Source organism: Paenibacillus lacisoli (assembly GCF_030580655.1).
GTDB lineage: Bacteria > Bacillota > Bacilli > Paenibacillales > Paenibacillaceae > Paenibacillus > Paenibacillus lacisoli.
This window is the reverse complement of sequence record NZ_JAUQTB010000009.1, coordinates 1-57,671: the sequence shown is the minus strand read 5'-3', so window position 1 is coordinate 57,671 and position 57,671 is coordinate 1. Positions and strand designations below refer to the sequence as shown.

General features: G+C 48.3%; 50 protein-coding genes (1 of these 50 running past the window's edge). 40 read left to right on the top strand and 10 right to left on the bottom strand.

The features are described from left to right. Both Q5741_RS15020 and Q5741_RS15015 read left to right on the top strand, forming a co-directional pair. Nucleotides 1–177, top strand: the final stretch of a protein-coding gene (locus Q5741_RS15020) for an S-layer homology domain-containing protein (RefSeq protein WP_305024925.1). 483 nt of this gene lie to the left of the window's left edge; 177 of the gene's 660 nt are visible here — the last part of the coding sequence; its start codon lies off the left edge, out of view; its stop codon occupies nt 175–177. A gap of 166 nt (nt 178–343) precedes the next feature. After that, nucleotides 344–586 carry an XRE family transcriptional regulator gene (locus tag Q5741_RS15015; protein WP_305024924.1) on the top strand — a complete coding sequence of 81 codons (243 nt, stop codon included), beginning with the start codon at nt 344–346 and terminating at the stop codon, nt 584–586. Between the two features lie 92 nt (nt 587–678). Here Q5741_RS15015 and Q5741_RS15010 read toward each other — a convergent pair whose 3' ends face one another. Continuing rightward, nucleotides 679–2,205, bottom strand: coding sequence for an alpha/beta hydrolase family protein (locus Q5741_RS15010; RefSeq protein WP_305024923.1), 1,527 nt, complete (start codon nt 2,203–2,205; stop codon nt 679–681). A gap of 308 nt (nt 2,206–2,513) precedes the next feature. Here Q5741_RS15010 and Q5741_RS15005 point away from each other — a divergent pair, with 308 nt between their 5' ends. The 16 genes from Q5741_RS15005 (at nt 2,514) to Q5741_RS14930 (ending at nt 25,875) form a co-directional block, all read left to right on the top strand. Next, on the top strand, nt 2,514–3,320 hold the full coding sequence (locus tag Q5741_RS15005; protein ID WP_305024922.1) for a MerR family transcriptional regulator: 807 nt from the start codon (nt 2,514–2,516) through the stop codon (nt 3,318–3,320). Next, nucleotides 3,317–3,949 (top strand): GNAT family N-acetyltransferase, encoded by a 633-nt coding sequence (locus Q5741_RS15000; RefSeq protein ID WP_305024921.1) that lies wholly within the window; start codon nt 3,317–3,319, stop codon nt 3,947–3,949. The genes Q5741_RS15005 and Q5741_RS15000 overlap by 4 nt, the downstream gene beginning before the upstream one ends. Nucleotides 3,950–3,979: 30 nt before the next feature. Beyond that, complete coding sequence (locus Q5741_RS14995; RefSeq protein WP_305024920.1) at nt 3,980–5,026, top strand: alpha/beta hydrolase family protein; 1,047 nt, start codon at nt 3,980–3,982, stop codon at nt 5,024–5,026. 177 nt (nt 5,027–5,203) lie between these two features. After that, on the top strand, nt 5,204–5,605 hold the full coding sequence (gene arr, locus Q5741_RS14990) for an NAD(+)--rifampin ADP-ribosyltransferase (protein ID WP_407074367.1): 402 nt from the start codon (nt 5,204–5,206) through the stop codon (nt 5,603–5,605). A gap of 526 nt (nt 5,606–6,131) precedes the next feature. Beyond that, nucleotides 6,132–7,391 (top strand): FAD-binding protein, encoded by a 1,260-nt coding sequence (locus Q5741_RS14985; RefSeq protein WP_305024918.1) that lies wholly within the window; start codon nt 6,132–6,134, stop codon nt 7,389–7,391. 228 nt (nt 7,392–7,619) lie between these two features. Further along, on the top strand, nt 7,620–8,366 hold the full coding sequence (locus Q5741_RS14980; protein WP_305024917.1) for a DeoR/GlpR family DNA-binding transcription regulator: 747 nt from the start codon (nt 7,620–7,622) through the stop codon (nt 8,364–8,366). Nucleotides 8,367–8,368: 2 nt separating this feature from the next. Beyond that, a complete protein-coding gene (gene pfkB / locus Q5741_RS14975; RefSeq protein ID WP_305024916.1) occupies nt 8,369–9,283 on the top strand; it encodes a 1-phosphofructokinase in 915 nt (304 codons plus the stop codon). A gap of 39 nt (nt 9,284–9,322) precedes the next feature. After that, on the top strand, nt 9,323–11,269 hold the full coding sequence (locus Q5741_RS14970) for a PTS fructose transporter subunit IIABC (RefSeq protein ID WP_305024915.1): 1,947 nt from the start codon (nt 9,323–9,325) through the stop codon (nt 11,267–11,269). Nucleotides 11,270–11,715: 446 nt separating this feature from the next. Further along, on the top strand, nt 11,716–13,374 hold the full coding sequence (locus Q5741_RS14965) for a family 43 glycosylhydrolase (RefSeq protein WP_305024914.1): 1,659 nt from the start codon (nt 11,716–11,718) through the stop codon (nt 13,372–13,374). 59 nt (nt 13,375–13,433) lie between these two features. After that, nucleotides 13,434–14,672, top strand: a complete 1,239-nt coding sequence (locus Q5741_RS14960) for an MFS transporter (RefSeq protein ID WP_305024913.1) — start codon at nt 13,434–13,436, stop codon at nt 14,670–14,672. Nucleotides 14,673–14,960: 288 nt separating this feature from the next. Further along, nucleotides 14,961–17,549, top strand: a complete 2,589-nt coding sequence (locus tag Q5741_RS14955; protein WP_305024912.1) for an S-layer homology domain-containing protein — start codon at nt 14,961–14,963, stop codon at nt 17,547–17,549. Nucleotides 17,550–17,575: 26 nt separating this feature from the next. After that, complete coding sequence (locus tag Q5741_RS14950) at nt 17,576–21,604, top strand: S-layer homology domain-containing protein (RefSeq protein WP_305024911.1); 4,029 nt, start codon at nt 17,576–17,578, stop codon at nt 21,602–21,604. 185 nt (nt 21,605–21,789) lie between these two features. After that, a complete protein-coding gene (locus Q5741_RS14945) occupies nt 21,790–22,416 on the top strand; it encodes a TetR family transcriptional regulator (RefSeq protein WP_305025020.1) in 627 nt (208 codons plus the stop codon). Then, a complete protein-coding gene (locus Q5741_RS14940) occupies nt 22,413–23,693 on the top strand; it encodes an MFS transporter (RefSeq protein WP_305024910.1) in 1,281 nt (426 codons plus the stop codon). The genes Q5741_RS14945 and Q5741_RS14940 overlap by 4 nt, the downstream gene beginning before the upstream one ends. 125 nt (nt 23,694–23,818) lie before the next feature. Beyond that, complete coding sequence (locus Q5741_RS14935; protein WP_305024909.1) at nt 23,819–25,180, top strand: amino acid permease; 1,362 nt, start codon at nt 23,819–23,821, stop codon at nt 25,178–25,180. A gap of 167 nt (nt 25,181–25,347) precedes the next feature. After that, nucleotides 25,348–25,875 (top strand): HPP family protein, encoded by a 528-nt coding sequence (locus tag Q5741_RS14930; RefSeq protein WP_305024908.1) that lies wholly within the window; start codon nt 25,348–25,350, stop codon nt 25,873–25,875. Between the two features lie 87 nt (nt 25,876–25,962). On the opposite strand, the gene Q5741_RS14925 is transcribed toward Q5741_RS14930, so the two are convergent. Continuing rightward, the gene (locus tag Q5741_RS14925; protein WP_305024907.1) at nt 25,963–27,630 is read right to left on the bottom strand and encodes an extracellular solute-binding protein; all 1,668 of its coding nucleotides are present in this window, start codon (nt 27,628–27,630) and stop codon (nt 25,963–25,965) included. Nucleotides 27,631–27,680: 50 nt separating this feature from the next. Further along, nucleotides 27,681–29,999 (bottom strand): AraC family transcriptional regulator, encoded by a 2,319-nt coding sequence (locus Q5741_RS14920; RefSeq protein WP_305024906.1) that lies wholly within the window; start codon nt 29,997–29,999, stop codon nt 27,681–27,683. 213 nt (nt 30,000–30,212) lie between these two features. Here Q5741_RS14920 and Q5741_RS14915 point away from each other — a divergent pair, with 213 nt between their 5' ends. Continuing rightward, a complete protein-coding gene (locus Q5741_RS14915) occupies nt 30,213–32,849 on the top strand; it encodes an S-layer homology domain-containing protein (protein WP_305024905.1) in 2,637 nt (878 codons plus the stop codon). A 198-nt stretch (nt 32,850–33,047) separates the two neighbouring features. Then, nucleotides 33,048–33,632, top strand: coding sequence for a hypothetical protein (locus tag Q5741_RS14910; protein WP_305024904.1), 585 nt, complete (start codon nt 33,048–33,050; stop codon nt 33,630–33,632). A 152-nt stretch (nt 33,633–33,784) separates the two neighbouring features. On the opposite strand, the gene Q5741_RS14905 is transcribed toward Q5741_RS14910, so the two are convergent. The 5 genes from Q5741_RS14905 to Q5741_RS14885 form a co-directional block, all read right to left on the bottom strand. Continuing rightward, a complete protein-coding gene (locus tag Q5741_RS14905; protein ID WP_305024903.1) occupies nt 33,785–36,304 on the bottom strand; it encodes an FAD-dependent oxidoreductase in 2,520 nt (839 codons plus the stop codon). Then, on the bottom strand, nt 36,297–36,593 hold the full coding sequence (locus Q5741_RS14900; protein WP_305024902.1) for an ArsR/SmtB family transcription factor: 297 nt from the start codon (nt 36,591–36,593) through the stop codon (nt 36,297–36,299). Before Q5741_RS14900 ends, Q5741_RS14905 begins: the two co-directional genes overlap by 8 nt. A gap of 338 nt (nt 36,594–36,931) precedes the next feature. Then, nucleotides 36,932–37,705 (bottom strand): TerC family protein, encoded by a 774-nt coding sequence (locus tag Q5741_RS14895; RefSeq protein WP_305024901.1) that lies wholly within the window; start codon nt 37,703–37,705, stop codon nt 36,932–36,934. A gap of 230 nt (nt 37,706–37,935) precedes the next feature. Then, on the bottom strand, nt 37,936–40,485 hold the full coding sequence (locus tag Q5741_RS14890; protein ID WP_305024900.1) for a LamG-like jellyroll fold domain-containing protein: 2,550 nt from the start codon (nt 40,483–40,485) through the stop codon (nt 37,936–37,938). Between the two features lie 243 nt (nt 40,486–40,728). Then, on the bottom strand, nt 40,729–41,631 hold the full coding sequence (locus tag Q5741_RS14885; RefSeq protein ID WP_305024899.1) for an ArsR/SmtB family transcription factor: 903 nt from the start codon (nt 41,629–41,631) through the stop codon (nt 40,729–40,731). Between the two features lie 297 nt (nt 41,632–41,928). Between Q5741_RS14885 and Q5741_RS14880 the strand changes: the two genes are divergently transcribed. From Q5741_RS14880 to Q5741_RS14835, 10 genes are all read left to right on the top strand, one after another. Next, nucleotides 41,929–43,167: an extracellular solute-binding protein gene (locus Q5741_RS14880; RefSeq protein ID WP_305024898.1), complete on the top strand. Its 1,239-nt coding sequence runs from the start codon at nt 41,929–41,931 to the stop codon at nt 43,165–43,167. A 75-nt stretch (nt 43,168–43,242) separates the two neighbouring features. Then, nucleotides 43,243–44,121: a carbohydrate ABC transporter permease gene (locus Q5741_RS14875; RefSeq protein ID WP_305024897.1), complete on the top strand. Its 879-nt coding sequence runs from the start codon at nt 43,243–43,245 to the stop codon at nt 44,119–44,121. Nucleotides 44,122–44,202: 81 nt separating this feature from the next. Beyond that, nucleotides 44,203–45,075 carry a carbohydrate ABC transporter permease gene (locus tag Q5741_RS14870; protein WP_407074366.1) on the top strand — a complete coding sequence of 291 codons (873 nt, stop codon included), beginning with the start codon at nt 44,203–44,205 and terminating at the stop codon, nt 45,073–45,075. A 110-nt stretch (nt 45,076–45,185) separates the two neighbouring features. After that, entirely contained in the window at nt 45,186–46,160 is a 975-nt protein-coding gene (locus Q5741_RS14865; RefSeq protein ID WP_305024895.1) for a glycoside hydrolase family 43 protein, read from the top strand. 99 nt (nt 46,161–46,259) lie between these two features. Continuing rightward, nucleotides 46,260–46,745 carry an AAA family ATPase gene (locus Q5741_RS14860; protein ID WP_305024894.1) on the top strand — a complete coding sequence of 162 codons (486 nt, stop codon included), beginning with the start codon at nt 46,260–46,262 and terminating at the stop codon, nt 46,743–46,745. 58 nt (nt 46,746–46,803) lie between these two features. Beyond that, nucleotides 46,804–47,859 (top strand): ankyrin repeat domain-containing protein, encoded by a 1,056-nt coding sequence (locus Q5741_RS14855; protein WP_305024893.1) that lies wholly within the window; start codon nt 46,804–46,806, stop codon nt 47,857–47,859. 215 nt (nt 47,860–48,074) lie between these two features. Next, entirely contained in the window at nt 48,075–48,641 is a 567-nt protein-coding gene (locus Q5741_RS14850; protein WP_305024892.1) for a DUF4256 domain-containing protein, read from the top strand. An 86-nt stretch (nt 48,642–48,727) separates the two neighbouring features. Beyond that, on the top strand, nt 48,728–49,105 hold the full coding sequence (locus tag Q5741_RS14845; protein ID WP_305024891.1) for a VOC family protein: 378 nt from the start codon (nt 48,728–48,730) through the stop codon (nt 49,103–49,105). A gap of 244 nt (nt 49,106–49,349) precedes the next feature. Further along, a complete protein-coding gene (locus Q5741_RS14840; protein WP_305024890.1) occupies nt 49,350–49,916 on the top strand; it encodes an RNA polymerase sigma factor in 567 nt (188 codons plus the stop codon). Then, nucleotides 49,891–51,012 carry a DUF4179 domain-containing protein gene (locus Q5741_RS14835; RefSeq protein ID WP_305024889.1) on the top strand — a complete coding sequence of 374 codons (1,122 nt, stop codon included), beginning with the start codon at nt 49,891–49,893 and terminating at the stop codon, nt 51,010–51,012. The genes Q5741_RS14840 and Q5741_RS14835 overlap by 26 nt, the downstream gene beginning before the upstream one ends. Nucleotides 51,013–51,074: 62 nt before the next feature. Here the strand turns inward: Q5741_RS14835 and Q5741_RS14830 are convergent, their stop codons facing one another. Further along, nucleotides 51,075–51,386, bottom strand: a complete 312-nt coding sequence (locus Q5741_RS14830) for a hypothetical protein (RefSeq protein ID WP_305024888.1) — start codon at nt 51,384–51,386, stop codon at nt 51,075–51,077. A 184-nt stretch (nt 51,387–51,570) separates the two neighbouring features. Here Q5741_RS14830 and Q5741_RS14825 point away from each other — a divergent pair, with 184 nt between their 5' ends. Beyond that, nucleotides 51,571–52,080, top strand: coding sequence for a GNAT family N-acetyltransferase (locus Q5741_RS14825; RefSeq protein ID WP_305024887.1), 510 nt, complete (start codon nt 51,571–51,573; stop codon nt 52,078–52,080). A 407-nt stretch (nt 52,081–52,487) separates the two neighbouring features. On the opposite strand, the gene Q5741_RS14820 is transcribed toward Q5741_RS14825, so the two are convergent. Continuing rightward, entirely contained in the window at nt 52,488–52,988 is a 501-nt protein-coding gene (locus Q5741_RS14820) for a DinB family protein (RefSeq protein ID WP_305024886.1), read from the bottom strand. 185 nt (nt 52,989–53,173) lie between these two features. On the opposite strand from Q5741_RS14820, the gene Q5741_RS14815 reads away from it, so the two are divergent. The 9 genes from Q5741_RS14815 to Q5741_RS14775 all read left to right on the top strand — a co-directional run bounded on the left by Q5741_RS14815 (nt 53,174) and on the right by Q5741_RS14775 (nt 57,622). Further along, the gene (locus Q5741_RS14815) at nt 53,174–53,668 is read left to right on the top strand and encodes a cysteine hydrolase family protein (protein WP_305024885.1); all 495 of its coding nucleotides are present in this window, start codon (nt 53,174–53,176) and stop codon (nt 53,666–53,668) included. Nucleotides 53,669–53,712: 44 nt separating this feature from the next. After that, the gene (locus Q5741_RS14810) at nt 53,713–53,964 is read left to right on the top strand and encodes a DUF7660 family protein (RefSeq protein ID WP_305024884.1); all 252 of its coding nucleotides are present in this window, start codon (nt 53,713–53,715) and stop codon (nt 53,962–53,964) included. 385 nt (nt 53,965–54,349) lie between these two features. After that, the gene (locus tag Q5741_RS14805; protein WP_305024883.1) at nt 54,350–54,955 is read left to right on the top strand and encodes a histidine phosphatase family protein; all 606 of its coding nucleotides are present in this window, start codon (nt 54,350–54,352) and stop codon (nt 54,953–54,955) included. Between the two features lie 26 nt (nt 54,956–54,981). Beyond that, a complete protein-coding gene (locus Q5741_RS14800) occupies nt 54,982–55,269 on the top strand; it encodes a hypothetical protein (protein ID WP_305024882.1) in 288 nt (95 codons plus the stop codon). A gap of 122 nt (nt 55,270–55,391) precedes the next feature. Further along, nucleotides 55,392–55,901, top strand: a complete 510-nt coding sequence (locus Q5741_RS14795; RefSeq protein WP_305024881.1) for a hypothetical protein — start codon at nt 55,392–55,394, stop codon at nt 55,899–55,901. A 191-nt stretch (nt 55,902–56,092) separates the two neighbouring features. Continuing rightward, nucleotides 56,093–56,584: a GNAT family N-acetyltransferase gene (locus tag Q5741_RS14790; RefSeq protein WP_305024880.1), complete on the top strand. Its 492-nt coding sequence runs from the start codon at nt 56,093–56,095 to the stop codon at nt 56,582–56,584. Between the two features lie 2 nt (nt 56,585–56,586). Continuing rightward, nucleotides 56,587–57,123: an NUDIX hydrolase gene (locus Q5741_RS14785; RefSeq protein WP_305024879.1), complete on the top strand. Its 537-nt coding sequence runs from the start codon at nt 56,587–56,589 to the stop codon at nt 57,121–57,123. Between the two features lie 191 nt (nt 57,124–57,314). Beyond that, nucleotides 57,315–57,452: an NUDIX hydrolase gene (locus Q5741_RS14780; protein WP_305024878.1), complete on the top strand. Its 138-nt coding sequence runs from the start codon at nt 57,315–57,317 to the stop codon at nt 57,450–57,452. Further along, nucleotides 57,419–57,622: an NUDIX domain-containing protein gene (locus Q5741_RS14775; protein ID WP_305024877.1), complete on the top strand. Its 204-nt coding sequence runs from the start codon at nt 57,419–57,421 to the stop codon at nt 57,620–57,622. Before Q5741_RS14780 ends, Q5741_RS14775 begins: the two co-directional genes overlap by 34 nt. The last annotated feature ends 49 nt before the right edge of the window (nt 57,623–57,671 follow it).

Below are 57,671 nucleotides of genomic sequence, written 5' to 3'. Positions count from 1 at the left end.
GGCGGAGCATATGGCGCAGATGCAATTAAAAGGACATCTGTTTTGGGGATTTTTAATGGTAAGGCAGAGCATACCTTTGATCCGAACAGCGGAGCTACACGCGCTGAAGCTATCGAAACCATCATTAATACTTATAGTTTGAGCCCAACCGTCAAGCAGGCATTGATGAATCTATAATATTCCAGTATTCATAAGAATCCACTCCCTTCCCGGGGTGGTTTCTTTTTTTATATGACTCTACTAAGTGGCATCGCTGTTTTGATTCCCTTGGGAAAGTATAAGGATGCTGCCAGTGGACAACCCTTAAAGTTAGATACGATCTTACGCGGGAGGGTATAACGCCATGAAATATGAACTTGGACGCTGCTTGTTGAATGAACGATTGATAGAATCCGGAAAGTCACCGGAATGGCTTGCAAAAAAATTACTTTTTAAACCTGAACGAGTTTATGACTTTATTGAAAGTAAAAGAGTAATGCCGCTCAAAATTGCTATATCGATTGCCGATTCCATCGGTTGTGATGTTCATGATTTGTACGAATTAATTCCATACGAACAAGAAAGAATAAGGGGACTAAAGGAGTAATTGGCTGGTAGCGTGGACTATACCTTGGATGAATGGCCCGAATGGTCACAGATACTTGTGCTTCGGCTGCTCTTTAACTCCTTTATGATAGCTCATTTTTTAATACTTTCCATAGTGTATAATAGCGGGGCAACGAACTTCACTTCCGGAAAGCGGCTATCCGGTCCTTTCATTAGACTTCCGCCTTGATTTTTCAGATACTTATCGAAAAAATCTAACATATAGGCGTTAAGCATGGTGTTTGCTCTTGAGGGCGAAATTTCCCCTGTAATGCCCAGCATTTTAAAGATTGGAGATATGAACTGTACGTCGGTAAAATTAAGATGCTCCATATTATCGATATAGAGGAATTGTCCCCCTATGTCGACCGATTCACGTATTCGTTTGAGCTCCAGCTTTTTGTCTTCCGTCACCTGATCCATCCACTCTCTTGTTGAACCCATATGCTTAAGCTCTTCATCCGTATAGATCCGGTTATCCATTACCGTTTTTAATCTTGCAAATTCACTTTCTGAGTTGATGAACAAAAAGGGCTTTCGCATTCCTTCTCTATCACGCAATCGATAAAGACCTCCATCAAAGTCTATTCCAGCCGCGATTCGTGGATCGTAAGCAGCGTCATAGGCCGTTGCTCCGCCGATGGAATGACCGAACACCCCGACACGGCGTAGATCGATACTTCCTCTTATATGGCTTGGAACTTGCCCCGATTGGATGAGCTCAAATTGGTCCAGCACAAACGCCACATCGTCGGTTAGCACTGTTCCTAACTTGTCGCGATTTCCGCTTTCCGTTCGGTAATCATGGTCGGGCGAGAACAGGTCGTTGGTTGTGCTCGTCGTTATTCGACCGTCCGGAAACTCAGTTGCAAATGTATTATAAGTGTGGTCGATCACTGCCACGATATATCCGTGACTCGCGAGATTTTCGGCTTGCGTTGTGTGGAGAAACCTGGAGGAACCAAAGCCGGGATTCGCGAGGATCAGCGGGTATGAAGCCTGTGCCGAAGAGACTTTGGCCCTCAAGTAAGCATGACTGGATACGTACTTCAGATGTTGAAAAGTAAATCTCGGAAGGCCATAGTTTGCGGCCATATAACGTAAAATCCGGGTATCGGGAATAAAGGGAGCATACTTGCCGGTGTCAGCTTGAGCCGGATACCATACCTGAACCATCAATTCTCTCTTACCATCCTTGGCTTCGTCGTAAATCTCTTCCCTATGTGTATCCACGAAATGAAAAGTTTGAGTTCCTACCTTAAATTCGCCTGTCGGTTCAGGTAGTTTAAATACAGGGAAAGCATACATGAGGCCCGCTGATACAACCAGCATGAGCGCTATAGCGGTATAAGCGGAGCCCAACAAGAATCGTGGAACTCTTTTCGGGCTGCTTTTCTTAAAATAGCTATAACTTGAAGTCGCTAAGAAGATGATTGTTATGCAGTATAGGAAAAATAGCTGAGCCCTGTATCCTTCCACCGTCCAATGAATGACCAGTAAAAGTGAGGCAGATCCGCTCAACATATAAACCGGAATTCTACGCCAAGCTTTTTTGAATAGGACGGTTAATACAAATAAGCCGATGTTTGACAGGAAAAGCAACAGTTCCAACAGCCTCATCTCGATTCTCCTTTTGAAAAATCTATCTTAGCTTGTTTCAATCTTATCCTGCCAGGCTGGCTGCAGCTATCGATTTGCCTTACATCTACCTTACAATTTTGTCATTCGAGCTTACGATTACGGTATTGGATTAGGTTTATGAGCTTCTTCAGAACTAAACGGGTTGGACCGTTTCAAGGGGGGGGAATGTACATACTAACGATACTTATGGATGTTAGCTTCTTTTTTGCGTTTCATGACTTGACCTTAGGTCAGACCCAGGGTTTATGCTTGATTGGTATTCGAAGAGACGGCAGGAGGAAGACGAATTGAAAAAGGAAATTTCGATTAGCGAGTTAGCGAAGTTGATGCGCGTGTCCGTTCATCAAATTCGTTACTTCGAGGAGAAAGGTGTATTGTTTCCGGCCTACATAGATGAAAATCAATACCGTATGTATGGTATCGACGAGATTTACCGGCTGTCACATATTTTGCTTCTGCGAAAGGCAGGGTTGTCCGTACAGGCCATCCGTCATTGGTATGACGAAGGGACGCCGGATGATATGCAGCAGCTGCTTCTGGAGTCTGTATACCAGATAGAGGCTGAATTGGACAGACTGCGAGATTTAAGCGGTTTAATTCACAAAGTGTTGAACGATTATGAGCGCTTTGGTGATAGGGCTCCTTCCTTCCAAGTTATTCAGCGCGAGCCGCTTGTTCTGTCTTCGTGGTTCGAAACGGACTTCAATACCGAACTGGATGCCCGGATGCTGGCCCAGCAGGGAGATACGCAGCCAGGACTTTTTGAAACGGATATTCATTATGTGTATGAGGAAGAGTGTCTTCGCCGCGTACGGCTGTGTACCAAAGCGATTGATATGGACGGGGACGTAGTTCTGCCAGCCGGCGAATATTTGTCCTGCCGGTTCTCGATTCATGACGAAGAAGAGTTAAAGCAGCACTTTGATCAGTTTCAAGCCTTCGGGGATCAAAGTCCTTTTGTTCTAACCGGGCCGCGAATCCTTGTGGAGAAATCGTATCTGTCTCTTTTCACCCGGGAAAGCCTACATTACGAACTGCTTGCGCGCGTTGATCGAAGCGTCGGCAATGCTGCTGAACGGGAGGAGAAGAGATGAACGTCCAACCTGTTATACATTTGGAGGGAATGAAAGAGGAGTATGAAGCTTCTGTCAGCCGACTGCTGTTAGAAGGGTTTCGTAGAAAATTCCAGTGTGGAACAGGGCTGAATGACGAGCAGCTGCAATTGTTGCTGGAAAGGCTTCTCGTGATGGATGAACAACGCGGGAAAGGACAACGCATCGTTGCCATACAGGAGGATTCCATCGTCGGCAGCCTATCCTTGCAGTTTCAGGTACGATCGCGTCCCAGTATAAAGGCAAGGGACCTGCTTCCTGTATGGAAAGGGATTCGCGGAGTTGGATGGTGGGCAGCGTTGGGATTTGCAGGACGACTAGTATGTTTGAGCCATCGACCGGCGCTTGGTGAAATGTACATTGCCGATGTATCGGTCCATGAACGCTTCCGGGGAGCAGGCGTGGGTACAACGATGCTGGGATGGGCACTCCGTGAAGCAGCATTACGACCGGAAATCCGGTATACAACCTTGCATGTCTCCGGCAGCAACTTAGGAGCTAAACGTCTATACGAAAGGCTGGGCTTCCGGACACTGGAGTCCCAGCGCAGCGCATTCATGGCGTGGTTGACCGGCGAGCAGGAATGGAATTACATGATTCACGAAGGATAAGCCACCTGCGAGAAAGGAAGTCGAGGAAACATGAGAAAGAAGTGGGGAATCACATTGTTGATCCTCCTGCTGTTGTTGGGAGCGTCGGGCATATATATTTTACAGCAGAACAGCTTTGCCATGGATCAACAAGCTGTGGAGATTGGCGCACCTCAAGGCAAACTGACGGGGGTGCTCACGTTACCCAAGAAATATAGCGGGAAGGTTGGCTTAGTCTTGTTCATTCACGGAGATGGCCCGATCAATGCGACTCATGATGACGGGTATAAGCCGCTGTGGGAGCGCCTTGCTGCGATAGGCTATGCTTCGCTCTCTATGGACAAGAGGGGCATCGGGGGTTCGGCAGGCAATTGGCTTGAGCAGAGCATAGATGATCGCGTGGCTGAGGCACGCCAGGCGCTGGCCTGGGCCAGGCAGCAGCCAATGATCGATGCGGATCGCATTGGTGTATGGGGAGCAAGTCAGGCAGGATGGGTTATTCCCAAACTAGCAGGGAAAGAACCGCTGGCTTTCAGCATTCTCGTCTCTCCAGCGATTAACTGGCTGAGGCAAGGTGAGTATAATACACGCAGTCAAATGACAAAGGATGGTCAATCCCCGGATGAGATCGAGCAGCAGGTGAGCGAGGATAAGCGAATCAATGATTTGCTAAAGGCAGATGCCCCCTATGATGATTATGTTAGAGCTGCGGGCAAACAAGAGGTCATGTCAAGAGAACGCTGGAAATTCGTCAGCCTGAACTACACGGCGGATGCAACAGACGACATTGCGAATTTTCACTCCCCGATCCTGCTTATGCTCGGTGATCATGATGTTAACGTAGATGTGAAGGAAACGGAGAAAGTTTACCGTGAGCGTGTATCGCCATCCGCTTTGCTGCGAGTCAAAGTGTTACCAGACACGGAGCATTCTATGCTCTCCACCGCTACAGCCGAATCACCTCTGCGTGTATTGTTAATCAGCTTGTTTGCGCCGAGAAACATTACGGCTGCAGGATATATGCATGAAATTACGGATTTCCTGAAAAATGTCTATTCAAACCAAGGGATACAGCCTATACAAACTCAGACGCCATAGTTGTTAAGCGGGAGGTCATAGCTTCTTGAGATTTGAAACTTGGGGGCTGCTTGCTGAATGGAGTAAGGGTCGAGTATCAGCAGGCATTCTAAAAAATGGGGTGCTTTTTAAGTGAACTAACGGGCAGATTTCATGATAAAATTAGATTATCTTACCGAACTTAGGGGTGGTGGCGAGATGGTTGAGATTCTTGACAAAGGTCCCTTTTATCATGGGACACGAGCAGATTTGTTGATTGGAGACTTGCTCACAGCGGGCTTTCGCTCAAATTACAATCCTGATATTATAATGAATCACATTTATTTTACAGCTTTACGTGACGGGGCAGGGTTAGCTGCCGAGTTGGCAAAAGGCGATGGTGTACCGCGTGTGTATCTTGTTGAGCCGACAGGCGAATGGGAGAATGACCCAAATGTGACGGACAAGAAATTTCCAGGTAATCCGACCCGGTCATATCGCAGTAGAGCCCCACTGAAAATTGTTGGCGAAGTGAAAGATTGGGTGCGACAAACGCCTGAACAACTCGCGGTTTGGCGAGAACGTTTGGCGAAAATAGATAAACGCGAGATTCTAAATTAGACAAACTGTAAAAGGATCAGCAGGCACCTATCAAACACTATCTATGTTACTGATGTCCGCCATTGAACGAATGAGAAGTGTTCGTTTAATAACTCAGCAGTCATCAGAAAGACTGACTGCTTTTTGTTAAGCTAAAGATCGTTTATATATGTGTGTAGGTTCCTGGCTATGGTAACAGTTTGAATATAGTGCTGTCGTATTGTGGCGCAATTACGCCGGTTAGTGCTTAAGCGTGAGTAATCGTTTGAAAATCATCAATGTTTTCTATAATACATCGATCGTATCGATTGGATTTTGGGAAGGGTTCGGCAGACCGGTAGAACTGTTGAACTCTTTTTTTGGTGATATACGGTTATTCTGAATACCAGCCAAAGGAATGACCCAGAAAGCAGTGGAAAATAAATACTAGGAATGATAGCATTTACTTATTGAATTGATCATTACCAAATCCAGTCTAATAGAATCAAATACATTACACATGCTGAGAAAATTAGCAGGAATTATGCTGCATAAGAGGAGCGTTCATATGGGAGATCAGCTGAATTGGGCAGGAAATTACCGCTATAACTCAATAGAACTGCTTGAGCCTGAGAGTCTGGAAGAGGTCAAGGACATCGTTATCAGCCGCACAAGCCTGCGCATGCTTGGCTCACGCCATTCCTTTAACGGGATTGCTGACACTGGGGGCAGCCAGCTCTCACTTCGTAAGTTGAATCGAATCATCAATCTCGACCGCGAACAAGGAACTGTAACCGTTGAAGGCGGTATTCGCTATGGCGATCTGTGTCATTACTTAAATGATCACGGCTTCGCGCTGCATAATCTCGCATCGCTGCCGCACATCAGCGTGGCGGGTGCCATTGGAACAGCCACACACGGCTCAGGCGATCTTAACCAAAGTCTGGCGTCTTCTGTACGTTCTATAGAACTGATGAAAGCGGATGGCGAGGTTACGGTACTTACGCGCGGAGTTGATCCCGGTTTCGAAGGGGCGGTTGTCGGGCTTGGCGGACTGGGGGTTATCACCAAGCTTCAACTGGATGTAGTCCCCTCTTTTCAGGTGAGTCAAACCGTATATGATCGTCTCCCTTTCTTTGCATTAGATGATGGCTTGGACGAAATTTCATCTGCCGCTTATAGTGTCAGCTTGTTTACGAATTGGGCAGAGCCTGTTTTTAATCAAGTGTGGGTAAAGAGGAAGGTGCAAACCGACAGAGAGCATGAAGCAGCATCCCATTTCTTTGGAGCTGTGCCAGCTCCGGAGAAACGTCATATGGTGCCTGACCAATCTGTGGTGAACTGCAGCGAGCAGTTAGGCGTTCCTGGACCCTGGCACGAACGGCTGCCTCATTTTCGCATGGAGTTTACTCCAAGTGCGGGCAACGAGCTGCAGAGTGAATATTTCGTGCCCCGGGAGCATGCGGTCAAGGCGCTGCATGCTTTAGGTAAACTGGGGAATCAAATTGCTCCTCTGCTTTTCATCTCAGAAATACGAACCATTGCCTCCGATAACCTCTGGATGAGCCCATGCTATGGACAAGAGAGTGTTGGTTTTCATTTCACGTGGAAGCCGGATTGGGAGCGCGTGCGCCAGTTGCTCCCGAGTATTGAAAGGGAATTGGAGCCGTTTGGAGTTCGTCCGCATTGGGCGAAACTGTTTACGATGGATCCTGAAAAGATCCAGGCTCAGTATGAGCGGTTAACAGATTTTCGTCAGCTGCTGCTTCGATATGATCCTATTGGGAAGTTTCGGAATACGTTCCTGAATGATCACATTATGCGTTGATATAGTTTGAAATGAAAGGTATCAGCGCTAGCTTAATACCTAAAAACCTCCACCCCTAGGGCTGGAGGTTTTTAGGTTGATTATAGAAATGATATATCATTGTTCTGAACAATTTTGATCTACTCTGAATGACTTTTCACTGATCTGAATGTTTTTGAATGATTTTGAATGAATGTGATTGATTTTGAATGAAATTGTGTTATTATAAAAGCAGTTGGAGGAATTCATATGCTAACAGAAGAACGCTATAACCTAATTTTAGAGCGCTTACAAGAGCAGGGTATTGTAAAGCTGCAGGAGCTGGTTGATTGGATCGGCGTTTCAGAATCTACGATCCGCCGCGATTTGGGCGATCTGGAGGGCAAGCGGCTGCTTAAACGGATTCACGGAGGAGCCAGCCTGCCCGGAGAGAAATCGAAAGAGCAGGGCATGGAGGAGAAAACGTTCAAGAACGTTCAGGAAAAGGCTTTGATTGCCCGCCTGGCTGCAGGACAGCTGAAGGACGGTGAATGCATTTATCTGGATGCGGGAACAACGACGCTTGCTATGATTTCTTTTATAGAGGCTAAAGACATCACTGTAGTCACCAACGGCTTATCCCATGTCGAAGCGCTGGTCAGCAAACAGATTCGCAGCTATTTATTAGGCGGAATGATGAAAACGCATACGAAGGCGGTTATCGGCAGCATAGCGCTTCAGAATATTGAGAACTTCCGGTTTGATAAATGTTTTCTCGGTACGAACGGGGTTGATCCTTCGATGGGCTACACCACGCCAGACCCTGAGGAAGCTATCATCAAACGAAGGGCACATGAATTATCCGGCCAAACCTTTGTGCTGGCCGACGCCAGCAAGTTCGGCGAAGTTACTTTTGCCAAGCTGTTCGAGCTGGAAGAAGCTGTGCTGATCACCGATAGAATGCCGGAACAATGGCGGCAGCCCGTTACACAGAAAACGAACATAATTGAGGGATAACCATGATATATACGGTAACGCTGAATCCTTCCATTGATTACATCGTGGAAGTACAGGATTTTAAATTGGATGGCTTGAACCGCATGACAAGGGATTTGAAGCTGCCTGGAGGAAAGGGCATCAACGTGTCCCGCATCCTAAACCGGCTGGGCACGAAAAATACGGCCGTCGGCTTCCTTGGCGGATTTACGGGGCGCTACGTGGAAGAATGCCTGCAGGCCGAGGCGATTCAGACCGGATTCGTGAAGGTCCAGCAGGACACCCGTATTAACATCAAGCTGAAGCATGGGGAAGAAACGGAGATTAACGGATTGGGACCTGTGATCCGTGAGGAAGAAGCCGAAGAGCTGCTGCATCTTCTGGATGATCTGAAGCAGGGTGATGTATTGGTGCTGTCGGGAAGTGTTCCTCCATCACTTGGTGAACATTTTTACGGCCGGCTGATTGAGGGATGCCTGAAGCATGGGGCTGAATTCGTTATCGATACGACGGGGACAGCGCTTATGAAGGCGCTTCCGCACAAGCCGCTTTTGGTTAAGCCGAATCATCATGAATTAGAAGAACTGTTTGACGTTTCGCTCAAAGACAAAAAGGAAATTGCCGTATATGGCCGCAAGCTGCTTGAGCTTGGTGCGCAGCATGTGCTGGTCTCCATGGCAGGAGACGGGGCTTTGCTTCTAACCGGTACAGATACCTATGAAGCCAACGTGCCGGCCGGCAAGGTCAAAAATTCAGTAGGTGCGGGCGATTCCATGATTGCCGGATTTATCAGCTCATGGTCTGCGGGCCAAGGCCTTCTGGAGGCTTTCCGTACAGGAGTAGCTTCGGGGAGTGCGACCGCTTTTTCAGACGATTTGGCAGCAGGAGAATATATCATGGAACTGCGTTCACAAGTACAGATCACACAATGGAACTGACAGGTTTAGGGAAACCGATATCAGCTAGGGGGAAGAGTCATGAGAATCACGGACCTTTTAATTAAAGAAACGATGATTATGGATTTGAAGGCGGCTACCAAAGAAGCAGCGATCGATGAGCTGATCGCCAGCTTGTCCGCTCACGGCCGGATTAATGATCCCATTTTATTCAAGGAGATGATCCTGAAGCGGGAGGCGGAAGCCAGCACAGGGATCGGCGGGGGCATTGCCATGCCGCATGCCAAAACAAACGCAGTAAACCAGGCAACCGTTGTATTCGCGAAAAGTGCAGCAGGGGTTGATTACGATACGCTTGACGGAGAACCGGCCACCCTCTTTTTTATGATCGCAGTTCCCGAAGGGGCTGGAAATGTACACTTGAAGACTTTGGCCTCGCTTTCCAAGCTTTTAATTGACAGCGATTTCATGACACAGCTGCAGGCTGCAAAGACGCCTGAGGAAGTGGTTGCCTTGTTTGACGACAGACAGCAGGAGAAGGACGAACAATCCCGCAATGCTCAGGATACGGGAAGAGAAGCAGGAAGCAAGCCTTCCAGCGGGAATCGTACACCTGCCGCTGCACCATCCGAAGATTTTGTAGTAGCTGTTACGGCATGTCCGACAGGGATTGCCCATACGTATATGGCAGAGGATGCTCTGAAGAAAAAAGCGGCTGAGCTTGGCGTTCAGATCCGCGTGGAAACGAACGGCTCGGATGGGGCGAAAAATGTCCTGACAGCAGATGAAATCCGCCGGGCTAAAGGGGTTATTATCGCCGCTGACAAGCAGGTTGAGATGAGCCGCTTCGACGGTAAGCCTCTGCTGCAAAGACCAGTCAGTGACGGCATCCGAAAAACCCAGGAACTCATTGAGAAGGCTGCACGCGGAGATGCACCAGTGTACCACAGTACGGGGGCCAAAGCTGAACCAAACGCTGCGGGTGAGGGAAAGACAAAGGTCGGCAGCAAAATCTACAAGGATCTGATGAACGGTATTTCCCATATGCTTCCATTTGTCGTCGGCGGGGGGATTCTGATTGCGATTTCCTTCCTGTTTGAACAGATGGGCGGAGCGGATAATCCGATCTACAAGCTGTTGATGACGATTGGCGGAGACGGGGCGTTTCATTTCCTGATTCCGATTCTGGCCGGCTTTATCGCGATGAGTATCGGCGACCGTCCTGCATTAATGCCCGGTATGGTCGGCGGCTTGATGGCGGTCAACTCTAATTCCGGTTTCCTCGGCGGTTTGGCTGCAGGTTTCCTGGCGGGTTACATCGTTGTCGGTCTGCGTAAGGTGTTTGCCGGTCTGCCCAAAACGCTGGAAGGCTTAAAGCCGATCCTGCTGTATCCGGTCGCAGGTCTCCTGGTTACCGGCGTCATTATGTATTATATCTTTGATCCTGTGTTCGGTACGATCAACGATTGGGTCGTTACAGGCCTGAACAACCTGGGAACAGGTAATGCCGTTCTGCTTGGAGTGGTGCTTGGCGGTATGATGTCCATCGATATGGGCGGTCCCTTTAATAAAGCGGCTTATGCGTTTGCTATCGGGGTATTTACATCAAGTGGCAATACCAACGGTATGATGATGGCAGCTGTTATGGCTGGCGGTATGGTTCCGCCTCTAGCGATCGCCATGGCGACAACGCTGTTCAAACGTAAATTTACCGAAGAAGAACGGAAATCCGGTATTACGAACTATGTGCTTGGCTTGTCCTTTATTACTGAAGGCGCGATTCCATTTGCGGCAGCAGATCCGCTTCGTGTCCTCACATCCTGTATCGTAGGCTCAGCAGTGGCCGGCGGTTTGACCCAGCTATGGCATATCAACATCCCGGCTCCGCACGGCGGCATTTTTGTAGCGGCATTGGCGAATCATGCTATGCTGTTCATCTTGGCAGTGCTCATCGGAGCGGTGTTGTCCGGTCTCATTCTGGGAGTGTGGAAGAAAGCTCTTGAACCTAAAAAGAATCCGTCTCTGTAAGAGACAATGTAAAGAACCTAAATCTTTTGATTTAGGTTCTTTTAATTGAATAGAAAATTAAACCAGACCTTACAGACAACGAGGAAATATTATTATAGGGATGATTGTTTTTATTTTCCATTTTGGAGACACACCTTTGATTTGGGTAAATTTAGCCTTCATTGTACAATCGCATTTGCAGTTAGAGAGAATTTATAATAATCCATAGCGGGGGGGAAACGCTTTCTTACATGGGCATGGTCATCCCTGCTTTACTAGGGATCGGACAATTCTGAAGCTTGTGCTTATTATAGCCAAAAAAAGAAAACGGTATCAAACTGCAGTCTGGAGAATCATGTCTGAACGGTGAAAAAAGGGTAAATAGCTAATCACAAAAAAGTAAGCGCTTATAAGAAAAAGCCTGAAGCTACCTTCACCCTTCAGACGGCGAAAGGAAGGGGTTTAAAATGATAACGATTACAAATCCGGTAATTCCCGGGATGGCACCTGATCCGTCTATTATAAGGGTCGAGGATGCCTATTATATCGCAACTTCCACTTTTCATTGGAATCCCGGTATACAAATCTATAAATCGACGGATTTGGCTAATTGGGAGCTGATCAGCAGTGTGCTGCATAAGGATGAGGTTAACTTACGCGGGACGAACACGCCGGCTGGAGTATGGGCACCGCACTTATCGTACGATGCCCGTTCGAACAAGTTTTGGTTAGCGTTCTCACACATGGTGAACATGGCAGGCCGGGAATTCAATTCAGACTCCTATGCGATGTGGACCGAGAATATTAACGGCCCATGGTCAGAGCCTATTTATATCACATCGATAGGCTTCGATCCCGCCATTTTTCATGACGAAGATGGTAAGCATTATGTCTCCATCCTTGAATGGGAGACGCGTCAAGGATATCAAGCACCCGGACATATCGTGATTGCCGAGGTGGATTTGCAAAATCGAGGAATCATGGGTAGTTGGCATCGGGTAACCCAAGGGTTCACCAGCCGTGGATGTGCTGAAGCGCCGCAGATCTATAAGCATAACGGTTATTATTATCTTATCTTGGCTGCGGGTGGTACAGGTTATGCCCATGGTGTAGAGATTGGACGTGCGACATCTATATTTGGTCCGTATGAGCCGCATCCTTCAGGAGAACCGATTATCACGTCTTCTCCGCGGCATCTATTTTCACTGGGTGATCCCGATGCAGGACATTTCGAAATGTACAATCCCCATTCATTCATGCAGAAGGCAGGTCATGGATCATTAATTCAGACTCAGACGGGGGAATGGTATATAGCTCATCTCATGTCCCGCCCGATTGAAGGAACGCTCTATAATCCTTTGGGCCGCGAAACGTCTATTCAGAAAATGAAATGGACAAAGGACGGCTGGCTGGAAATGGAGGATGGTTCAAATCTGGCAAAAATGGAAGTCGAGGGAATGAAAGGCGTTAAAGAATCTACCCGACTATCGCATGATGTAAGAGATGATTTTAACAGTGATCAATACCATATCCGCTTTATGACGCCTTATCGAAATCAGCATACAGGCTGGGTCAACACGACGGAGCGTCCAGGTTTTTTGCGTATTCACGGCGAGAACTCTTTCTTCTCGCAAGTTAATCCGGCTCTTATGGCAACCCGTGCTACTTCATTTCATTATCAGTTTCAAACAAAGGTTGAATTTCATCCGGACCACTACTCAGAAACTGCGGGTATGGGGCTGTATTATGATTCCAACAACTGGATTTATGTCCACTTAACTCATTCGGAATCAACCGGCGGTACCGTTATGAACATACTGCAGGCGAAATTAGGAGAACGAATGGAGGTTCTTCACAACCCTGTTCCGGTTCCCGAAGGGGTCGCAGAGCTGCAGCTCATCTATCGCTCAGGTTTAGCTGATTTGTCTTACCGTTTGACCGACACGGCGGATTGGCAGCTGCTGGCGGAGCATATGGATGTCATCTACTTGTCTGATGAAGGTGTTAATGGAGAACCTGGTGAAATTGGCGGATTTACAGGATTATTTAATTTCATAGGCTCTGTGGATTCGCATCAGCATGACTCTTTTGCAGATTTTGATTACTACTCTGTTGAAAACTACTAGTTCATCCGTTGAAAAGACGGGGGCGTGCATATTACCTGTGTGTAGAGAGGAAGCTCAGAATGAAGACCATACCACTTAAACGTTTAGTACCGGGACTAATTATCGGACCCGCTTCCTGGCTTGGACCCTATATTGTAACTTCAAGTCTGTTCCTGCCGGCTTTGATTCAACATTTGGATGCCGAAAATAAAATTACGCTTTTAGCCTTGTTTTCATCGGTCGGAATGATCGCAGCTGCTATTTCAAATATGGTCGCAGGGTTCCTGTCTGACCGTACCAGATCTCGTTTTGGTAAACGAACGCCCTGGCTAGTGTCGGGTGCATTTGTTTTTATGCTGGCCATGATATTTGCTAGTATGAGTACAACTATTCCTCTATTGATGGCAAGCTGGATGCTGGGTCAGATTGCTTTGAACTTCATTGTAGCACCTATGATAGCCTGGTTGGATCTGGCTCCTGAGAATGGGAAAGGAACAGCCTCCTCCGCATATGGCGGTTTGGGTATGGCGCTGGGGAACAACGGTTTTACTATTGTAGGAGCTATTTTTTTATCGCAGTTCCGTTTAGGCTTTATCCTTTTTGGTATCGTAACCTTCCTCGGCGCATTAATCGCAGCTGTTATTGTCCGTGAACCATCGAATCTGGATGAGCCATTAGATAAACCATCTTCAACCACGAAAGCAAAGTTCTCCATTAAAGATCTATCTACCATTTTTCCCAAATGGGTAGAAGGCCGTGATTACTATTTGGCTTTAATAGGGAAACTTTTTCAAGGTGTCGGTAACTTTGCGATTACAGGTTATCTCTTGTATATCATGACTGATTTTTTGCACAAAGACACTTCCTCTACACAGCAGACGATACAGTTAATTAACACGATCATGCTGGTATTTGGTATCGCGATGGGCTTTATTGCAGGTCCAATTTCAGATCGCCTAAAATTATTGAAGCTGCCCGTCGGCCTGTCGACCATTTTGTTAGGAATCGGTGTACTAAGCATTTTCTTCCTGCAAAATGATATTGGCCTCATGATCTATGCCTTTATGGCAGGATTGGGAATGGGCATATGGAACTCACTGGATAACCTCTTGAACCTGAAGGTGATTCCGGACAAAAACCGTGTTGGATTTTTCTTGGGATTCTATAACTTAGGGAACACCGTGACCCAAGCCATCGCTCCGGTTATAGCTGCATTTATGATTTCAACGATAGGTTTTTCTTCTATTTTTATGATGTCATTTGCTTTTTCGATCATCGGAGGGATCTTGATTCTTTCTATTAAGTCCGTTTCCAGATAAATTCAGGCTTTGTATACGAAGTGTATACAAAGCCTTTTTCTATTTCACGATTTAAGCATTTCACAGCACCCCATGGTGTTGTTCAGAATTTGTTCAGAGGCATCATTTATACTACAAAAAAAGATTTTATTCGTTATGATTCGACATTATATCTTACGTGTTGGTGAAAAAAGGAAGTGAAATGAGCTGCCTTTCTTGCCGATATACACGGATAAGATCTTTTTTTGTAGAATATTGTCGAATCTAATGAAGTCGGTTCACTTGATATTAAACCAGGGGGTAAAGCAATTGAAAGTTCTTTCACTTAAGTGGGCTGCGGCGCTAGTAGCTCTTCAGACGATGTTCGGGACAGCTGCTTACGCTGCTGCACCTGCCAATTCCATGTTTTCAGATACATCAAAGGTTAGCGGCGACAAGATGGCGGCGATCCAAGAAGCGGTCCGCCAAGGGCTGCTGTCAGGAGATCCACAAGGAACCTTTCGTCCTTCTGCAACATTAACTCGCCAGGAACTCGCCGTACTTTTGACCAGAGCTTTGAAGCTCGAACCCGTTATGAGCTCCTCCTCCTCTTTTAAAGATGTGCATAGTATACAGTTTGCAGCGCCATATATTGAAGCTGCGCAAAAGGCCGGCCTTCTATCCGGAGACGGGCTGGGGAACTTCCGTCCGAATGATCCTGTCACACGTGAAGAACTGGCAGCCGTGTTTGTTCGCGCAGTCGGAGGTACGGATGCAAAAGGCAGCTCAACCATCGTGCCTCAGGATCAATCTTCAATCAGTCAATGGGCGGCCGGATCGGTGAATACTGCACTTCGCCTGGGTTTAATTGATACACCTGACAGCAGGCTTAATCCGAGAGGTGAAGTGAGAAGGGAAGATATTGCTCCTTTCCTGATAGATATTTTTAAGACCCAGGAGCAATCAGCTGTCATTGATGATGTTGATGGAGATATCGTCACAATTAATCATGTTCCTTATCTGGTAGAGGGTGCTTTGAAGGCGTTGATTGGAAACACCAATCAGGAAGCTTTGAAGGGGGCCGTGCTTAAATTCAACTCACGTAACCGTAACGTAGATGGGTTGAAGGAGCTGGAAATCGTTCAAAAGAATGTTGTTATTCATACGGCTGGCCTGCCAGATAACAGCGTGCTTCGAGTTTCGGGCGATGGAGTTCAGGTCAAAGGGGATGTCAATGGCACACTTGACCTCAAAAAGGGAGTTTCGAGCATTCAGGTGAATGGCAGTATAAAGCATCTTACAGTGAGCACCGACAGCCCGCTTTTTATTAAAGGGAATGGTGTAATCCAAAAGCTCGAACTTGCAGACAACGCAAAAATAACATTGAACCCTGAATTTAAAGTTGAAAAGGTACAGGTCCCGAATCATGTAACCGTTTCTCAAGTTATTCAAAATTACAATGAAATTCAAAAACAGATCGGACAAGTACAGGACGCTGATGGAAAGGTCCAGGAGCCATCGGAAGGTACCACGGTTAACAGCGGGACACCGTCTGTCTCCGGAGGAACCGCTCCATCCATTCCCGTACCTAATTATGAGCCGAGTGTCATTACAGAGATTAGTGATATAACACTAAATGCGACAGATTATACCCAAAAGATCAATCTGGCAAATGTCTTCACTGATCGGGATGGAGATCGTTTGACCTTTACGGCATCCTCATCTGATACCCATATTGTTCAAGTCATTACCGGAAATACCAACGGTAAGGAGCTGAGCGTAATCCCGGTAAACAGGGGGAGTGCTGTCATTACGGTAAAAGCAGATGATGGACATGGGCATTCCAAGGAGATCACCTTCTCGGTTACAGTTCAGCCTGTATTGCCTGCTGAGAATCATGTGCCGACGGTGAAGAACGAGCTGCCTGCTGTGAATGCAGAAGTAACGGACGGAGCCCAAAATATAAATCTCTCGAATGTATTCAAGGATGAAGACGGAGATGCTCTGACGTATACAGCGGTCTCGTCGGCAGCAGGCGTAGCGGCAGTATCGGTAAATGGCAGCGAACTCACGCTGACACCCGTGAATGCAGGCACCGCGACCATTACGGTGACGGCGGATGACGGAAAAGGCGGTACGCAGAGCGCTCATTTTACGTTTACTGTAACTTCTCCACCGGCTGTTAACCATGCCCCTGTAGTAATAGACACCATTAAAGATGTTTCTGTAGAAGCGGGTGCTGTGGACAAGACAATAGACCTTAATTCGATCTTTGCAGATGAGGATCAGGACACACTGACATATTCCGCTGCTTCTTCGGACCCTGGCGTTGCCGCGACGGCTGTAACAGGCAATCAGCTCAGCATCTCTCCACTTACAGCCGGAACGGTTACCATTACAGTCACAGCAAATGATGGTCATGGCGGTTCTGTTCCAACGACATTCCAGGTCACCGTAGGGGAAAAGAGAGGACTGTTTATATCGGAACTGGCATGGGGATCAAGTGACAATACGATGCAGATTATTGAGCTTTATCATGCAGGTTCTGAGGTGCTGGATGCATCAAAAATCAGAATCGAACGCAGTGATGGTGGAGATCCCATTCAAATTAGTCCAGACGCTGGCGACTATATTTCCGGAGGCTCTACTTATACGATTGGAGAAACCATGTACTTTGGTGAAGTAGTCCCTACCTACAACACAGATATGGGTTTCTATAATGAAGAGAATCCGAATCCCGTTACACTTTCACTCTACTATGATGGCCAACTAGTCGATACCGCCGTGTTCAAGCCGCATACAACGTTAGCCCGAAACTCGAGTGTCATTCATGGCAGAACCAACTATGAAGAAAGTGAATGGGTGGATGAAGGAGCGGATTATACGGATGGACTTAATTCCTTCAATGAAGCACCGTGACGAATAAACAGAATAGAGGGAAATTTATGAGGTCTAAACCAAATAAGTGGTTGATTGCATTAGCGGTGGCTTCTCTTGCTGCACCCACGACGTTACAGACGCTGGCTTTGGCTGACAGCAGCACAGCGACAGGAACATCGCTGGCCGCTCTACCTTTTAAAGATATTAGTAAAATGGCTCCAGAGCAGAAGTCTAGCATCTTACAAGCCCTCGAGGCCGGACTTCTGAGCGGAGACCCGTCCGGATCCTATCGACCAACTGATCTTTTGACGCGTCAGGAAATGGCTGTTTTGCTAACTCAGGCACTTCGACTCCCGGTTTCGAAAACAGGCCGAAGCAATTTCTCTGATGTAGATCAGCGCAGCTGGTCAAGCCCGTATATCGAGGCCGTCCATCGTGCAGGACTTATGAATGGAGATGGCAGCTCGAAATTTAGACCCAAAGCAGCCGTTACCAGAGAAGAGGCAGCGGTTCTGCTAATGCGGGCCGCCGGGCTTCCGGTTACAGCCGATGCCACCGAGTCTTCCAAACTTACGGATTGGAATCAAGTGAGCCCATGGGCACGGCCTTATGTGAATACGGCTGTACAATCGGGTTCTATGGTAGTAGATCAGGCCCGTTTCAATCCTAAAGCGTTTGTTCAGCGCCAAGATATTGCCCAGTATATGATGTCTACCTTTTTCCCTAAGGATCATTCAGCCCAGCTTCAAAAAATAGAGAAAGGGAAGGCCTGGATTAACGGGGTTGAGTATGAACTATCGGATGCGGTTCAAGGAGTCCTGCAGGCAGCGAATCAGCAGATTCTGAATGGGGCTGACATTCAATTTACAGCCTCCAAGCGAACCATCGAATCGATCACCAAACTCGTTATTCATGCAAGCGGACATGCCCCGACTGCGGAAGCTCCGGAATTTAGCGGAAATCTGGTATTAGACGGTCATGGTTCAACCATTAACGGAGATCTGATTATTGATGGGGATTATATATCTGTTAATAACCTGATAGTCACGGACCGTTTTACAATTACACCAAGCCTTGAAAATGACTTTTACGCGTCGAAGTTGACAGTGCGTGGAAAGTCAAATATTCAGGGCGGTGACCAAAACACTGTGATGTTCATATCATCCAAGCTGGATGATGTTGACGTATCCAAACCTGATGTTCATGTGGTTACCAAAGAAAGTTCAACGATAGGTCAGATGACGCTGACTTCCAATGCCACGATTGAGAATGATTCGACCTCGGCGCTGCCAAAGCTAAATCTTCTTACCGGTGCTCAACAAGTCGAGTTAAAAGGTACAGTTCAGCAGTTGACAGTGAATGCTAACCAGCCTCTGTCTCTAACAGGACAAGCTTCTATTAATACCATGGTGGTGAACAGTTCTTCACCTGTTAGTCTTGGGGTCACGGGAACTGTTACTAACTTACAGGTCAACAACCCGGCGGCTAATATTAATGTGAGTTCCGCCAGCCAGATCACCAATACTTCGTTTGCACCTGGCGTATCCTCTTCAACGGTGACAGGCGGCATGAGCGTCTCGGGGGTAACTGCCGGTTCTACGGGCGGATCATCTGCCCCTGTAGTGGCAGCGAATACGGCTCCGGTATTAACGTCCAAGTATAATGATCAGGCTATAACGGTAGGGGATTCTGATCTCGAAGTTGATTTGCTTGGACATTTTACGGATGCGGAACAATCGGTACTCAAATATACAGCAGTATCATCAAGTTCAGGCATTTGTTCAGTCAGGGTAGAGGGTACAAAGCTCATCATCAAAGCAATTGGCAGAGGGACAGCAACCATTACGATTGCGGCCGATGATCAGGCCGGGAAAAAAGCGGGAACGAACTTCAAGGTCCGTGTGAATGAGTCTCCTGTTTCATCAGGGATTCCTGATCAGTCGAAGCAGCTGGGGAGCGGGGATATCTCCCTGTCTTTAGGAACGATGTTTACAGATTCAGATGGTGATCCACTGACCTATGAGGTTACTGTTGATGATCCTTCGATTGCGACATTCAGTCTGGTGGATGACCAGTTAGTACTTACACCGGCAAGTACAGGCAGTACCCGCTTTCATGTTAAGGCGTCTGACGGCCGAGGCGGCAGCACGAGTCAGATGTTTAAGCTGGAAGTCACGGCCCTACCAAATCAAAACCCTGCTGTGCATCAAAAGCCGGGCAACCCAATGCTAACTTTAGGAGCTGCGGATTATAACTTGGATCTGTCTTCTGTGTTTAGTGATCCGGATAGTGACCCGGTTACCATCACGGCGGTATCCTCCGATTTAACGGTTGCGGAGGTATCCGTCATCGGCAACCAGGCGACAGTTCATGGTGTCTCCCGGGGAACAGCCAATATTCAGCTGAAAGCAGCAGATGGACGCGGGGGAGAGGTAACTACCGATTTTGATGTGACTGTTAATGCACCTCCGGTTTCCCAGGGAGTTCCGGATCAGACCCAAGAGATGAACTCGGGTAATATCCAACTATCCCTGAATCAATTCTTTAACGATCCGGATGGAGATCCTCTGACTTATCGTGTTTCTGGAATGACTGACCCAGCTATCGCGACGGCAGCGTTGGTTGGAGATATGCTTACACTTACTCCGCTCAAGACCGGCAGTACATCGGTATCTATCAAAGCAGAAGACGGCCGTGGAGGAGAAATCGTGGATACTTTCCAAGCGACCATTACGGCTGCCGCTCCACAGAATCAAGCACCGGTAGAAATTCAGCCTGCGGATCAGTCACTGGTTGTTGGTGATCCGGCATTTTCACTTGATCTCGGGCCCGTCTTTACAGACCCTGACGGAGACACGCTGACTTATGAAGCGTCCTCTTCAGATGGATCTGTTGCCTCGGTAGGGATTGTTGGTGCGCAGCTGACAATCCAGGCTTTTAGCGCAGGGACGGCATCGATTCATGTTACAGCTAAAGATGGCCGGGGAGGGGAGGCCTCGACCGCTTTTCAAGTAAATGTAGAGCCGGCAGTTCCGTCTAATCCGTCTACGAATCAGCCGCCTGAGGTTGTCGCGTCTATTTATGAACAGGTGTTGACTGCCGGCGTTACAAATCCAAGAAGCTATGACTTGTCTCAGTTATTCAATGACGCAGACGGAGATGCGCTGACGTTTACTTCTAAGGTTGCATCGGGCAGTATGGTGAATGCTGAGGTTAACGGTTCTACACTGACTCTGACTCCGGGTACGCAGGGAGGAACCACCAAAGTAATGATTACAGCAGATGACGGAAATGGTGGGAAAGTCAGCTATGAGCTTCAAGTAACCAATGCACCGCTTGCGGCGAACGGATTTGTTCAAATACGAACCAAGCAGGGAGTCAAAGATCCGATAACTTACGAAATGTTATCCTTGTTCCCTGGTGAGACCTCATTTAAGGTGTATTCCGGCACGCCGGATTCTACCTTTACGGGGCCAAGCATTCTCAACGGGACGGTCTGGAACTGGAACGGTGATCTTTCTCAATATTATTGGGTTATCGGAGCGAATGGAACCGCTGCTGTATTCCAGGTGACGTCAATCCCTCAAGGGCAGGAAGAATTATATTTCTCACAGTATGTATCATTGGATAAGACTCGTAATGCACTTCAAATGTACTTTAATCCCGTAGGTGATACTTCCCAGCCGATAACAAATGCAGGCTATTCACTTGAAATTCATCAGTACAATTTATCTACCAACACTCCAAAGGTGTGGTCTCAGCCTATTAATACGTTCTGGAAAGGAATGCCCGTGATCTATATCGATTCAACGTTTTATGACTTTTTCGATATCACGAATGCGACGTATTATAATGATGAAATGCCGTTGATGCAAACCAACACCAACGTTACAACCGGTTTTGTTCTGAAGAAAAATGGTCTAACCATTGATGTACTGGGCGATCCTGATGGCAAAACCCAATTTATGCCGAATGGAGGCACCATTATACGGAAGTCGGGGATCCGGTCCGGTTCTTCTTCCTACAGCCTCTCAGGTGAGTGGAATTCCTTCCCGGCAGGAACACTTCAGTATATCAGCCAACATAATCCATAGATTGTTTGCTTGAAAAAGTGAAAAAGCTTCACACATAAACAGACGCCGGTACGTTACCGGCGTCTGTTTTTTGTGATGGCGCTGGGAGGTACACAGAGCCGCTTTTAAATCATCCTTGAAAATGACACTTGCGTCGTTTATAATAACGACACAAGTGTCATTTTACATGAAGAGGTGAAGAAGTGATGTCCCCCAAAGTCAATGAAGAGTACAAAGAACAAAAAAAACGTGAGATTCTCAACACGGCAATAGCCGTTTTTACCCGCAAAGGTTATACGGACACCACCATGAAGGATATTGTAGAAGAGAGCGGCATGAGCCGCGGTGCGGTGTATTCCTACTTCTCCAGCACGGAGGAAATGATGGTTGCCATCCTTGGCTTGCTGGACACGGAGAATCAGGAGCAGCTGCAGACTGCAGTAAATGCCGACAGCCAGGCAGGTGTCTGGGATAGGATCGAGAACTTTATTCAGGAAGGCATACAGGATATTGATAATCAGAAGCGCGGGCTGACTCCTGCTCTGTATGAGTTTTTTCTCAACCTGTACCGGCAGGGCAAAAGTTACAGCCTGGTGGCCGGCCGGTATGACGCTGCATTGGAAATGTTCGCAGGATTGTTCCAGAGAGGGGTCGATGCGGGCGAATTCAAACCATTGGTTCCTGTTTGGGTTATTGCAGCCATGATGATCACTATGATGGATGGCCTGGTTCTCGACAGCTGCATGCTTGGTACGGAGAAGATCATGCTGGAGGAGCAGATGTCGGCTTCCCTGCATGCGGTACGACATTTATTGGGGGTTGATCAGGGATGAGTACGTTATTCAGGAATGCTAATTTTGTCAGACTGTTTATCGCTTCATTCGCCTCACAGCTTGGCACGACGGTAGGTAATATGGCGTTTGCCTTTTACCTGCTGGATCATTTCGCCAAACAACCTTATTACGCAACCTTAGCTGAGCTCATGTACTCACTGCCTACATTGCTTGTTTTCTTCATCGTTGGAGTGGTTGCCGACCGCTTCAACCGGCAGCGGATTGCCGAATACAGCGACTGGATTCGTGTCATCCTCTCTGTGCTGTTTCTTGTAACCATCCTTAACGGCTGGCTGCCAGCCGCTTTCCTGGTGTTGTTTCTGAGGAGTGCGGTGTCCAAGTTCTTTGCTCCTGCTGAAATGGCGATCCTGCAAGGAATCATATCGAAGGAGCAGTATGATCAGGCGGCAGGGTTGAACCAGATGGTATTTGGTGTGTTTATGCTGTTCGGCATGGCATTGGGAGCGGTGGCCTACCATACGGTAGGGATTCAAGGAGCAATTATTGTAGATGGTGTGAGCTATCTCGTGTCTGGGATTATGATCCGTCTCTGTAAGGTGGAGCCGCAGGTCAACCTGCCCAACGGTCCGTCAAGCTGGAAGGACTTGAATATGAAGCTGGTACTGCGTGATTTTGCCAAAGGATATGGATATATCCGCAGTAACCACCTGCTGTTCACACTGATCATCGGCTTCTTTTTGTTCGGTTTTATTAACGGAGGCTTTGCAGTTCTACCTATGTTTACGATGAAATATAAACTGGCACCAGAACATTTTGAACAGTTCTCTTCCTATTTCTCCATTTCCCTCGGCCTGGGATTTCTGTTCGGCAGTGTACTCGGGACCGTGTTGGTGAAGAAGGTGGCTAAACATCACATCATCATTGGCGGTATCCTGCTCACGGCACTGCTGACGATGAGTCTGGCTGTGGCAGAAAAAGCCTGGATCTATCTGGTGATTATCGGCATTGCAGGCTGTGTGCTGGCACCGCTTAATATTGCAATCGGCGGATGGATGCCGGAACTTGTGGAACCCGACAAGATGGGCCGTGTAAGCGCCTGGATTGACCCGGTCATGATGCTCGCCCAATCCGCAGCGCTGGGACTGATCGCGATTCTATATCCTTATGTGGTTTCTCTCGAGATGGCGTATCTCCTTCTGGGGGCGGTCATGCTGCTGGCTTATATGTGGTTCCAATGGCAGATGCCGCGATTGGTTAACCGGCCTCTGGCCGAACGTCCGCTCCAGGACGCGGAATCTGCCCCCTCATCCCATTGACGATAGCCGCCCGCAAGCAGCCTGAAAATCACTATTGGGATTTGGGTGAATTGCTGATATTATGAAAGGTATACAAATTTTCAGCAACCTAGAGAGCATTTACAGAAAGAGAGTGGTGACCTACCATGCAGGGAGAAACATTAACCCGGGGGTTAAAAAACAGGCATGTACAGCTGATGGCCATCGGGGGCGCAATCGGAACAGGCTTGTTCCTGGGCGCAGGCAAATCCATTCATCTTGCAGGACCGTCGATCCTGATCGCTTACATTATTACGGGCATCGTGCTGTTCCTGATAATGAGAGCCCTGGGCGAGCTGCTGCTCAGCAATCTGGAGTATCATTCGTTTGTGGATTTTGTACGCGATTATATGGGCAACATGGCTGCCTTTATTACCGGGTGGACGTACTGGTTCTGCTGGATTTCTATTGCGATGGCGGATCTGACAGCCGTCGGGCTGTATACCCAGTACTGGTTTCCACAGGTCCCGCAGTGGATGCCAGGGCTGATTGCCCTTGTCATTCTGCTGCTGATGAACCTCGCTACGGTTAAGTTGTTCGGCGAGATGGAATTCTGGTTTGCGCTGATCAAAGTGTTGGCGATTCTCGCCCTGATCCTCGTTGGCCTGTTCATGATCATTAAGGGCTTCTCAACGACCAAGGGACCTTCGAGCTTCACCAATCTGTGGACCCATGGCGGGATGTTCCCGAATGGATGGCATGGCTTTCTCCTGTCCTTCCAAATGGTGGTCTTTGCCTTCGTAGGTATCGAGCTGGTCGGACTGACGGCAGGCGAAACAAAAGATCCCCAGAAGGTGATTCCGAAGGCGATCAACAACATTCCGATCCGGATTCTGATCTTCTATGTAGGGGCGCTGCTGATCATCATCAGCATTTACCCGTGGAATGGAATTGTGCCTAGTGAAAGTCCGTTCGTACAGGTATTCACCGCAGTTGGCATTACGGCTGCCGCCGGTATCGTGAATTTTGTAGTGCTGACATCGGCGGCATCGGCCTGCAACAGTGCGATCTTCAGTACAAGCCGGATGGTGTTCTCCATGGCGAAGGACCGCAATGCACCGGAATCGCTGGGCAGGCTGAACGGCAGAAGAGTACCCTCGAATGCCCTGCTCTTCTCGGTGGTGGTTATTCTGATTGCGATCATCCTGAACATGGTCATGCCGGAGGGGGTATTTACCCTGATTACAAGTGTATCGACGGTATGCTTCATTTTTGTATGGGGGATTACCATCATCAGTCATCTGAAATATCGCCGTACCCGGCCGGAGCTGGCTCGCCGCAATACGTTCAAGCTTCCGTTGTATCCATTGTCTAACTATGTTGTGCTGGCCTTCCTCGCGTTTGTACTGGTCATTCTCGCATTGGCAGAAGATACACGGGTGGCGCTGTTCGTGACGCCAGTGTGGTTTGTTTTATTGGTAGGAGTGTATTTTTTCCTCAACAAAAGCGGACATGAGCGTGCCAAGTAACTGAATCGGATGCCAAATTAAACCGTCCATGGAAATGGGCGGTTATTTTGAATTATTTTAAATTTGACAGGCTGGGCGGTTAGGTGTAATTTAATTTGTTGGTGGTTTCAGTTTATGATCGGCAAAAGGGAGTGGGAGATATAGAGACACCAAGGGAAACGCAGCACATGCACAAATTATCTGCCTGCTGGGTCTATTTATCCAAAATGAGCGGCAACACCCGAAGTCCCCTGCAGGTGAATATCAAGGATACGCTGACAGGATCCATCGGGGCGGCTGCAGCTATTTTTATGCTGATCTTCCTGACCAACCGGAGCGCTTCCAACTGGTTTATGGCGCCGTTCGGCGGAAGCTGCGTACTGGCCTTTGCATTCTGGAACGCGCCTTTCTCACAGCCGCGTAACATTATCGGGGGACACTGCATTTCGGCATTCATCGGTCTGGCCGCATTTCATTTATTTGGTAAAGAGCCATGGTCGATTGCGGCAGCCGTTGGGCTGGCGATTGCAGCGATGATGCTGACCAAAACAACGCACCCGCCTGCCGGGGCTAACCCGATTGTTATTATGCTTGGCCATTATTCAATGGGGTATTTGTTCTCACCGGTACTGATCGGCTCTGTCATCATTGTTATATTGGCTTTGGTGATTAATAACCTGAGACAGAACCGGAAGTATCCGACATTCTGGTTCTGAGCATGTCATGTCAAAAGATGCCTTAAAGTTATTCATGAATAACTTTAAGGCATCTTTTGGTTTTTTCCGTCTGCACGGTCTATTCGGCTAACGATTCGGACGCTGATGATACCACTCGTTAGCCTCCCGCAGTACCTCCGTTCCGCCAGCTCTCATAAATTCTTGAACGAAGTCGTCAAAGGCTTCTACAGGCCGGTCTCCTGTTATAAAAGATATATAGGCCTGGTTCCTCAGTCTGATCAGCTCAGGTCCGTTTTTGACCAGAGAGGGAGTCGCTACTTCAAGCGCATTATAAATGCCGTCCCGATCAAGCCCGAGGGTTGCAGCCCACTGCTCTCTTCGCCCAGCAGGCATCAAGGGCACCGTCATACCCAGGCCGGCGCCAATCCGGTTTTGATAACTGAACATGTGGTTGTACGGAGGGAGCACGACCACATCCTTTTTAGACGGTTCTGCCCAAACCCAATGTTTCCCTTGTATTCCGTAGTTCATAGAGGTGTATTGATCCGGATCCGGATTAGCGCTGACATCATCTAGGATCCGGAGAAGGGTCTCCAGTTTTCCGGGCTCTTGGGCAGCTTCCGCCCCGATGGCGGTGAAACTCATCAGCATGTCATAGGCCTTGGAGCCTCTTTGACCATAAGGTCCTGTAAAAGGTTGGCCGAATACGATTCGTCCCTGAGGATATCTGGCGGTCAGCTCCTTGGCATTAAAAGAGGCCTCGACCGGCGTTTCGTGGACTCTCATAGCTTGATCGGGTGTCCATGTTAGATAATCGCCGCTCTGAATCCAGTGATAATAATTGCCCATGGAGGTCATACCGATCCTTCCGTTAATAAAGGCATGGGACAAGTGCTTATAGCCGCCCTTGTTCTCGCCCGTAATGAATTCCGGGTCAATGACACCGTCTTTGTACCATTTGTGGAGGTAGAACAGCGCTTCCTTCATCTGGGGTTCCAGTGCGCCAATGGCAAGATTCCGGTCCTTCACCCCAAAGTAGAGCTGATCGGCGAATACAATCTGCCCGAATGCGCCGAACACCACGTTCATTCCTTCCATAGATAATCCATAAGTATCTTTAATGCCGTTGCCGTCCGGGTCGTCGTTACGAAAGGCATAGATCATCTTCTCGAATTCGGAAATCGTCTGAGGAACGGAGAGACCCAATCGATTCAGCCAGTCTTTCCGGTAAACCACAGGGATGCGGTAAATATTCGTAGGGTTAATGACAGGGATACCGTAATACTTGCCGCCGATCATTCCGGCATCCTGCAGAGCGGGAGCGTGTTCTCGAATGGCTCTCATGATATGCGGGGCGTACTTGTCCAGCATTTCCCGCGGAATCTCAGCCAGCAGCCCCTGCTGCTGATATTTCAACAGGTCCTGCGGCTGCCTGATTCGGAACAGGTCTGGAACAGCACCCTGGGCCAGCTTCATATCCAGAAGCTTCTCATACTGACTGTTCTCCAGATTCCAGACATCAAGATCCACATGGAATTGATCCTCCAGATCCTGAATCATCTCTGCATTCGCAGGTACAGGCAGGTTTTGATGCATCGTCCAGGAAATCGAATATCGCGGAGCTGCAGAAGCAGGGGCTGCATGAGGGAGCTTTGCTTCCGCAGACAGGCTGCCGGAAGGCATACCACGGTCACAGCTGCTGAGCACAGCTGCCAATATCGCTGTAACCAGGATGATTGAGAAAAGCCTGGCGCGCTGCAAAACGTGGAACAGCTTAATTAGGATTGTATCCATATCAGAACCTTCCTTACCTTAAATTCCAATTCACGCAGCAGGGCGAAATGCTACCCGTGTTTCAACGAATTGCGCATGTAGTGGCCTGGGGTACAGCCATACCTGTCTTTAAATCGTTTGATAAAGTACGCAGGCGTCCCGTATCCGACCATACCGGCGATTTGTTCGATTGTCATGGTGTTGTTCTCGATCAGCATCCGGGCCCGTTCCATCCTCCGGCTGGTGACATAATCGGTATAGGTGACTCCCAGTTCCTCCTTGAAGAGCCTGCTTAAATATTTGGAGCTGATAAACACCTTGGAAGACACCATCTCCAGCGACAGGTCCTCAGGCAAATGATTCTCGATATACTGTTTAGCCGACTCGATCGCGGAGAGGGCCCTGTCACTATTCCGTTTCTCAGCCTGGTTCATGAATGTCGCGATAGAGTCCGCCAGCCAGTCACGGAACATGTGAACATGGGAAATAGCGAGATATTGATGGTAGAGATCCAGATTAGCTCCGGCAGGATGCTGATAGCGGATACTTTTCAGATAATCAGAGTACACGAATACGGTATTAGCGAGAACAAAATGACAGTAGTCAGCAGGATAGGGGCCTTCTCTCAGCGTGGTGATAAGCTGATCGACGACCATCAGGGTCTCCAGAGGATGGCGGGCAGACAATTGTTCCCTGAATTTTGACAGTATCGTTGGCGGGATCTCCTCCGCATTATTTTCCCGCTCGAGTAAAGAACGGTCCTTGAGTACCGTCTGTTCCGGCAGAAAATAAGCATATTTAAGCAGGGTGCGGGCTTCATGACAGCTCAGATGAATATCTGACATCTCCTTCACCCAGCATCCCCACGACAGCGGGCAGCCCGCATGCGGCAGCTCGCCATCTCCAAGCAAGAAATCGGAAAGACGCTCCAGCTGTGCGTCCGCTGCTTCATACGTACCTAGAATAATGGCCAGCCGGTGATCCGGAAGCTCCTCGACCATGATCCGGCTGTCCGGACAACAGACAGACTGCAGGCGACTAGTAAGCTGTTGGATATTCTGCCCGTGATCCGAAGGGAGGGCGGCATGGCGAGCTGTCATATCCAGAAGGAGGCAGCAGTAATAGGTATGCTCCTGGGAAATTCCAAGGACCCGCAGCTCTTCAGCCAGTTCCTCCCGGGTGTAGCCGCCCTGCAGCATATTCAGCATGACGTGGCGTTTCATCATAGAGCTGCTGGACTGCAAGTTCTCCTCCATACTGCTCAGCTTGTCACTCAGACTAATAAAAGCTGTGTCAATGATCCTATATTCATTCGTCATAGGATCTGGTGAATGTCCGGTCAGATCCCGGATTTTGTGAACCAGACGCCGGATCGGGCTGTAACTCACTTTAGCCAGAATTCCCGACATACCAATGCCCAGCAGCAGGGCAAACAGGCATACACCAAGGATCACTCTCTGCAGAACGATTGATTCTTCATAGAGAAGATCTGCAGGGACGATACTGCAAATCATCCAGCCGGTAGTCGGGAGCAGCCGGTAAGAGACGACGGAAGAGCCCGAATCGGCGTTTTCTTCAAAGCTGCCTGACTCTGCTCTAAGACTCCATATTTTCGTAATATTGGAACTGTAGTCGACCTGCAGAGCCGTCCCTCCTGATTGAACTGAAGAACCTTTGATGATCCCAGCTGAACGGTCAAATAAAAAGGTGCTCTCAGACTGGAATGGCATCATATTCTGAATAATGCCGGTGATAGCACTCTCCCTGACATCAACCGCAATGATCAGGTCGTTATTTTTACCGTGGGATGGAAAAGGATAACTGTGCGCATACGTGACCAAGGCTTGACTGCTGCCACCCGGCGCAGCAGAGAAAACATCATCGGCAACCTGGCGGGAGCCTGTCCATAAGCTGGCGTGCGGAACACCGCGTATTTTTTCTATCCAGTCGGCAAAAAACGGATTGTGATCCCCATGAACAGCTTGGGTTAACAGCCCATAACGTGAAGACAGCATCACATTCTGATCCGGATTATAGATATGCACCGCCTGTACGATATCCGAGCTGCCTGCTGCCTCAGACTTGATCGCCTCCTGGAGGTTAAGCAGACTGACGGGATTCGCATTGAGGGCAGCATCGGCAAACAGACGAAGATCCGAATTGTGGCTCACGGCCAGTCCCCAGTCGATCTGCTGGACTCTCTGCAGCACCCTCGTTTCAATGGTTTGGGCGGTGTTCTCCAGGATAAGCTGATTTTTGCTCTGCAGTTCTTTTTTATATTGATGTGCGAAATAGGTAGAAAAGATGGAACAAAGGATGAGAACCAGAACAAGCACGAGGGCTACATAAGAAATAGCCAGGCTGGCGAACGCGGAATTCCATTTTTTCAAAGTACACTCTCCTCCCGCCGCGATTATACACCATACTATGACATCCTAAGTTGCGGTTTATGTTAATAGAATATTAAATTGCAAAAAACCGGTCGAATTCATCCGAAATTGATAGAAAGGAGAAATTGTTGCATTGAGAAATAGCGAGGCTGTCTGCTACATTGAGACCGATTCGAATCAAAATTAAAATTAAAACGATAGGGGCAGACACGCTTGAAAACAAAAACCAACCAAAAATTGTTATCCGCTGTATTGGGTGTGGCAGTACTATCCAGTACCGTTCCCTTCAGTCCAGCAACAGCTGCTTCAACCAGTTACATGGGAGAACTGCCGGCAGCACCGGCATGGGGACACTTTGTAGACAACTACAAAAATAATACGCCCGTGAATAAGGCCGTCTATTCCAATCCAGCAATCGGAATCCTGTCCGGATATCTGGAACTGTGGGAACCCGGATCCTCCTGGGATAACGGTACGATACGTAACAGCAGTGTGCTGGATGCGAATATTCAGTATGTGGCCGACATTGCAGCCAGCCGTACCCCGGAAGAAGCAGACAGGGCCTATTACGATGACCGGAGAAATCAGACCTATGGGGCAGTCGATGGCCTCGGTTCATTATCTGAAGTCTATCGGGCCAAATCAGGTACCTACACTACCATTAACAGCATCCCGGAGGATGCCAAGACGGTAAAGTACAACGACGGCAACGGTGATAATAAAGGAGGCGACTCCAATTCCGAGCTGGGCAAGATGGTGGATCTGATCGGAACGGTGCGGGGGAACTATGCCTCAACAACACAGGCCAAAAATTTTTACAATTATAAACGGCCGTTCCGCTGGCGGGATACGTCCATCATTGTTCCTGCTCTCGTTCCGGCGATCAGCATGACACCGGCTACGGACGGAGGCTTCCCGAGCGGTCATACCAACGCTTCATATCTCGCGGCGCTGTCACTGGCCTATGCGGTACCCGAGCGGTTCCAGGAGCTGTTGACCCGGGCTTCGGAAATGGGGAACAGCCGGATTGTAGCCGGCATGCATTCACCACTCGATGTCATTGGCGGGCGCACCATGGCAACAGCCCTGGCGGCAGCTGCACTGGCTGACCCGGATAATGCGGCGCTTAAGCAGGCGGCGTATGACCAGGCTCATGATATTCTGCTCAAGCAGGAGGGTACAGCGGAAGACCGCTTCCGTGATTATAATAAAAATAAGGCGCAGTACACCCAGCGGTTGACCTACGGATTTACTCAGATTAATTCCACATCCCAGCCTGTAGTGGTCCCGAAAGGGGCTGAGGTGCTGCTGGAGACCCGTCTGCCTTATCTGAGCGGTGATCAGCGCCGTATGGTGCTCGCGACGACCGGGCTTCCTTCGGGTTATCCTGTGCTGGACGATCCGGAAGGATGGGGACGCCTGAATCTATTCGCAGCTGCAGATGGATATGGTGCTTTCAGCAGCGACGTGACCGTGAATATGGATGCCGCAAAAGGCGGGTTCCATGCATCCGACCACTGGCGGAACCATATCTCGGGTCCCGGCAGGCTGACGAAGGAAGGAACCGGCACCTTGCAGCTGATGGGCAGCAACACGTATTCGGGCGGTACTCAAATTAATGGGGGCATACTAGAGGCAGATAACGCAGCGGCCTTTGGCAGCGGTGAGGTCGTTAATACCCATGGTACAGTCATGGAGAAGGTCACCGGGAAAATGACCGTGAACGGAGATTTCACCCAGACTGCAGAAGGTGCGCTGGAGCTTAACCTGGCGGGTGCCAATGACGTGCTTGATGTCAAAGGGACCGTGAACATTGATGGCAAGCTTCATGTGAAATTCGAAGATAGCTATAAGCCGGGCAGCGGCGTTGTTACTCTTATGACTTACGGCAGCAACCAACGGAACGGGAAGTTTTCCTCTGTCCAGGTTGAAGGGCTGCCGAGCAAATACAGTGCCGAAATAAGCTATCAAAATAATCAGATTATACTGTCAGTTACCGATACGACGATTCCAAGCAATCCGAATCCGGGCGGCACGAGCCCAGGCGGGACGAACCCGGGGAGCTCCAATCCGGGAGGTTCAACCGGCTCTAACGGCTCGGCTGGAAGCGGCGGGACGACTCCTGCAGCTACGGCACCACAGCCGGCAGCACCTGTCCCGACAGTGCCTTCTGTACCATCAGTACCTTCTGTACCGACGGTCAAGGTGAATCCGTTTCAATCCAGTGCTGTCAGTCAGGACGCGGTCCTGAAGGCTGTGAAGGATGCTGCGGCCGCTGCGAATCATATGAACAAAACATTCAGCGATACAGCCGGTCATTGGGGAGGCAGCACGATTCAGACGGCGATGAAGCTGCGTATTGTTGATGGATATGCGGATGGGGCATTCCGTCCGAATGCATCTGTAACCCGGGCAGAATATGCTGCCATGATCTCCCGTGCCTTTGGACTGGCGTCAAGTCCGGCTTCCGGGACGTTCAAGGATGTACGCTCCAATTGGGCTGCGGGTTATATCGGTGCTTTGGCGGAAAAGGGAATCATAGGCGGTTATGCGGACGGAAGCTTTAAGCCGGATGCGGCCATTACCCGTGCCGAGATGGTAGCGATCATCGGACGTGTACTGAATCTTAATATACTCTCTTCCAATGTACAGCCACGCTTCACAGATGTGGGCAGCGGTTACTGGGCTGCGGATATCATCAGGCAGGCGGCATCGGCCAAGCTAATCGCAGGGACATCTGCCTCTGCATTCAGTCCGAAGGGCATGGCTACGCGGGCTGAAGCCGTAACGGTTATTATCCGGGCTCTGGAGAGCGACAGCTCTATCAAAGAGTTGATTCAAGGTTTGTAAAAGCTGGACAGATGATATAAAGAAAAGGCTTTGCCCTCGGGGGCAAAGCCTTTTTTGTTGCTGCTACTGCCGCGTTGTGAAAGGAGTCTATCGGAGCTGTGAGATTTGAGCGAAGAGACAATATGATTTGTCCCTTTCGATCAAGAGCGTAGATTCATATACATATTGAAGATTCGTTAATAAAGGAGGAGACAGAGCATGTTAAAAAAAACAGCGGTGGGCAAAGCGAAAAATAAGAGCAAGCAGGTCAAGACATCTAAAGGATATAGAGGGATTCGGGCCAGCAGCGTGGCCAAGGCCATGAAAATGATGATGAAGGCGCAAAAGCAGTTAAATACCCAAAAGTCTGTTGTGATCACCCGGAGAACAAGAAGAATAGGTACGGACCGCAATTGGGTAAACGCAATCGAAATTGAACGGAACCCGGCATGGGTCGCACCGCAGAGCGGAGAATCTTATGTCTGGGGGCAAAATGACCCGAACGGACCTGCGGCGGTGATTGCCAGAAGGTTCACGATCCGAAACGATGTTCAGAGAGCCAGCTTGTTCCTGGCCGTCGATAACTTTGCCATCGTACTGATCAACGGACGGTCTGTGCTGATTGATAATCCTCAAGCGAACAATTCTTTCTTTAATCCGGGTAGAACCTTTAACATCCGAAAATTCCTTCGTTCAGGCAGTAATGATATTGTCATCGCAGCCTTTAATTTCCCATCCAATGCGAACCGCAGCGCTGACAATCCTGCGGGTGTCCTGGCACGTCTCGAGATCGAGCTGGATTAAACCGGCTGTACCGATGCTTGAATGCCCTGTCTATTGCGTAACAGGTATAAAGAATTGAATCCGGTTTGTCTGTATTGAAAAAAGGCACCGGCGTTCCAGACAAGCAGGAATGCCGGTGCCTTTTTATTGCATTTTGAAAAAAAATGTCTTTTCTAAATAAACAGATTGTGTCCGGTCTGATCCGCTTTACCCAGATAAGCACCAACACCGCCGTACCCGATCCCTTCGATCAGCTCGGCCCGGTCAATGCCCATCAGGTCCATCGACATTTGACAGGCAATAATTTCGACCCCCTGGTCGATCGCTGTCTGAATGAGCTCTTCCAGTGAAGGCACATTTTTACTCTTCATGAGGGAGCGGATCATCTGCGGCCCCATGCCAAGCATGTTCATTTTAGACATCGACAGCCTGCGGCTGCCGCGCGGCATCATAGCACCGAACATTTTACCGACCAGTCCCTTGGCGACAGGCACCTTCTCATGCTTGCGGATAATGTTCAATCCCCAGAAGGTGAAGAACATGGTGACCTTCTTGCCGCTGGCTGCTGCACCGTTGGCAATAATGAACGACGCAATGGCTTTGTCCAGATCACCGCTGAATACGACCATAGTGGTTCTATCATTAGAAACAGCCTGCGCTTCAGATGGAACCGGTGAGGAGGTCATCCCTGTATTGCCTTTGTTCAGGTACGCCTCAATGATCCCGTCCTGGCGTTTGTTCAGCTGCAGCAGCCCGTTGCGGGACATCCGCGCCCATGATTTGATGTCCTCATAGAAGCCCGGATCTGAAGCGGTCACTTTCAGAATCTGGCCATCCTCCAGCTGATCCATGTTCTGCTTCACCTGAAGCAGGGGGCCCGGACAAGCCAGACCGCAAGCGTCGACGGTCATGTCGGCAGCTGGTATCACAGCATGCGGTGCGGAAGAATTGGATACCGAAGCGGGATGCTCCGCAGGAGCAGCGGGTTTTGCAGGTTCATTAAATCCAGTGTGCGTCTGTTCTGGCGGCTGGATATCCATGGGTTTGGCTGTATAGCGGCTCATCTGATACGTCTTGTAACCCCCGCTCAGATTTTTCACCTGGTAACCTTTCTGCTTGAGAATACGGGAAGCTGTATATCCGCGCAGGCCAACCTGGCAGTAGACCCATATTTCTCTGGAAGCGTCCAGTTCATCCAGACGGCTGCGGAGTTCATCCACCGGAATGTTAACAGCACCTTCTATGTGCCCGTTGGCAAATTCAATTTCTGTCCGTACGTCTACCAGCATGATCTTATTCGCATCATGTTGATCCAGATCGGCCGGCAGGATTACTTCGCTCATGCCGTGAAGTACATTCTCCGCTGCATAGGCGGCCATATTGACTGGATCCTTAGCCGAAGAATAAGGAGGAGCATAAGACAGCTCCAACCCGGACAGATCCGTCACCGTGCCGCGGAAGCGAATAACCGTAGCGATATCGTCGATCCGTTTATCTACCCCGTCATAACCGACAGCCTGTGCACCAAGTATCGTCCCCTTAGGGCTGAATAGCAGCTTCAGCGAAATTGGCGTTGCTCCCGGATAATAGGATGCATGGGAGCTTGGGTGCACATGAACGACATGGTGAGGAATGTTTAATTCCTGCAGTGTTTTTTCGTTGTTACCTGTAGCGGCTCCGGTTAAGCCAAAGACTTTAATAATGGACGTACCTTGTGAACCTTTATAGGCTGTGCCGAGTCCGCATACATTGTCTGCCGCGATCCGGCCCTGTTTGTTCGCTGGCCCGGCAAGCGGAATGGCTGTTTTCCGGCCGTTGACCAGGTCCGTTACCTCTACAGCATCCCCGACGGCATAAACATCCGGGAGGCTGGTCTCCATTCGTTCATTGACCACGATATGGCCTCGGGGACCGAAAGCCAGACCGCTGTCCTGCAGGAATGCTGTATCGGGCTTCACTCCAATGGCGAGCAGCACCATTTCACTTTCGAGCATGCGGCCGCTGGCCAGCTTTACACGAATCCGGCGGGCTGTTTCTTCGAACCCTTGCACCATATCGGAGAAGAGCAGCCGTACGCCGCGGTCCTCCAGCTCCTTGGCCAGAACAGAAGCCATCTCCGGATCGAACGGAGCCAGAATCTGGCTGCCTGCCTGGATCAGTGTAACATCAAGCCCGGCTTCTCGAAGGTTCTCAGCCATCTCGACACCAATAAAACCGCCGCCAATAACGATAGCAGAACGTGTACCTTCTTCATGTACCTTAGCTTTAATCCGGTCTGTATCCGGAATGTTGCGCAGTGTGTGAATCTTATCGCTTGTCACTCCCGGCCATTCAGGAACCACGGGTTTGGCCCCCGGAGACAGAATCAGCGCATCATAACTTTCCTCATATTCGCCGCGCTCTTGGCTCTGTACACGTACTTTTTTATGCACAGGGTCAACAGAAACCACTTCACTCTGTGTGCGGATATCGATATTGAAGCGCCGGTGCATGGCTTCCGGTGTCTGCACGAGCAGCTTGGAGCGGTCCTGAATGGATCCTCCGATATAATAGGGGAGCCCGCAGTTGGCAAACGAAATATACGGGTCCCGCTCGAACATGACGATATGGGCTTCCTCATCTAACCGGCGAAGTCTTGCAGCAGCAGATGCGCCTCCGGCGACACCGCCGACGATTAATACTTTTTTACTCATGATGACTGATCTCTCCTAGAAATAAAGTAATTAACTGCTTAACCTTCTCATCTTTGACGGAATAATTGATCTCCAGGCCGTTACGTTCGCTCTCGACAATACCAAGGGAACGGAGCTTTTGCAGATGCTGGGATACGGTGGACTGTGGAAGCTCCAGACATTCTTGCATATAGGAAACGTTGCAGCTGCCTTTCTCGATCAAGCCTCGGAGAATGCAGAGCCGCACGGGATGGGCGATGGCTTTCAAAATGTCTGCGGTTTGGTTGTAGGCTTTGAAATTGCTATTCATGACGCCCTCCTTAATATTTGTTTATCGTTATATTCGAATAATACGATATATTGTACAGAATTACAAGTTAGTTTTTATTGGGAACAGAGTAGTGCCAGATCGATTTGCATCTGAATCTGAGCTTTATAAAGTCGATACACTAAAACGAAGTTAAAACCAGGAAAGCATTTATAATCAAACGGGGAACGAATTGTAGACACTGCGATCGAACAGCTGATGGCTGTATTTGTAGCTTCAGTGATTCAATTTAAAAAAAGTCAGCCGATCCGAACGATCGGCTGACTTTTTGATGAGGTCTTAAACACGTACAGAGTGCCTGCCTGGTACATGCATCCCGGTTATACTTGCCCTGTCTTTGACGTTCTATTGCTGGGTGCGAACCAGCCGAGGAGTGCAATGGATAGAAGGACTATATAGAACACAACGGTCCAGCCTGTGCTGTGCGGAAAATCGTGATTCAATATTCCGATGTCCTCATGGGCCAGCGTAATGACGGCCAGCTTAACCCCAACCCAGGCAACAATGGCATAGGCTGTCGTTTCCAGAGCAGGGCGCTGGGACAGTAGACGTACGAACCAGCTGGCTGCAAACTTAATCAAAATTAGACCCGCAACTCCGCCAAGCACCACAACGATAAATTGTCCGCCGTCCATCCCTCCAAATTCGCCTAGCGGTGAATCCGGGAGACCGAGCGCAAGGGCAACCGCCGCCAGAATGGAATCAATCGCGAAGGCGAGATCAGCAAGCGCGATTTTTCCCACTGTTGGCCAAAAATCTTTCCCTTCACCTTCCCGTCTCGTTTCCTTGTCTATACTCTTGTTTTTCTTGCCGAAGCGGGCCTGGATGATGTGTTTGATACCAAGGTACAGAAGGTAAGCTGCACCAATTGCCTGTACCCACCAGGCATTGGCGATGAAAGAAATGGCAAACAATGCGGCAAAGCGAAAAACAAAGGCCATAATAATTCCGTAATTGAGTGCGCGTTTCTTTTGTTTTTCCGGCAAGTTCTTAGCAATAACCGCCAGCACCAGTGCGTTATCCGCTGACAGCAGTCCTTCCAGTCCGATCAAAATAAGCAGAGCCCAAGCATATTCCAGCCACAATGCATCCAATTTGTTGTCCTCCCCCGTGCCCGGCCCCAGTGATATTCAGTATGTGTAAAACGGCGAATCAGGCTGTATAGCAGTATCATTTACTTGCTCAGCAATAGTATACAAAGTTCATGCGGACAATATGCCGGGCAGAACAGGAGTTGGATCGAACAGCGGATGGACAAAACCGGAAGGCTGATGCTAGTTTTTCATACGCAGACCCTGGCTTTCTGGGTGGCTTCAGGGTGGCTTCAGGGTGAGGTTTTGGCCAGATCTGCCGCCTGCTGTGGAGTCAGCGCTCCCTCATAGAGGGTCAGCTCGTCGATCAGTCCCTGAAACGGCGGATCCCACCAGTTCACACCAAGACTGAAGGTGCCGCCCGGACCGGTGAACAAGTCCTTAAAATGGGAACCTGTAAACTTGGCGACGCCATTCACGTAGACGGTCAGCGTACCGCGGTCTACCGAGAAGGCTAATTGTGTCCATTCACCGGCCTGGATAGCAGGCCCTGCGGCTGCATCATACCAGGTTTCGCTGCCGGACCAGACCATCGTCTGATTGGACGCAGGTCCCATCGGAACGACACTGACCCAATTAGTGCTGTCTTTGGCGCCAAAGAAGGTGGTGGTGTATAGAGACAGCTGCTCCGGCTTGACCCAGAGGGATACTGAATATGAACTGCTGCTGATAAGCCCGTCCGGAAGACGGATGCCGCTTGCTCCGTCAAAGGATGCCGCTTTACCCTGATGTCCGTCCGTATAGGTGATCTTCCCGCCGGTTTGGTCCAGCTTACTTCCGGTTATCGTACCGGCTGCGTAAGAACCTGTTCCGTCCTTCAGGTCATTCTCGAAGGAGTAGCGGGCGGTGAGCTTGGCATCTGAATAAGGAAGTACCGTAATGTCAAACCGTTTGGTTGCGGTGACCTTTCCTTTGGTGATGATAGCTGTGAGCACAACACTTTTATTCCCCGAACCGGATGCCGGGCGATGTATTTCTCCGGCTGTGGTCACGACATCTGCGTTGGATGTCGTCCAGGAGATGGTCGTCTGACGGCTGCCTTCGGTAGGTAGGCTCAGATTGGCGACTACCTGGCTGGTATCCCCGAGAGTCAGGTCCTGGACAACGTCTGCCACGACTTCCCGGTCATCTTCGTTTGGCAGCTTGCTGCCCCAAATGGCAGTCCCGTCTTTGGACAAGGCGGTAAAGGTCATGACCCTCTGCTGGGAAACAGGATCCCACTGGCGCAGGAACACCCCTTCATACGTCACACCGGACAAGGTCAAGGAGGCCTGATATTGACCGGTTCGTTTCCATGTTCCCTGAACAGCCCCGGTTACAGTATTATTTTTGTTCAACGTAATCGAAGAGGCATGCTGAATATCTGCACTGTTACTGCGTCCGTGGTTGATCAACTTGTAATCACCAATAACATCCTGGCGGTCTGCTTTGCTGAGTGACTCACCTCCGTAATGGTAAGGAGCAATCAGAGGCCAGCCCTGCTCATTCATGAAGATCTGATGCACACGCAGTTCGTGCATTTCTCCGGTCTGCGGGAAACGGGAATGGAAGACGAGGTAGGCCCGGCCGGAAGCGGTATCCTGGTAGACTGAATTATGCCCTGGGGAAACATAACCAACGCCGCTGCCTGTACCCGGATCACCGACTTTTCGGTCGAAGAGATAATTGCCGATCAGCTTATTGCCGTAGGGGGCATTATCGATATTGCCTGGAAGCACAGCGTTTTGTCCCAGGCTGTCCACATACGGACCTTCCGGCTGCTTCGAACGGAATACCCGCATGTTATAGCCGCCATCAGCACCCAGCCACCCATAAGTAACATAGAGGTAGTAGTAACCGGTTTCCTTGTTGTAGACGACATACGGACCTTCGCCGGATTTACCGTAACCGCCAGCGATTTTGGTGCCGAAATAACGGTCAATTAACCGGCCGTCCTCTGTTATACCATCTTGGCCCGGGTAGATCGGCATGCCCGTACGAGGATTTACCTCCAGCTCGAATATTCCGCCTGACCATGAACCATATACCATGTGCAGCTTGCCTTTGGAGTCATAGAACAGGTTGGCGTCAATGGCGTTCGGATAAGTCAAGTTGGCGTAGGAGCCATCGGCGTTAAACCACTCTGGACGGGGATTGGAGAAGGTGCCGCTGCGGATTAGCTTGCTGATATTGGTGTTGGTCCATTTTTTATTAATGACACTGTCTTTATCTTTGGCATCGTCTCTGGTGAAACCGGAATACACGACTGTACCGCCATAGGTATACGGACCTTCAATCTGCTTCGACACGGCAAAACCGATCGCTGAACGGATATAAGTGGATGAAGCGCTGTAATACATCATATAAGCGCCCTTGGAGCCGTCCGGATGGAGATAATCCTTGTTCCAGAATACGTCTGGTGCCCAGACAGCATAGCCGCCCTTGCTGTCAGAATCGTTCCGGCCAGCCCAGGCAAAAGATTCTGACAGATTGGCAGACAGGTCGCCATACAGCGTGTTGCCCGGTGTTGTATAACCATTGGTAAACCGGGTCCAGCTTATTAGATCCTTGGACTTGGCAGCCTCGATGTGAGACCCGAAGACATAGTAGCTATCCCCATCCTTGACGATGGAGGGATCGTGGACCGATACGTTCTGATAGACAGGGGCTTGTGCTGTGGTTACAGACTTGTTTGGAGTAGAGGCGGTGCCTTGGTTTCCTTCAGCCAGCAGGGTAGAAGGGACCATAATGGCAGCAGTCAATAGAGAAAGACAAATCATGCTGAGCCTACGTTTTTTGGTCATGCAGATATGCTCCTTTCGTTAATGAAAACGATTACAAATCCTGCGGATCAATAGCTGACGATGGGCCGGGATAAGGATACGGCGGTCATCTCCTCCTTATGAATCAGATATTTTGCCATTAATGTTTGTGATTATATCAACGTATTAATGTTTTTGTAAATATGATTTTATCCAAAAAGACGGCCCTGCCGCATAGATTTCTCTAGGACAGGGCCGCCTTGCGTCTTTATAAGAATTATGCTTTTACAGATAATACATTTTAAAATTAATATCCTGTGCGTGATTCCCGAATTTCCTGCCAAAAATCGTCGCACCGCCCACATGAGCTGCATCCTCTTTGACTTCAATACGGAAGGTCCATCGGTCACAGCCGGTATCCAGATCGTCAACAGATAAGGCTGACATCAGGTCCCCGTCCATATACGTACCGTGATTCGTAATCCGGATCGTCTTCAGCAGTCCGTATTGATTCAGATTACTCGGCCACCAATCCGGATTTAACTTCCCCCTGGTATCTGCATAATCGCCCGGGCTGGTCCAACAGCCAAGCTCGTGCCCATTCAACGTAAAAGTGATATCAGAGGGCCACACATCGTTCGCGAACGGAAATTCAGAGGACAGCTCCATGCTGATTTCGAACTGCTGCAGCTTTTCGTCCTGTTGGAGGAAGTTGGCAATCTGATATTGGATAAAGCCTTTGGTAAACCAAAGAATTTGGGCTTCCACCCGCTTGGGGTCCATAAAGTATTTCGGTTCATCGACAGGCCCGATAAAATCCTTCTCCGAAGCAAGCCCGCAGGTCGGCTTCAGGTCAAAATCCGTATAGTGCCCGATCGGAACCGACGTCTTGTAGGAGGCGAAGGAGTGAAATATTTTCTTCGGGAAATTAATCTCGATATGATCCACCTTGAGGATTGATATCTTCTGCAGGCCGGATTTGCCCGGGATTTTCTCGGTCCGTATAATACCGGCATCTTCCAGCTTCTGTACATGTTTGGTTACGATCGGACTGCTGATCTGCAGTTCTTCTGCAAGCTCTTTGATATTCATTTTATTATTGGACAGAAGCTGTATAATGCGAATCCGTACTTCACTGGCAAGAGCTTCATAGACGACCAATGAGGAGTTATCGATTTCAAGCTGCACAGGGGTCACTTCTTTCTCTATATATTCGAGATACACATAACATGGATCATAACATAATATCCAGGTTTGTCGAGTTGATATTAATAATATTATTCACTGAATAACTTTTAATTCGACTTATTTAACATTTTAGTGAATCCGATTGTTAATTAGTCTATTAATATTCATGATTGTTTTATAAAATGGTTATTGACACCGTTTTCATGGCAGAAGTATACTGAACCCAAGTCATTTGATTCATAAAAATATTCTGTAGTTAACCATATTGTTAATTAACAGAAGCAGGAGGAGAAAGTTTTGAAAAAAAAGATGGGTCTTTTTATCATGCTTGTCCTTTTAACAACAATGGTATTATCCGGGTGCGGCAGCGACAAGAACACGATCACATTCTGGACCCCGCTGACCGGGGATGACGGAGCGTACATGGACCAGTTGGTCAAAGACTACAACGCCACCAATCCGGAGATCAAAGTCAAACACGTCGTCACCTCGGATATGTACACCAAGCTGTCCACGGTATTGAACTCGGGCAAAGGTGTACCGGATCTGTCGATTATCCATGCTGACCGTGTACCTGGGTATGTGAAGCAGGGACTGATTCAACCGATGACTAATGTGATGAAAGCACAGCCGGAGCTCAAGCAGGACAACTATCTTCCGCAAGCCTGGTCGGTGGGCAATATGGATAACACGCAGTATACGATTCCGCTCGATATTCATAGTGTTGTGATGTATTACAACAAAGACCTGCTTAAGAAGTACAACGCTGAACATTTCCTCGATGACAATGTCATCACCCTAGATGAGATGATGTCCCTTCAAGGCAAGCTGGACAAGGGCGACTATGTCGTCAACGATGCGCTGCTCAGCTGGGTGATCCTGTCCCAGATTCAGAATTTCAATGGTGATATTGAAGAGAATGGCAAACCTGCGGTTGATACCCCTGTCATGAAACAGGCGTTCGAAGCCGTCAAGAAAATCAATGATGCGGGTCTGATGACCCCGAATGGGGAAGACGGTTATCTGATGTTCCAATCCGGCAATGTGCTGTTCTCCACTGACGGAACCTGGAGCTCCACGGCCCATGCCAAAGTCGAAGGACTGAACTTCGGTGTAACGAACGTCTACTCTCCTTCAGCCGACAAGTTTACGAACCGGGCTTCCTCCCACCTGTTCGCGATGCTGAAGAATGACAAAAGAACCGACGAGAAGGAGCAGGGGATTGCCAGCTTCCTCGAATTCATTCGTACCCATTCCATCAAATGGGCTGAAGCCGGCCAGATCGTAGCGAGTAAGAACATCAACGAGAGCCCGGAATACCAGAAATACATGCAGTCCTATTTCACCAAGGATGAGAAAGAAATTAAGTCACTTCATATATACACCTATGAGTACTATCCATATATTGCGGAAGCTCTGGATACGTATTCCGGTGATATAGTCCGCGGGAAAACGCCGATTGATGAAGGGCTGAAGACGATTCAGAAGACTGTCGAGGACAAAATTGCTCAAAGCGGCCAAAGTACGACGAAGTAAACAGGCGGCTGGTGATGTGCCATGGATGCGGTATGCTCAAGTGGCACATTCACCTCTTGGGAAAGGAGAAAGGGCATGACGAAGAGATTCAAGCTGGCACCCGTATTTTTTGTTGGTCCGCATTTGATTTTATTCATTATTTTCATCCTTCTGCCAACGATCTACGGGATATATGCCTCATTCACACAATGGAATTTGATTGGCGACCCGGTGTGGGTGGGACTGGATAACTACAGGACGATCCTGTTTGACACAAGCTCAACGTTCCATAACCAGTTTACGAACGGGATGTGGAACACATTTATTTTCGTGATCCTCAGTGTACCGCTTCTGATTGTCATTCCGCTGATGATTGCGGTAGCTCTGGAGCATAAGGGAGTAAAGGGCAAAAGTCTGATTCAATCCATCATCTATATTCCTGGTCTAATCTCCATTTCCGCTGCCGCTCTGATCTGGGCACTTATCTTCAACAAGCAGTTGGGGATTACCGGGAATGTATTCGGCTCGGAGACCGTGTGGGCGGCGAATCAGCCTTACGCCTGGATTATCATTGTCGTATTAACGATCTGGGGCGGCGTTGGCGGGAACATGATCATTTACCGTGCATCCCTCAGCGGGGTAGCCAAGGATTTGTATGAATCCGCAGAAATGGACGGAGCAGGCGCGATCCGCAGATTCACCAGCATAACGATTCCTTCTATTCGATTCCCGCTGATCTATACGTTCGTCATGACGACAGCCGGAGCCTTTAACGTATTCGGGCAGCCGCTGATGATGACCAAGGGCGGCCCGCAGGAAGGGACAACGGTGCTAATGATGTATATTCGCAGACTGGCGTTTGGCAGCGGGGAATCCATTGCCGGAATGGCCTCTGCGATGGCAGTCCTGCTCGGACTTGTCATTCTCGTCATTTCCGCGCTCCAGTATTATGTGATGAACCGGAATGCTAATTAATTGCAAGCGGCAGCATGGATTTGATAAAAGGGCAGGTGTAACGGAATGGCAAACCAGGTTGGCTTAGAAAAGGACCTTCCGATGGTCCGGTCAGCAAGCATCCGAAGATCTCCGCGTTCCGGCGGGATCTCCAAATATATGGCATACTTGTTTCTCATCGTAATCTGTCTCATCTGGGCGGTTCCCATCCTATTCGGGATCACGACCTCCTTCCGCTCCCAGACCGAAGTGGTCTCTGCGGGATTCCGGCTTTTCCCCGAGAGCTGGAACTTTGAGAACTACACAGCAATTCTCGATAACACTTCAACGGCACCTATTCTGCAGTGGCTGTGGAACTCGGTGTTTATCGCAACGCTGCACACGCTGCTGGTCGTCGTCGTCATTTCAATTACAGGGTATGGTTATTCGCGTATGAACTTCAAAGGGAGAGATGCATTATTCTTCACCTTACTAGGCATATCGTTCTTCCCGGGTGTTGTGAACCTTATTCCTTCCTATAAAATTATCGATGCTCTCGGCTGGGTGAACACATCTTGGGCGATGATTATTCCGGGGCTTGCAGGGATGGGGAATATCTTTCTCGTGCGTCAGTTCATGAACGGCATTCCAAAAGACCTCGACGAATCCGCACGTGTGGATGGTGCCAGTGATTTCCGTATTTACTTTTCGATCATTCTGCCATTGGTGAAGCCGGTGCTGATTGTGTGTGCGCTGTTTTCCTTTACAGGGTCCTGGAATGATTTCCTGTGGCCAGTCATCGTGTATACGGACGTAGAGAAGATGCCGGTAACCGCCGGTCTGCTGCTCCTGCAGGATATATACGGCAACTACCGGATGATCGGACAGCTGATGGGTTCAGCAATTCTGGCCATCATTCCGACACTGCTGCTGTTCCTGTTCGCGCAGAAGTATTTTGTTCAGTCTATTAATCTGAATTCAGGTATCAAGGGTTAGACATGAAGTCATCTAGTTATTAAAAAACACACTGTGCAGCTCAAGCGCTTCGCCTATAGCTGGAGAGGCTGCGGCGGCTGTACAGTGACAGAGAAGGAGTTAGAGCAGCCATGGCTGAATATGTTGTCCGTAATCCATTAATCGAGCAGCGGGCAGATCCCTGGATCTACCGCCATACCGATGGCTACTATTATTTCACGGCTTCCGTACCGGAGTATGACCGTATCGAGCTGCGGCGTTCGCGGACTATTGCCGGACTGTCCGAAGCCGAAGGGAAGACCGTCTGGTTCAAGCACGATGCCGGCGATATGAGCGCCAACATCTGGGCACCGGAAATTCATTATATTGAAGGCAAATGGTACATTTATTTTGCAGCTGCCCACACTTCCGAAACCCGGGACGGCCTGTTCGACCACCGGATGTTTGTGCTTGAGAGCGATGCCGAAAATCCGCTGGAGGGGGAATGGGTGGAGAAGGGGCTGGTGAAGACGGCGTGGGAATCGTTTGCGCTGGATGCGACCACCTTCGAACACAAGGGGATCCAATATTATGTATGGGCGCAGAAGGACCCAGCAATCCCGGGCAACTCGAACCTGTATATCTCAGAGATGGAGAACCCGTGGACGCTGCGCGGCAAGCAGGTCTGCATCAGCACCCCGGAATATGACTGGGAGAAGATCGGTTTTCTGGTGAACGAAGGCGCGGCCATTCTGAAGCGTAACGGACGTATTTTCCTGTCTTATTCAGCGAGTGCAACGGACTTCAACTACTGTATGGGCCTGCTGACAGCCGGGGAAGACAGTGATCTGCTCGATCCGCGCTCATGGCACAAGTCACCTTCACCGGTCTTCGTAACTTCCGAGGAGAACGGGCAATTCGGCCCGGGACATAACAGCTTCACCGTCTCTGAGGATGGCGGGCTGGATCTGCTGGTCTATCATGCACGGAGCTACAAGGATATCGTAGGCGATCCGCTGTATGACCCGAACCGTCATACACGCGTGCAGGTGATTCATTGGAGGGAAGATGGAACCCCGGATTTTGGTGTGCCGAGACCGGACACCCGTATGGAATCGTTGGCATAAAGTTGGCTTTAGATTGGAGAGACCGCCCTGTAAGGGGTGGTCTTTTTGGTTATTGATCGTGGATCGACGGGGAGGGTAGAATGAAAAGAGGATAAATTAATGAAGAAACTTCCTTTATTTGTGGTTACAGGTGCCAGCGGAACCGGGAAAACGACGGTTAGTTCATTGCTCCGCAAGTTACTGCCCGATTTTGACGTATTTAATATGGACAGTATTAATAATATCGATTGGCAAATTGCTAAAGAGAATTGGCTGCGCATAGCCTATAGTATTTCCTTAAGCGGTCGTGGAACGATTTTGTGCGGAACCATGGTGCCGGAAAATATTAAAACAGCCGAATATCGAGATAGGTTTGATAAAATACTTTATATCAATCTGCATTGTAATGATCAGACACGTGAACAAAGACTGCGAGCAAGAGGATGGGAAGAAAACTTAATTGCAGAGTATAAGAGCTTTGCAGACTGGCTGCTCATGAATTCGGAGCAAGCGTTTGATCCGCCAATGACAACCTTAGATACGACCATGTTATCGCCAGAAAAAGCAGCAGAATACATAAAAGACTGGGTACGAAGTCATTGGTAAACGTATAGCCTGGTACTCAAAGAACAACTAAACTATGAACGAAGGAGAGCAATGACAAATGGGCAGGAAGAGAAAAACTTTACCGAAAAATTTTGAGGAACTAATTACTGCGGGTGATGTAACAGCATTAAAAGACGTGTTTACCCGATGCGAACTGGATGCTCGTGGAGGGCATAGTAAATCAACAGCCTTGAGCTTTTACCAGGTACCGGATGAATTGGTCCGCTGGCTAGTGGAAAAAGGTGCTGATATCCATGCCAGAAATAATTACGGAGAAACACCGTTACATAATCATGCCCGAAGTTGGTGTGGAAATCCGGAGCTGCTGCTTAATTTGGGTGCGGATCTAGAGGCCATGAATAATCGGAAGGAGACCCCATTATTTGCTGCCGCAGGTTCATTTCATCCCAAAGCGGTTCATATCCTGGTAACTAGAGGCGCGAATATCAACGCCAAAAATATAGCGGGAAAGACACCATTAGAAAAAGCTTTGTCCTTGTGCAGTAACGTTAATATTGTTAATATGGCGGAAATTGCTGGTATTTTGCTAGCTGCTGGAACAGCTGTAACACCGGAAATGAAAGATTCGGTTAAACGAATCGGAACTGACTTTGAATTTCACAGAGAAGCATTCAATGAAGAATATTTGCAACAAACCGATGAGGCTCTATTACGTCTATATGAGCTGTTTGATGTTACTCCTATAGGGAAGCGAATGACGCATGACGGCACTTCCTCCATAACCATATCAACAAAGGGATGGCAGGCGCAGCATGGAGAGCTCTGGAGTCTACTGGTCCCTTCAAAAGGTCATGCAAAAACGGTACAGGGTGAGGTCATCCGTATTACGGGTAAAATTTCATGCGAAATTTTAGGTAATGGGGGTACCAACTGGGACCTTCAATATCGTAAAATGCTTAATCGGTTGATTGATTACTTTGGTTTGGGTACACCCTTGAGTTCTACTTTACTTCAGGAGGCAGCAGCATTAGCCAAAGAACTTCATAGCGGAAAAGGTGAGGATGAGCCTGCAAGACTATGCGAACTGGCGGTGCAGTGGGTACTCAGCAATCCGCATCCGATAGCTCTGGAACAGCCTGATTATAAGCGGTAAATAGTTCAACATATAGGCAAAAATACATCCCCTTTCCCTAAGCGCTATCCAGCTAAGAAGAGGGGATGCTATTCGTGCTTATATTCATAGTTGCACTGCAGTCAAAAGGTTGGACGGAAACCGGGAAAGAGAGAATATGATGGCAGGAATCCATAGAGGAGCATAGAATCAGATAACCTAAATCCGTTTTAATCAAGAAACAAGGAGCTGGGCATATGACTATTAGAAACAGGACATTGTCTTTAGAACAATGCGAGGCACTGCTTGGAACTTTGAAAGCCCGTTTTGATAAAAATATGAATCGCCACGAAGGTATGGATTGGGCAAACGTACAAGCGAAGCTGGAGTCGAATTCGGATAAGCTGTGGTCGCTTAATGAAATGGAGGAGACGGGCGGAGAACCGGATGTTATCGGTTATGATGAGAAGACGGATGAATATATCTTTTGCGACTGCTCCGTGGAAAGTCCAAAGGGCCGGAGAAGTGTTTGTTACGATCTGGAGGCGCTGGAATCGAGAAAGAATAATAAGCCGGAAAACAATGCTGCTGGTATGGCAGCAGCCATGGGGATTGAACTTTTGACAGAGGAGCAGTATCGGGAACTGCAGAAGCTCGGGAGTTTTGATCTGAAGACATCGAGCTGGGTACAGACACCGGCTGCGATTCGCAAGCTTGGCGGGGCCATTTTCTGTGATCGTCGCTATGATACGGTCTTTGTGTACCACAATGGAGCAGAATCCTATTATGGAGCCCGAGGTTTTCGTGGCACTTTACGGGTGTGAGTGAGCCGCATAAATCCACAACTTCGCTAAAGACAAATATCATTGGACGGTTATGAATAGTGGCTGCGTGAAAGGAGTTTGATCAAATGATCGAGAGAATAGACCATCTGGTATTTACAGTTAGAGACTTGAACAAGACAATTCATTTTTACACCAATGTCTTAGGGATGGAACTCGTTACTTTTGGTGAGGACAGAAAAGCTCTTGTCTTTGGACACCAAAAAATTAACCTTCATGAATATGGTAATGAATTCGAGCCCAAAGCCAATAAGCCCTTGCCGGGTTCAGAAGATCTTTGTTTTATAACGAGTATATCTATTGCGGAAATTGTGGAGCATTTAGACACACAAGGTATTGAGATTGAAGAAGGACCGGTTCAGCGCACAGGTGCTATGGCTCCGATTACATCTGTTTATATCCGGGACCCGGATGGGAATCTGATTGAGCTGTCGAGCTATTCTTGAAGTATACATTGAGATTCCAAGCACTTCCGAATAGCCAGTTTGAATAGTAGACTTGAACCAATGATACATCCCTTTCGTGCATAAGACAGCAGGACATCGGATCTGATGAGCCTAATGTCTTATTGAATGAAAGGTTTTTTTATATTTACTGAAATCGGCTGTTTTTTGACCTGTAAATTTTTAAGATGTTCTTGTCACAAACAGCCGTCTTTTTCAGTTATACATGTCAGAAGGGAGGCTGCGTATGAGCTGCATAACTGATGATGAAGAATTAATATCCGTCCTGGAACAAGTTCGCCAAGGGGACGTTCAATCGTATACTCATGTGATCCGTCGTTATCAGAAGCGGATTTATCTGTATTGTTACTATCTGCTGCAAAGCCGTGAAGAAGCTGAAGATGCGGCTCAGGATATTTTTATCAAAGCACTTGAGAATATCCAGCGTTATTCTTATTATTCGTCTTTCTCAGCCTGGCTGTACAGAATAGCACGCAATCACTGCACGGACTTAATTAAGCAAAAGAAAAAAAGTTTCCAGTTCCTGAACCAATACAAAAAGGTAAACGAAGACAGACACAATCCTGGATATACGGAGATCATTCATGATCTGCTGGATAATCTGAACGCTGAAGAGAAACAGATTCTCCTGCTGCGTTCCCTTGAAGACTACAATTATGACGAGATCGCTTCAATTATGGATCTCAAGCCGGTCACGGTGAGAAAGCGTTATGAGCGTATACGTAAGAAGCTGATCCAATACAAGAAAAAGGAAGGAGCCAAGCTATATGAACAGCAGACGCTTGGAGGATGACGGAATGTCACATCTGGAGCAAATGATCCGTGACACGCCTGTTGAAGTCGATCTGGTTGAGAAGACCTTTCACCGTTACATCGTGAACTTGGGCACGAACAAGAACAAAGCCCCGAAGCGTCGTCCTATCACATATAAAATTCTGGTAACCGCGGCGTCTGCAGCAGTCATTATAGCTCTTGTCATGGGGACCGGCTTTGTCTCACCGGCTATGGCTCAAGCGATGAAGCAAATTCCGGGTATGGCTGCCGTCTTTCAAATTGCGGGAGATCTCGGGCTTAAGACGGCAGATGAAAAAGCCCTTCTGATCCAGACATCCAATCATAAGATTACCCACAGCGGCATAACCCTCAAGGTTCCTGTCGTGGTGTATGACGGTACACGTGTATCTGTTGGTTTAGAAAGCGAAACCGAGAGTGCTAATACGGGACAAAATATTAACGATCTGATCCGTGACATTCAGTTGTCAATTAACGGTAAGCCGATCAGTGTCTTCGCCCCGGCGAATACGGACAACTTCATAGACCCTTACATGGTGCCAAGCAAGGATAGCAGCCACACGATTATCCAATTCTCGGATCGTTCTAACCAGGGAGGGCCAAAGTTTCCGGATCGCTTTGATCTTGGATTGAAGATCACCTTGGACGGGATCCGGGAGCCTTTTGCCATCGAAGTGCCTGTCACCAAAACAGGGAAGAATGTAGTGATTAATGCCGATATCCACAAAAAGTTCAACCGTATCCAATTAGAGCTGGAAAAAGTAGAGTTTACACCTATTACTACTGTCATCACTACCCGCATTCAGGTACCGGAGAGCAGCCAATCCCGTATGCCGGATTTGAATTATGATATCCTGGACGAACACGGAAATTCATTGCAGCTGGTGAGCGGGAACGGGTGGAATCCAACGAATGGACATACGCTGATTGCGGACACCCGATTTGAGCCGGTCACTGCTATTCCGAAATCAATCACCATTAAAGTGTTCAAATATATGACTAAAGCCGATGACCCCAGCCAGTTTGAACTTGATGCGGATGGATATCCGAAAAAGGAGTACATCCCTGAACTGGAGATGAAGGTGCCAGTCCATTGATAGGGGGTTAAAAGTGAAGAAGGTGCCGATGGTGTGCCGTTTCTTCACTTTTCTATTCCTGTCTATCTTGTAACTCTGAACGTATACACACCCAGCAGGGCGCCATTGGATTTAAAGGCTTTCACTTGTGCTGTTCCTGGGTTGATCATGGTTGCTTTGTTACCTGTTAGCTGAACCACATTCTCTCCATAGAGGATAATCCAGGCATCACCGGACATAAGATAGGAACTTCCCACAGTAAGAGGAATCGTTGTATCATACAGTTGGATAGGGGATTTGCTGTTCTGCTGTTCGATAATAGGAGCAGCTCCCGCAGTACCTGCCAGTGATAGGGTTAGTGCGGATATAGATAATACCGTCAACATTTTGCGCATATAGATCTCCTCCTGGATATTGGTTTATTTTCACAGACATGTATTTATTCGTAATTACCTGCGAATTCCCTTCCTAGTGGGTATGCTGAGTTGCATATTTATTTGTATGTAGATGTTCTTAAATGCTGTTATTTATAATAGGATAGTCTGCAGTTCAATACATAGTAGACGGGGGTTTCGGAATATGATTCATTTGTGTGAAGATCAACAGATCAGCACGATTCAAGAGATCATTAATGACGCAGCCACAGCTTATCAAAGCATCATTCCGGATGACCGATATCACGAGCCTTATATGACCCTTGAGGAATTACAGCAGGAGCTGGGTGCGGGTGTGGTTTTTTGGGGTTATACCGGTACCCACGGGAGACTGATTGGTGTGATGGGAATTCAGGACAAAGGTGAGGTTTCTCTAATCAGACATGCCTATGTACGAACCAGTCAGAGACAAGCCGGAATAGGGAGTCAGCTGTTAAGGCGTATCCTGAGAGGAACAGACAAACCGGTATTAATCGGCACATGGGCCTCAGCCAGTTGGGCGATTCGATTTTATGAGAAAAATGGTTTTCAGCTCGCTCCGGAACAGGAGAAGGAAATATTGCTGCGTAAATACTGGAACATACCAGAGAGGCAGATTGAGACCTCAGTAGTGCTGGTTCAAGCTGATATTAACGGTAATCCGAATGGATGTTAACACGAAGAAGAAGCTGGAGAACGATGAGCAGATCATGGAGCGGCTGGATTTAATTCTTCAGGAGCTTAGAAGAACAAGAGATTAGAGATACAAGTTAACCATCGTAGTTTACTTACAACAGATCCTACGAGGAATCTTGTGAGTTCTGTCAGGGAGAGCTTCATTATTTTACGCATATGGAGAAGGGGGATGTGATCAAGCAGTGTCTGACCTGCGGTCAACTCTATGATGGAGCAGATGGGAGCAGGATAGAACGAATCGAACATGGCAAGCTTCGCCCATCCTTGAAAAGCGAACTCTATAGAGAAAAAACTATCCTCTGAATGTACGTGCCGGTGTGCTGTACCCAATTAAACAAAGAGTCAGGTTACGTAACCTGACTCTTTGTGATATGCAGCCTCATAGGTTCAGGCCTGATACAGATAAAAAACGTAATCCGTTGGAACACCTTGATGGCCTAATTGATGGAGCATGGCCGTGAGATTGCCCCGATGGTAGGTCCCGTGATTTACCACATGCTGTACAACCGCTGACAGCGTTGAATTAAAGGTTCCGTAGTGAGGGTGTGCTAAGGGAATAATTAGTGCAGGATTACTCTGATTCAGGAAAGTCCTGTACTGATCTACTGTCTCGTCAAATCGTGTTCTCATTCCTGTCAGAGTTTCTGTTCCGGTTTCTTCAATTAACCGGTTCCGTGCAGCTCTCGCCTCTTCAAAAGGACGTTCACACATCACGCTGAGCCACAGCACATCACTCGCTAACATATGAGACAACAGCTGGTGAATTGAGGGAAACACACTAGTAAGATTTTGATTCCAAATGTCTTCAGGAAGTATATGCAGGTGTGAGAAAACAATCTTATTAGCCCAGGCATGATACTCATACAGCGGAATCGTTTCTTCGGACAATATGAATCCCTCCATGGTATTACATATCTTCTGCTAAATAATGCAACGTCAAAAGCTTATTTCCTTGGAGAGATTAAAGCCATCCGGCTTTTTCTGTTATAAACGAATAAATCCTCTCCAGCTAAGCCCTGGAAGTGCTATAATTTGGGAATCTATAGATGGAAGGAAAAGGAGTGCTGCTATTCATGAAAATCGCTTATTTAATTATTGATATGCAATCCGTATATCTGCAGGAGGACCCCCTAGAACAAAAGGTCATCAATAGAGCATGCATGTACATTAACTACGTTGCAGATTTGATGCGTTCCAAAGGACAGCTGGTTGTTCATATCCAGGATATTGAAGGCAGGGACGAGTCCAACCATGCTTTGTATGAAGTCGTTCCAGAGATTGACGTCCGCGAAACGGACCTGAAGCTGACCAAAGAGAATTCCAATGCATTCTGGCAGACGGATCTGGAGCAAATTTTGCGAGATCATGGGGTAGAGCTAGTCGTAATTGCCGGGTTTGCAGCTGAGCACTGTGTGCTGTTTACCTACAATGGAGCTAACGAAAGAGGTTTCAAACCAGTCCTGCTGCAGAACGGTATTCTTAGTACGCACAGCGATATTATTACTTCAACCTACAGAGACCGGAATCTGATCTCGCATCCGGTTATTCAATTTATGTTAAATCAATAGGAACCAGTTTCTACACATCCTAGCGGTTGGAAGAAGGAATCAGAATGAGTAAAACTTTATTTGAGCGGGTCAACGAAGTCTATAACGAGGAAACATTCGTTCAATTTATTCAGGCGCTGGGTCATGATTCCACAGTAGACATGAATTCGTGGGAGAATACAACGATCACATCTTTTCTGGAAGCGGCAGCGGAATGGGGAGCGGCTTCTGTAGACGGGCTGCATGCTTATGATAAGCCGGATAATCCATGGCGGCGGTGTGCTCAGATTTTGTATATGGGCAAAATGTATGAATAATCCGGTTACCAGGTCTATGGCTAGTCCCAAGTAAAGAAGGAGAAGAACCTGTGGAAGTGAGGGAAACGTGTGAGTGTGGTTTTTAAAAAATTCACCTTTTGAGCTGTTCTGTTCTCCGTCATGGTCTGCCTTATTAATCTTACGGGGAATGATGACAAAAATATTTTGTTATTCCTCATAAATCCCTTGAATTTATTGCTTAATGGTTGGCTCACAGATCTCTATGCCCAGCCAGGTACGCCTGTTTACGCCTATACCATTACTTACTTGCTTCACCTGGTATTTTGGATCTTTGTTGGCTTGTTCTTAGACAAGATAGCTAGAATAGTGCGTAAAAGCCGAGGTCAATGAAGAGAACAGTTTTTTTGGAAAATGGGGTGGTTACGTGAGTACGACTTTGTATCTGGTGAGGCATGCATTGAAGGAAAAAGCGGTCGGAGACGTTCCGATCACTAAAGAAGGAATTCTGCAGGCCGAGGCAACAGCACGCTATTTTGGTCAACTGCATGCGCCCATTACGGCTATCACAGCGAGTCCGCTGCGACGGGCGCAGGAAACAGCAGGATATATTGCCGTAGAGACACACGCTGCAGTTGAGACGGACAGCCGTCTGAGGGAGAGAGCCAATTGGGGGGATCTACCCGGACAATCATTTGAAGAGTTTATAGCCATGTGGGAACGCTGTACCCGGGAACCTGCCTATCTGCCACCAGTCGGGGATTCAGCTAAACTGGCTGGTCAGCGGATGGCTTCGGTGTGTGTTGAAATGGCGCTGAAGCATCCCCCGGACAGTCATATTGTTTTGGTTACACATGGCGGAATTATTACGGATTTTCTGGTCCATACGCTTGCTGAGCAGGACCTGAACAGGTGGCATCCTGAATTTATCCGGCTGCAGAGTGGGTTAATTCCCGAATGCTCCATCACCAGGCTGAACTATGCGGAGGGAGAATTTGAGATGGCTTCTTTTGCGATGATTGAGCATTTATGAGTTTACGTGAGGGGAAGTGAAGCCAAATGGAGTATCAACCTGGGATTTACGGCTGGTTTCCGCTGACACAAACGGGCTTTGATGTGCTCAGTATTTTGTTCGTTGCTGTGCTTCTTGTTGGTATCGTGGTTATGGCAATCCGATTCAACAGACTGGATGGCAGAAAAATGATGTTCTTCGGCGGAGAACTTATTCTGCTGGGCTTTTTCTTTAGCTCCTTTTCGAGTTTCCAATTACAATTCCCGAGTTTAAGCTTAGTCACCGTTCTGATCGGTGTAGTCGTTAGTATGGCGGGGCTGTTCAAAAGAGGTTAATTGTCGAAGTACACGGTCATGTTATATACGGACAAGGATCTACATATCTAATCGTTTTTTTGTGCATAAATGGCCTGACTCGGTGGATACTACCTTCAGTGAATAATGAAGGAGTGGATACCATGAAATGGAGAAGCAGGATCGTGGTCGGAACCTTGGCAGCTTATGCTGTCCTGATGGTGGGCTGCGCTAACCATAATGTGAATACGGCGACACGGGCCAGTGAATCCCATTCCATGCAAGCACAGAACTGGGGAGATCCGAAGCAGCTGGAGGCCTCTCACTTGGATGCACTGAAACGTCTGGAGAAGGATCACGTTCAGCGGATCGCCGCATTGAATACAAGCACGGATTCGAGTAAAGTGCTCGGATACCTGGACCAATCGGACCGCAAGCTGGGGGAAATGAAGCAAATGGCAGATATTTTGCAGCAGCAGGGGTACCCGGCTCTGGCAAAGCGAATGGCCAATATGTCCAAAGATATTCATGGTTCAAAAAGCATTATCATGGAGATGAAAAAGCAGCCAGGAATGCTGCGTATTCAATCGGCTCCCTCGCTGCAGGCGGGCCAGATTCATAATTTTCACGACTATCACCGGTATCTTCAGCAGGAGTACCATAATAAACAGTAAGTAAAATTCCTTCACAGAGGGACCAGAAGCCGTCCGAGATTCGGGCGGTTTTTGGCGTTTTAACGGTATATTGGATGTTGTGAACAGGTAGGCTACAATACAGGTAGGCTACATTAAAGTAACGAAGTTTCTCTGATCGTGGATAACTTTAAGAAGAGATAGATGAAGTTGAATGGAGTGGAGGCTGCGTGTTGAAGATCAGCATCGCCCAGGACAGTGAAATTTCTATTGTTGCACAGATCATCCGTGATGCATTCCGGGAGTATGATGGAAAACTAGATCCGCCTTCCGGAGCGCTCAGTGAAACTGAAGATGGAATTCGGGCCAAACTGGACGGACGCGGTTATGCCGTACTGGTAAGGAATGAAGAGGTTCCTGTTGGAACGGCGCTCTTTTACAAGGAATCGGAAACGGTGATGTATATCGGCCGCGTATCTGTCCTGCCCTCCTGCCGAGGACAGGGGGTAGGCCGGAAGATGATGCATTATATTGAAGATTTGGCTGTGCGAGAAGGCTGCCTAAAAGTGCGTGTTGGGGCAAGGCTTTCCCTCCCGGATAACATTGAGATGTATTCCAAGATGGGTTATGACATTGTAGAGAAGCGGGATTACCCGGAGCAAACGGACAGCTGGTATGTTATGGTCAAGGAGTTATCAGAATTTAACAGAAGGGAGGATGGGTAGGGTTGAAACTCTTAAAAGAAATCCATGACTATGATGCTGAGGCTGGTTTGAAGACTAAGGATAAAGGTACCGAGGAACGGCTGTATACTTTAAGAAAGGCGTCGAGGGCCGTCCTGCTGAACGACAGGAATGAAATCGCCCTGCTGTATGTATCCGCGAAAGGTTATCACAAATTGCCGGGAGGCGGTCTGGAGGGCGAAGAAGATGCGCGGGATGCACTAACCAGGGAACTGCTGGAGGAGGCAGGGGTCAAGGCAGTGATTGAACATGAGCTGGGGTTCATTATCGAGGTAAGAGAATGCCATGAGCTTATTCAGTTTTCTTATGGTTATATCGCCCGCGTGGACGGAGATTCAGTGGGACCTTCCTTTACCGAACAAGAGCAGTCGCATGGCTTTGTTCTGAAATGGGTTCCGATCCATGAGATTGCCGCACTGTTAGAGAAGGACAATCCAGAGGATGAGGTTGGCAGGTTTATCCGTGTCAGGGATATGACCTTCGTGAAGGAATTCTTGAATGGCTATAGGGTGAAGGGGTGAGAGGCATTTATATATGCATAGCAGCTGGACTGGGGTTTGTTTTTTTGTTATAGAGTTTGAACGTGAAATGGATGAGCAGTATAGAATAATTCGGATCAAGAGCAAAATCAGAGGAGAAGAAGAGGTGATAGGGATGGTCGGGATGTTAACAAATTTTCTTATTTTGTCTAACGAGCAAGGGGGGCTTTAAGATGAGAATAGTGGTCACAGGTAGGGCGGTTATTCGTGATTCATACGGCCGGGTGCTTCTGCAGCGAAGGGCGAACTATGGAGATTGGGGATTCCAGGAGGAGTCATGGAGCCGGGAGAATCGGTCGAAGAGACTATGATCCGTGAAGTATACGAAGAGACCGGGTTGACGGTCTACGAGTATAAGCTGTATGCCATATACAGTGGTGAAGCAATGAAATATACATATCCGGATGGGAATGAAGTTGTGTTTGTGATGTTTGTTTTTGAAGCGAAGGTTGATGGAGTTGTCAACAAAAGTGCAGTTTGAAAACACCCCTCATACAGAAATCCCGTGATTAAGCTGCTTGTGACAGCAT

Excerpts from the sequence above, each read along its gene's own strand:
- Q5741_RS14935 (WP_305024909.1), top strand. The coding sequence starts at position 23,819 with ATGCAGGGAGAAACATTAACCCGGGGGTTAAAAAACAGGCATGTACAG.
- Q5741_RS15010 (WP_305024923.1), bottom strand. The coding sequence starts at position 2,205 with ATGAGGCTGTTGGAACTGTTGCTTTTCCTGTCAAACATCGGCTTATTT.
- Q5741_RS14860 (WP_305024894.1), top strand. The coding sequence starts at position 46,260 with ATGAAGAAACTTCCTTTATTTGTGGTTACAGGTGCCAGCGGAACCGGG.
- Q5741_RS14780 (WP_305024878.1), top strand. The coding sequence starts at position 57,315 with ATGAGAATAGTGGTCACAGGTAGGGCGGTTATTCGTGATTCATACGGC.
- Q5741_RS14985 (WP_305024918.1), top strand. The coding sequence starts at position 6,132 with ATGGGAGATCAGCTGAATTGGGCAGGAAATTACCGCTATAACTCAATA.
- Q5741_RS14900 (WP_305024902.1), bottom strand. The coding sequence starts at position 36,593 with ATGAATAGCAATTTCAAAGCCTACAACCAAACCGCAGACATTTTGAAA.
- Q5741_RS14950 (WP_305024911.1), top strand. The coding sequence starts at position 17,576 with ATGAGGTCTAAACCAAATAAGTGGTTGATTGCATTAGCGGTGGCTTCT.
- Q5741_RS14775 (WP_305024877.1), top strand. The coding sequence starts at position 57,419 with ATGGAGCCGGGAGAATCGGTCGAAGAGACTATGATCCGTGAAGTATAC.
- Q5741_RS14840 (WP_305024890.1), top strand. The coding sequence starts at position 49,350 with ATGAGCTGCATAACTGATGATGAAGAATTAATATCCGTCCTGGAACAA.
- Q5741_RS14875 (WP_305024897.1), top strand. The coding sequence starts at position 43,243 with ATGACGAAGAGATTCAAGCTGGCACCCGTATTTTTTGTTGGTCCGCAT.
- Q5741_RS14830 (WP_305024888.1), bottom strand. The coding sequence starts at position 51,386 with ATGCGCAAAATGTTGACGGTATTATCTATATCCGCACTAACCCTATCA.
- Q5741_RS14795 (WP_305024881.1), top strand. The coding sequence starts at position 55,392 with ATGAAATGGAGAAGCAGGATCGTGGTCGGAACCTTGGCAGCTTATGCT.
- Q5741_RS14870 (WP_407074366.1), top strand. The coding sequence starts at position 44,203 with ATGGTCCGGTCAGCAAGCATCCGAAGATCTCCGCGTTCCGGCGGGATC.
- Q5741_RS14910 (WP_305024904.1), top strand. The coding sequence starts at position 33,048 with ATGTTAAAAAAAACAGCGGTGGGCAAAGCGAAAAATAAGAGCAAGCAG.
- Q5741_RS14855 (WP_305024893.1), top strand. The coding sequence starts at position 46,804 with ATGGGCAGGAAGAGAAAAACTTTACCGAAAAATTTTGAGGAACTAATT.
- Q5741_RS14845 (WP_305024891.1), top strand. The coding sequence starts at position 48,728 with ATGATCGAGAGAATAGACCATCTGGTATTTACAGTTAGAGACTTGAAC.
- arr (WP_407074367.1), top strand. The coding sequence starts at position 5,204 with ATGGTTGAGATTCTTGACAAAGGTCCCTTTTATCATGGGACACGAGCA.
- Q5741_RS14865 (WP_305024895.1), top strand. The coding sequence starts at position 45,186 with ATGGCTGAATATGTTGTCCGTAATCCATTAATCGAGCAGCGGGCAGAT.
- Q5741_RS15015 (WP_305024924.1), top strand. The coding sequence starts at position 344 with ATGAAATATGAACTTGGACGCTGCTTGTTGAATGAACGATTGATAGAA.
- Q5741_RS14905 (WP_305024903.1), bottom strand. The coding sequence starts at position 36,304 with ATGAGTAAAAAAGTATTAATCGTCGGCGGTGTCGCCGGAGGCGCATCT.
- Q5741_RS14945 (WP_305025020.1), top strand. The coding sequence starts at position 21,790 with ATGTCCCCCAAAGTCAATGAAGAGTACAAAGAACAAAAAAAACGTGAG.
- Q5741_RS14815 (WP_305024885.1), top strand. The coding sequence starts at position 53,174 with ATGAAAATCGCTTATTTAATTATTGATATGCAATCCGTATATCTGCAG.
- Q5741_RS14960 (WP_305024913.1), top strand. The coding sequence starts at position 13,434 with ATGAAGACCATACCACTTAAACGTTTAGTACCGGGACTAATTATCGGA.
- Q5741_RS14925 (WP_305024907.1), bottom strand. The coding sequence starts at position 27,630 with ATGGATACAATCCTAATTAAGCTGTTCCACGTTTTGCAGCGCGCCAGG.
- Q5741_RS14890 (WP_305024900.1), bottom strand. The coding sequence starts at position 40,485 with ATGACCAAAAAACGTAGGCTCAGCATGATTTGTCTTTCTCTATTGACT.
- Q5741_RS14980 (WP_305024917.1), top strand. The coding sequence starts at position 7,620 with ATGCTAACAGAAGAACGCTATAACCTAATTTTAGAGCGCTTACAAGAG.
- Q5741_RS14850 (WP_305024892.1), top strand. The coding sequence starts at position 48,075 with ATGACTATTAGAAACAGGACATTGTCTTTAGAACAATGCGAGGCACTG.
- Q5741_RS14825 (WP_305024887.1), top strand. The coding sequence starts at position 51,571 with ATGATTCATTTGTGTGAAGATCAACAGATCAGCACGATTCAAGAGATC.
- pfkB (WP_305024916.1), top strand. The coding sequence starts at position 8,369 with ATGATATATACGGTAACGCTGAATCCTTCCATTGATTACATCGTGGAA.
- Q5741_RS14940 (WP_305024910.1), top strand. The coding sequence starts at position 22,413 with ATGAGTACGTTATTCAGGAATGCTAATTTTGTCAGACTGTTTATCGCT.
- Q5741_RS15000 (WP_305024921.1), top strand. The coding sequence starts at position 3,317 with ATGAACGTCCAACCTGTTATACATTTGGAGGGAATGAAAGAGGAGTAT.
- Q5741_RS14800 (WP_305024882.1), top strand. The coding sequence starts at position 54,982 with ATGGAGTATCAACCTGGGATTTACGGCTGGTTTCCGCTGACACAAACG.
- Q5741_RS14965 (WP_305024914.1), top strand. The coding sequence starts at position 11,716 with ATGATAACGATTACAAATCCGGTAATTCCCGGGATGGCACCTGATCCG.
- Q5741_RS14835 (WP_305024889.1), top strand. The coding sequence starts at position 49,891 with ATGAACAGCAGACGCTTGGAGGATGACGGAATGTCACATCTGGAGCAA.
- Q5741_RS14970 (WP_305024915.1), top strand. The coding sequence starts at position 9,323 with ATGAGAATCACGGACCTTTTAATTAAAGAAACGATGATTATGGATTTG.
- Q5741_RS14995 (WP_305024920.1), top strand. The coding sequence starts at position 3,980 with ATGAGAAAGAAGTGGGGAATCACATTGTTGATCCTCCTGCTGTTGTTG.
- Q5741_RS14810 (WP_305024884.1), top strand. The coding sequence starts at position 53,713 with ATGAGTAAAACTTTATTTGAGCGGGTCAACGAAGTCTATAACGAGGAA.
- Q5741_RS14930 (WP_305024908.1), top strand. The coding sequence starts at position 25,348 with ATGCACAAATTATCTGCCTGCTGGGTCTATTTATCCAAAATGAGCGGC.